We start from the raw sequence: 46245 nt of genomic DNA, 5'->3' as shown, positions 1-46245 counted from the left end.
CATCCGTGTCGAAGGCCGCTTCCCGGCGGGGGCGACGGTGGACCTGTGCGACGAATTGGGCAACATCGTGGCCCGGGGACTGGTCGGCTACGACGCGGACGAGTTGCGCCCACTGGTCGGCCACCGACTCGGAGGCCGCATCCGCCTCCGCACCGAGCGGCCCGCGCCGCGTCCCGTCGTCCGCCGTGACGATCTCGTCGTCCTCTGACAGAGCCCAACCAGGAGAGCAGCCAGCATGACCGCATCCAGCCTCACGCCCATCGCCCCCGAGACCGTCGACTACGTCCACGGGATCGCCCGGAGGGCGCGCGTCGCCGCCCGAGAGCTGGCCCTGCTCACCCGGGCCCGTAAAGATGCCGCCCTGCTCGCCCTGGCCGATGCCGTGGACGCTGCTAGTGACGTCGTCATCTCCGCCAACCGCGAGGACCTGCAGCGCGGTCGTGACAACGGCCTGACGACCAACCTGCTGGACCGGTTGGCACTCGATGAGGAGCGGGTCCATGCCGTCGCGGACGCGCTGCGCCAGGTCGCCACCCTGCCTGACCCTGTGGGGGAGGTGGTCCGCGGCTCGACCTTGGCCAACGGTCTGGCGATCCGGCAGATCCGGGTCCCGATGGGTGTGGTCGGCATGATCTACGAGGCGCGCCCCAATGTCACGGTCGACGCTGCCGGGCTCGGCCTCAAGAGTGGCAACGCGGTCCTGCTCCGGGGGGGCTCTGCAGCGGCCTCCACCAATGCCGCGCTCGTCGATGTCCTGCGGACCGCGTTGGAGCAACAGGGCCTCAACCCGGACGCGATCAACCTCCTGGTGGAGGGCGGCCACGACGCAGCGCGGGCGCTGATGACGGCACGCGGTCTGGTCGACCTGCTCATCCCGCGCGGCGGCGCCAGCCTCATCCAGACCGTCGTCCTGGAGTCCACCGTCCCTGTCATCGAGACCGGCGTCGGCAATTGTCACGTGTATGTCGATGCGAGCGCAGACACCGACATGGCGGTTCAGATCGTGACTAACTCCAAGACCCACCGCCCCTCGGTCTGCAACGCCGCCGAGTCTCTCCTGGTCCACCGGGACGCCGCCGAGCGGATCATGCCCGCCCTCATGGCTTCGCTCGGCGGGGCTGGGGTCACCGTGCACGGTGACGCTCTCTCGGAGGGTTATGCCGCCGCCGCGGGCGCCGCGCACCTGCCGATCACGCCGCAGGACGATGACACGGAGTTTCTTTCCCTCGACATCTCCGCCCGAGTCGTCGACAGCCTCGACGAGGCGATCGCGCACATCCAGGAGCACACCAGCGGCCACACCGAGGCGATCGTCACCGCCGACCGAGCGGCCGCACGCCGCTTCACCACCGAGATTGATGCAGCTGCCGTGCTCATCAACGCCTCGACCAGGTTCACCGACGGTGGCGAGTTCGGCTTCGGGGCGGAGATCGGCATCTCTACCCAGAAACTGCACGCACGCGGGCCGATGGCCCTGCCCGAGCTGACCACCACGAAGTGGATCGTGGACGGCGATGGTCAGGTGCGGTGAGGGTCTCGTTCGGGCGAGCGTTCACCCGACGGCGGTGACTGCGGCTGCTGGACGCAGTCACGATCTGAGTCGCGCGCGCTGTCGTGCGCCACGTAGTACGTCGGCCGCCGCTGCAGCGCAGCGTAGGTCCGTCCGACGTATTCGCCCATGATCCCCAGGCACAGCAGCTGCACGGCACCGAAGGCGGCCACGATGACGACCGTCGAGGTCCAGCCGGCGACGGTGTGTCCGTTGGCTTTAGCGACCAAGGCATAGCCGAGCAGCGCAAGCGCCACCAGGAAGCCACTGAGCCCGAACCACGTCGCCAGCTTCAGCGGCGCGCTCGAGAAGCCGGTGACGGAGTCGAGCGTCAGCCTCACCATCCGCGCCAATGGGTACTTGCTCGACCCTGCTGCGCGCCGCTCGCGCGCGTAGGACACGCTCGTCGAGGGAAAACCTAGCGCCGGCACGACGAGTCGCAGCACCCGGTGGTCTTCGGGCAGGGCATTGACGGCATCCACGGTGGCGCGCGACATCAGCCGGTAGTCACCGGCGTTGTCGGGGGCCCCGGTGGCTCCCATGGCGCGCATCAACGCGTAGTAGCCGTGGGCAGTCCAGCGCTTGAAGGAGGAGTCGGTCGAACGGTCGGCGCGCACCCCATACACGACGTCTGCCTGCTCCTGACGTGCGGCCGCGAGCATCTCCGGGATCACCTCAGGTGGGTCCTGGAGGTCCGCGTCGAGGGTGATGATCCATTGCCCGAGTGCCCGCGCGAGTCCGGCCGAGATCGCGGCCTGGTGGCCGGCGTTGGCGCGCAGGCGGATGATCCGAAGCTGCGGCCAGCTGCGTCGATGCGCCTGCAGCAGGACAGGAGTCTGGTCCGAGCTGCCGTCGTCGACGGCGACTAACTCGTAGGGCTCGCCGAGCCCGTCCAGGACCGGCCGCAGCCGCCCCACGAGCAGCGGGAGCACCTCCTGTTCGTTGAACATCGGCACGACGACCGACAGCACGGGGGAGGGTGCGGAAGGCATGGCGCCACTGTAGGCGGTGCCGCAGGTAGGATGAATCCATGACGTCTGCGCTGCACCACTTTGTCGTGACTGCCGCCGAAGGTGGACACCACCCGGTGGTCAACGAGTTGCCCTTCGCCCCCATCTGGTTCGGTGTGATCGCGCTGGGGAGCCTCTTGGCCCTGCTCGGCCTGCTCTGGTCCTTCCGCAACACCCTGGCCCTTGAGCCGCACGCCACCGCCGACCCGCACGGCGCTGGCGCCCACGGTCACGGGACGACCACGCACTGATGCGTCTGGGAGTGATGGGTGGCACCTTCGACCCCATCCACCACGGCCACCTCGTCGCAGCCAGCGAGGCCGCCAACCTGCTCAACCTGGACGAGGTCGTCTTTGTCCCGACCGGCCAGCCCTACCGCAAGGACGCCAGCGAGGTCTCGCCCGCCGAGCACCGTTATTTGATGACGGTCATCGCGACCGCGTCCAACCCCCGGTTCACCGTGAGCCGTGTCGACATCGACCGCGACGGCCCGACCTACACCCGCGACACCCTCGGGGACCTGCACGCCCAGCGCCCCGAGGACGAGCTCTTCTTCATCACCGGCGCGGATGCGCTGGCCCAGATCCTGTCGTGGCGGGGAGTCGACGAGCTCTGGGACCTCGCGCACTTCGTCGGGGTGACCCGTCCCGGTCACGTCCTTTCCGACGACGGCCTGCCCGAAGACAAAGTGACGCTCCTGGAGGTGCCCGCCATGGCCATCTCCTCCACCGAGTGTCGCCATCGCACCGCGAAGGGCGACCCCGTCTGGTATCTCGTGCCCGACGGCGTCGTCCAGTACATCGGCAAGTACCACCTCTACCGGGAGGACCCCGCGTGACCGCAACACCCCGTGCCACCGAACTCGCCCAGGCTGCTGCCGCGGCGGCCCACGACAAGCTCGCGGACGACGTCGTCGGCCTCGACGTGTCCTCGCAGCTGGTGCTCACCGACGTCTTCGTCATCGCCTCAGCTCCCAACGAGCGACAGGTCCACGCAATCGTCGACGCGGTGCAGGAGCGTCTCCAGACCCTCGGCGTCAAGCCGCTGCGACGCGAGGGTCAGCGTGAGGGCAGATGGGTGCTGCTCGACTTCGGCGAGATCGTGGTGCACGTGATGCATGCGGAGGACCGAGAGTTCTACGACCTCGAGCGCCTGTGGAAGGACTGTCCAGCGGTCGTCCTGCCCTCGTCTGAGGCACCTTCGGGCCACTGAGGCGGGGGACTGCGCGGTATGCGGAAGGTCATCGTCTGGAGGCACGGCGAGACGGAGCACAACGCCGGAGGCATCTATCAGGGGCAGCTCGACAGCCACCTGTCCGTTCGAGGACGTGCGCAGGCGTCCACAGCTGCCGCCGCGCTGGCTGACAGGGGCCCGGTGCGGCTGCTGGCCAGCGATCTGGCGCGCGCCGCTGACACGGCCGCAGCCCTCGCGCAGCGGACCGGCCTGGTGGTGGAGCACGATCCGCGTTTGAGGGAGATCCACGTCGGGCAGTGGCAGGGGTTGTCGCACCCTGAGGTCGTCGAACGGTTTCCGGACATCGTCGCAGCGCTGGACCAGGGCGAAGATGCCCGGCGGGGTGTCACGGGGGAGCGCGTCCAGGACGTGCGGGTCCGGATGCGGGCCGCCTTCGATGAGTTGATCGCCCGGATGGAGAAAGACGAGACCGCTGTCGTGACGACGCACGGGATGGCCAGCAGAGCACTTGTGGCCGACGTGATCGGGCTGAGCTATCAGCAGGCGTGGCTCTCCCTCGTGGGCCTGCGCAACTGCCACTGGGCCGAGCTGGTGCAGCACCGCACCGGGTGGCGTCTGGCGTCCTGGAACGTCGGCGTCACCACCAGCGTAGGCAGCGTGACCGATCGTTAAGTCGCGTGGGCGCAGCGTGCTGACCTGCGATTTGGAGAATCTCTCGCGCCCTGGATAGAGTATTCCAGTCCCCCACGGGGCTGTGGCGCAGTTGGTAGCGCACCTCCATGGCATGGAGGGGGTCAGGGGTTCGAATCCCCTCAGCTCCACCGATATCGGGCCGGCCACCGCAAGGTGGTCGGCCCGATATCATCTGGCGATGGGCCTGAGTAAAGTGCTGCCTTGCAGCGGCGCGGCCGCTCTTTAGCCCTGGGGAAAGTAGCGCCGCACCTGGGCGAGCACCTGCTCGAACAGCGCCTCGTCCAGGCGGTCCCCGGAGCGCCGCACCGACGAGCGGTCCAGCCGCAGCAGACGGTTGACTCGGGCCTCGCTCGGGCGGCGCTCACGGTCCCAGCCGCCGGTGCCGACATCCATCCAGTAGCGACCCGCAGCGGCCTCTTGGGCGCTGTCGCGGTCGTGGTCCTTGCTGGTCAGTTGCAGGGCCAGGAGCTGGTCGTCGTCGCGGCCGATGACGAGCACCGGGCGGTCCTTGCCCTTGCTGGCGTCCTCCTCGAAAGGCACCCACGCCCAGACGACCTCGCCTGGGTCCGCGTGCTCGTCGTCGACGGGCGCATAGCTGTAGGTCCCCGAGGAGGTGGCTGACCTGGCCGGTGCGGGTGCGGGTGCGCGTGACGTCCTGCGACCGTCCGGACGCAGGACGTCGGCCACCGCCGAGGCCACCCGGCGCAGGCTGCGGAGCCAGCGTGCGCGTGCTCGTCGACTGTCGCTGTCGTCATGGATCATGCTCTCCACCCTAACCAGGGCGGGCCGACGTGCCGGGGCACACGCCGGGCTCAGACCAAGTGCACGCCGCGGATCGAGGCGTCCAGGACGACGGCTGTGTGCACGAACGGGATCGGTCGTCCGGCCCGCTCGAGGGCCTGGCTGATCTGCATGAGGCAGCCCGGGTTGGCCGTGACCAGCAGCTCGGCACCGGTCAGCAAGATGTTGGCGGCCTTGAGGTCGCCGAGCTCTCGCGCCGGGACAGGATTGAGGATGTTGTAGACCCCGGCCGAGCCGCAGCAGACCTCGGCGTCGCCAATCTCCCGCAGGCGCAAACCCGGAATGCCGTTCAGGAGCGCGCGCGGCTGACTCACCACCTGCTGGGCGTGCCGCAGGTGGCACGCGTCGTGATAAGCGAGGCTCACCTCACGATCGTCCGCGGTGATCCGGTGGCGCGGCGCGACCGGGCCGAGCTCGACGAGGATCTCAGAAAGGTCACGCACCTTGTCGCTGAAGACGCGAGCGCGTTCGGCATACTCCGGGTCATCGGCCAGGAGCAGGGCATACTCCTTCATCGACGACCCGCAGCCGGCAGAGTTCACCACGACCCAGTCGACCCCGCTCTCCTCGAAGATGTCGATGAGCCGGCGCGCAAAGTTTGCGCCTTCCTCCTCTCGACCCACGTGGATCGACAGTGCCCCGCAGCAGCCCTGCTTCTTGGGGGCGATGATGTCGCATCCCTCGGCGGCGAGCACGCGGACGGTGGCGGCGTTGACGTCGCCGAAGAACTCGCGCTGCACGCAGCCGGTCAGCATCCCCACGACGGCTCGGCGCGTGCCGACGGCGGGGGTGCGCTCCGGGACGGTGTAGCGCGGGCCCAGCGGCGGAGCCAGGGTCGACATGACCTCCAGCTCCGGGCTGAGTTTGCCGACCACGCCGGTCTTGCCCACGAGCTTGAGGGCACCGGTGCGTTGGGCCAGCCGGAGCGGAGCGCGCAGCAGCCGTAGCCGTTCCGGATAGGGGAAGAGGCTGAAGATGACGCTGCGTAGGGCTTCGTCCTTGGCGGCGCGGTCCACCTGGCGGTCGACCTGGGCTCGGGTGGCCTCGATCAGCCGGTCATATTGCACGCCTGACGGGCAGGCGGTCACGCACGCCATACAACCCAGGCAGGCATCGAAGTGGCTGAGCATCGAGGCCGTGAGCGGAGCACCCGCGTTGGCCGAGTTCATCAGGGCGATCCGTCCGCGCGGGCTGTCCATCTCCTCGCCCCAGAGCACATAGGTCGGGCAGGTGGGCAGGCAGAAGCCGCAGTGGACGCAGTCGTCGATCAGCTCCTGGCTGGGCGGGTGGTGGTCGTCGAAGGCCGGGCTGGCCAGGACCGTGTCGCCGGGCACGCGCAGGGTGGGTATGCCGAGCTCGGTGACCGTCCGCGAGCCGGTGGCGGCGTGGTCCCCACTGTGGTCAGCGTTCGCGATGGGGTGTGCCATGTCAGAGTCCTCCTACGAAGCGTCCTGGAGCCAGCACGCGCTGGGGGTCGAATTCAGCCTTGACCCTGCGCATGAGGTCCAGCGCAGCGATGGGCCCCCAGGTGTCCAGGCCCGGCTTGAGCGCGGCCGGGGCGTCCAGCACGATCGTGGAGCCACCGAGGGCGCTGCTGGTCCGCCGGATTGAGGCGAGTGCTGACGCGAGTGAACTCGCGTCGGCACTGCCGGCATCAACGGGGAGGGCGGCATAGAGCACGCCGGTGCCGGCCGATCCGATGACGGTTGCGCCGTGGCTGGTGAGCTCGGCGACCAGCTCAGGTATGCCGCTCAGCCGCGCCGTGGTCTTCAGCAGCGCGCCACTGCTGCCCTGCGCGTGCTCGGCCGGCGAGGGCATCGTGGCCCACCAGGTCGGTGCCTCCTGGTGGACCCAGGCGTCCGCACCCAGCTGATCGGCCAGTTGCTCGGCCCGGGCCAGCGCGCCCGCCTCGGTGCCCTCTATCAGCGCGACGACCGTCGGGTCGAGGCCGGGGGCGGCGTGCACCTCCACAGCGTTGGGCACGAGCTGGCTGGCGATCATCGTGGCCAGGACCTCACCCAGGCGGTCGGCCGCCAGGGTCAGGCCGACCCAGTGGCTGGCAGCCGGAAGCGGGTGCAGCCGGAGGGTCACCTCGGTGATGACCGCGAGGGTGCCGAACGAGCCGGTGAAGAGCTTGGAAAGGTCATAACCCGCAACGTTCTTGACCACTTTGCCGCCTGCTTTGGCGGCGGTCCCGTCGGCGCGCACAAACTTCACGCCGATGACCAGGTCGCGGAGGGTGCCCACCCACATCCGCCGCGGCCCGGAGACGTTGGTCATCATCGCGCCACCGACAGTGCTGCCGGCTGCGATGTCAGGAGCACCGGTGCCGCTGACGGTGCCCACCCGTGGGCGTGGCGCGAGCACATCGTCCAGCGCGACCTGGTGGCCCGCGTCGGCGAGCAACCCTTGCAACCGGGCGAGCGGCATACCTGCGCCGACGGTGGCGATGAGGTCTCCGCGCGCGTGCTCGACGAGGCCGTTCATCGCGGTCGTGTCGAGAAGGAGGTCGACCCGCTCGGGCGGGCGGCCCCACGTCAGCTTGGTGCCGTGGCCGCGGACGACGACCGCGAGCTCTCGCTGGTGGCAAGCCCGCAGGAGATCTGCGGTCTGGGCCGCCGACTCGGGGCGAGCCACCATCTGGGCGGCGACACCGTCGACGTGGTCGTCATCGGTGGCAGCGCTCACGTGACCGGGCAGGTCGGAGACAAGGGCCATCAGAACAGCTCCGCCAGACCGGCCTGCTGCAGGGGGTGGGACCCTGACACGATGCGCGGACGTTCACCGCACAGACGCGGGGTCGGGTAGATCTTGCCAGGGTTGGCGATGCCACCGGGGTCGAAGGCGCACCGGATGAGCTGCATGGTGTCCAGGTCGTCGCCGGTAAACATCCGGGGCATGAACTTGGCCTTGTCGGCCCCCACACCGTGCTCGCCGGTGATCGACCCGCCATGCTCGATGCACAGATCCAGGATCTTCCCGGAGACCTCTTCGGCCCGCTCGGTCGCGCCTTCGACGTCGGCGTCGAAGAGGACGAGCGGGTGCAGGTTGCCGTCTCCGGCATGGAAGACGTTGGCCACCCGCAACCCGTACTCCGCCCCGATCTGCCCGATCCTGCGCAACACCTCCGGCAGGGCGGTGCGGGGGACGACGCCGTCCTGGACGAGGTAGTCAGGAGAGATGCGGCCGACAGCGGCGAAGGCTGACTTGCGGCCCTTCCAGATCTCGGCGCGCTCGCCCGCGTCCGTGGCCATCCGAAACTCGAACGCGCCCGCCGCCATGCAGTGGCGTTCGACCTCGGCATACTCGTGCGCGACCTCCAGCGCCGGCCCGTCGAGCTCGACGACCAGCACCGCACCCGCGCCCGCGGGGTAGCCGCAGGCGACCGCAGCCTCTGCTGCCTCGATCGCGAGCGCGTCCATGATCTCGATCGCCGCCGGCACGATGCCGGCGGCGATGATCGCACTGGTCGCCTCACCGGCCTGGCCTATCGTCTCGAAGCCAGCCAGGATGGTGCGGACCTCCTCTGGCAGGCGCACCAGCCGCACCGTCGCGCTCGTGGCGATGCCCAAAGTGCCCTCCGACCCGACGAAGGCTCCGACCAGGTCGTAGCCCGGTGCGTCGGGTGCGTCGGTGCCGAGGGTGACCTCCTCGCCCGTCGGCGTCACGATCTGCAGAGACAGGACGTGGTTGCTGGTGAAGCCGTATTTGAGACAGTGCGCGCCGCCGGAGTTCTCGGCGACATTGCCGCCGATCGAGCAGATCTGCTGACTGCTCGGATCCGGTGCGAAATAGTAGCCGTGCGGGGTGGCGGCCTTGCTCACCTGCAGGTTGATGACGCCGGAGTCCACGACCGCGCGTTGGTCCTGCGGCCGCAGCTCGTGCAGGGTGCGCAGGCGGCTGGTGACCAGCAGCACGCCCTCGGCGTGGGGGAGGGCGCCGCCGGACAGTCCGGTGCCGGAGCCACGGGCCACGAAAGGCACCCCGTGCTTCGCGCACGAGCGGACGGTGGCGCTGACCTGGTCGGGGGTGTCCGCGAGCACGACGAGGGCGGGGGTGACGCGGTAGGCGGCCAGCCCGTCGCAGTCGTAGGTGCTCAACTGGGTCGGGTCGGTGATCAGGTTGGGCCCGGGTATGACGTGCGTCAGATCGGTGAGGACGTCGTGCACCGAGCCTACGGGTGGGTCAGACGCCATACCTTGTCCTCCTCGACGAGAGCGGCAGGAGGGACCACGTCCAGCGTGGGCTCCTCCTGCCGCTCATCCTAATGGTCAGACCACGGTTGGTCCATCCTTGCTGACGGTCAGGGCATCGCCTCGTAGGCCGGGAGGGTGAGGAAGTCGGCAAAGTCTTCCGACAGTGCCATCTCCAGGAACAGTTCCTTGGCCTCGACGTAGTCCCCGCGGTCGCTCGGCAGGGTGTCCAGGACCTCCTCGGTCAGTTGCCTGACCAGGTCGCGGGTCACCGTCTGACCGGTGTCGTCCAGGCTGATGCCGTTGTTGATCCACTGCCAGATCTGGCTGCGGGAGATCTCGGCGGTGGCCGCGTCCTCCATGAGGTTGTGGATGCCAACCGCGCCGCTGCCGGTCAGCCATCCCGCGAGGTACTGGATGGCCACGTCGATGTTGGCGCGCAGACCTTCCTCGGTCACCTCACCCGGCGTGCTCTTCACGTCGAGCAGCTGGGCGGCGGTGACGGAGACGTCGTCGCGGGTCTTGTCGACCTGGTTGGGGCGGTCACCCAAGACGGCGTCGAAGACGTCGCGGGCGGTCTTGACCATGCCCGGGTGCGCGACCCAGGAGCCGTCAAAACCGTCGCCGGCCTCGCGCTGCTTGTCGGCGGTGACCTTCTCGAAGGCGGCCTTGTTGACGGCCTCGTCCCTGGACGGGATGAAGGCCGCCATGCCGCCGATGGCATGCGCCCCGCGCTTGTGGCAGGTGCGCACCAGCAGGTCGGTGTAGGCGCGCATCATCGGAGCGGTCATGGTCACCGCGTTACGGTCTGGCAGCACAAAGTCCGCGCCGCGGGTGCGGTAGGTCTTGATGACGCTGAACAGGTAGTCCCAACGGCCGGCGTTGAGCCCGGCGGAGTGTTCCTTGAGCTCATAGAGGATCTCCTCCATCTGGAACGCGGCCGGGAAGGTCTCGATCAGGCACGTCGCACGGATCGTGCCCCGGGGGATGCCGAGGGCGTCCTGGGCCATGATGAACGCGTCGTTCCAGATCCGGGCCTCGAGATAGTGCTCCATCTTCGGCAGGTAGAAGTAGGGGCCCTTGCCAGCATCCAGCTGCAGTTGCGCGCTGGCGACCATAAAGAGAGCGAAGTCGACCAGCCCGCCGGAGGTGCGCTCGCCGTCGACCATGATGTGCTTCTCATCCAAGTGCCAGCCACGGGGACGCATGACGATCGTCGGCAGCTCGGACTGGTCGGTGGTCGACAACGCATAGTCCTTGCCCTCGGGGGAGGTAAAGGAGATCGTGCCGGCGATGGCATCGCGCAGGTTCATCTGCCCCTCGACGACGTTGGCCCACAGGGGCGTGTTGGCGTCCTCCTGATCGGCCAGCCAGACCTTCGCGCCGGAGTTCATCGCGTTGATCGTCATCTTGCGGTCGGTGGGGCCGGTCATCTCCACGCGGCGATCGATCAGCCCGGGGGCATGCTCGCCAACCCGCCAGGAGTCGTCCTCGCGAACGCTGGCCGTCTCGGGAAGGAAGTTCAGGTCCTGACCCGCGGAAACTTCGTGGACCGTCGTGGCCCGGGCGGCCAGTCGTTCCTGGCGCTGCGGCTCCAGCGCGCGGTGGAGGCTGGCGATCAGCTCGAGGGCGGGACGGCTGAGAATCTCCTCATAACCGGGCTTGAGCTCGCCGGTGACCTCCACCCCCTCGGGCAGGTCCAGGCTAGCGGTTGACGGGGCGGACACGTCGGTCATGTGGGCTCCTTGTGGCAGTTTTCCACTAGGCGGAATTCGTTATCCGCCTTCTCCCAGGAGCCTAACGCAGGTGGCAGCGCTCCGTCGTGCGGGGAAGAGTTGCGCCGTGAGAGTCTCAAGGATGGCAGGACACGAGATTGTCTTCAGCGTCGATGACCGGCCGACCCGCGCGGAGCTGATCGAGCTCTACGACGCGGTCGGGTGGACCTCCTACACCACCAGACCGGAGGCGCTCGAGGACGCTGTCGCCGGCTCTACCCGGGTGGTGACAGCCAGATATGGCGATGAATTGCTCGGGCTGGCCAGGGTGCTGTCGGACGGCGCGAGCATCGCCTACCTCCAGGACGTCCTGGTGCGTCCCGAGTTGCAGCGGGAAGGCGTGGGACGCCAGTTGGTGCAGACCGCCCTGGAGCCCTACGGGCACGTGCGCCAAAAGGTGCTCCTGACCGACGACGAGCCCCGCCAGCAGGCGTTTTATGAGTCGTTGGGGTATGTCGAGGTGAGGGACTACGGGGAGGGCCACCTCCGGGCTTTCGTCAGGTTCGACGAGACGTCCGCACGCGAGCGTAGAGTCGGAGCACAGACCCCCTAGGAGTTGCTATGCCTGAGCACATCGTCGTCATCGGAGCTGGCCTGGCCGGCGGGAGCGCGGTCACCGCGCTGCGCGAGGGAGGGCACACGGGCCCGATCACCCTCCTTGGGACAGAAGAGCGAGTGCCCTATGAGCGACCTCCGTTGTCCAAGGGTTACCTCATGGGTGAAAGTTCCTTCGAGGAGGCACAGGTCCACGACGCTGACTGGTATCCGAAGAACGAGGTGGATCTGCGCACCGGCACCACCGCGACCGGCCTTGACCTGGCCAACCGGACGGTGCAAACCACCGGTGGCGACGTCACGTACGACAAGTTGCTGCTCGCGACCGGCGCCTCCCCTCGCCACCTAGCGCTCGCGGACGACTCTGGCGTGCCCACGGCATACCTGCGCAATGTCGAGGACAGCAACCAGATCCGCGAGCAGTTCGGCGAGGGCAAGAAGATCGTCATCATCGGCGCCGGCTGGATCGGCCTCGAAGTGGCTTCGGCCGCCCGCAAGGTAGGGACCGAGGTCACGATCTTCGAGCGCGCCGCTCAGCCGCTGCTGCCGGTGCTCGGCCCGGAGGTGGCAGCGCGGTTCGCCGCCGTCCATCGTGCCCATGGCGTCGATCTGCGGCTCGACACGGAGGTCACCGCCGAGGACCTGGCCGGCGCTGACCTCGTCGTGGTGGGGATCGGCGCGATCCCCAACACGCAACTGGCGGAGGACGCCGGCCTCGACGTCGACCACGGCGTGCTGGTCGATGCGACGCTGCGCACCTCGGACCCAGATGTCTACGCGGTCGGCGACATCGCCAATCAGGACCACCCCACGCTCGGACGGGTCCGCGTGGAGCACTGGGACACCGCGATCGAGCAGGCCAAAGTGGTGGCCCGCAACCTGCTCGGCGCACAGCAGGACTATGACCGACAGCCCTACTTCTTCACCGACCAGTACGACCTCGGGATGGAATACTTCGGTCGTGGCAGCGGTTCTGACCGGGTCATCACTCGCGGAGACCTCGGCGACGGCTCTGGCACCTTCCGCGCTTACTGGGTCCGGGACGGCTTGGTGGTCGCGGCGATGCACGCCAATGACTGGGACGCCTCCGACGAGCTGCGTGACTCCGTCGGAACGGACGCAGCGCAGGTCGAGGACCAAGACGGATGAGCACGCTGCAGGACATCCTGGAGGCAGAGCACCACACCATCGACGACGGCATCCTGCGGTATGTCGAGGGCCTCCGGAGCGATTCCACCGATTCTTCCGACCTGACCGCGGCGCTGGCGCTGCTGCGCCGGCATATCTACCTGGAGGAGGAGTTCCTCTTCGACGCGGTGAAGGAGGCCGGGCTCGCGATGCCGGTCTTCGTCATGCTCAAAGAGCATGGCGAGCTGTGGCGGGCCATGGACGCGCTCACTGAGCAGGTCCGCTCCGACGCTGAGCCCGACGACCTGGTCGCGGCCTGCCAGAACTTGCTCTCTGCGCTGGAGAAGCACAACCTCAAGGAAGAGCCACTGATCTACCCGCATGCCGACACCGTGCTCACCGACGAGGAGGCCACGACGCTGCGGGACTTCCTCGACTCAGGATCCCTGCCCGACCAGTGGATCTGCCAGTACGCCGACGACTGAGAGCGACACGAACGCGGCCGCGCCACCCCTTGGGTGACGCGGCCGCGTTCGTGAGCAAGCTCAGCCGCCGAACAACTTGCTTCCCTGATCGAAGAGCAGGAAGGCGGAGAACCCACCGTAGAAGAGGCAGGCCCAGATGATCGCCCCGAAGCGGAACCCCTTCAGGCCGATCTCCCGGGGGAGCACACTGCGGTTGAGCCGCAGGAGCAGCACCGAGTAGACGAACATGACCAGACCGTTGAGGGAGCTGGCGATGACGATGAGCAGCAGCGGCTGATCCACGCCGGACAAGAGGATGATCGAGCCGAAGAGGATCATGGTCCAGACGAAGATGAAGTAGAGCCGGCTCTCGCTGATGTTCGAGTCCCTCAGCGTCGTCGTCTTCAGCACGTCGGCGGCCAACCGTCCGACCATGTCCAGGATCGTGAGGTTGGTCGAGTAGAGCACGGCGCTGCCGGCGACCCAGAAGAAGGTGGACAGCCACGGCCCTTGCAGCTCGCGGAGGGCCTCGCCCTCCAACTTGATGAAGTCGAAGCTCGCGGCCTCCCCGCCAGTGCCCAGGGTGACAAAGGTCAACGCCATGAAGACCAGCAGCGTGATGCCACCGATGACGAGGAACGTGATGGTCTGCTCCTTGTCTGCGACCTTCCACCACGCTTTCCACTTGCGCATGTTCTCTTCGTCGCGCTTGAAGAAGTAGCCGGTGGTCGGTTGCACGACCTCCTCGCCGGTGAAGGGTGAGACCACCTTGGGCAGCAGGGCACCCATGCCCAGGCCCTTGTCCCGGACCCAGTTGGACTGGACCAGGTTCATCGCGCCGCCAGCGCCGGCGAAGGCGATGGCACCCAGGAGCAGCGCCGCCGGGACCTCGGCGATCGCCGCGGGGAGTTTCTGGATCTCCACGAAGCCCATGGCCAAACCCTTGTAGCCCTCGCCGCCGATCAGCACGATGGCCGCATAAAGGACGAAGAGGATGATGAAGGCGACCAGGAAGAACTGGATCTTCTCCACCGTCTTGTAGACGACCGGGGACAGGGTCAGCACCAGGCCGATGACGATCAGCACCCCGATCGTGATGAACGGGATCTTGTCGGCGTCGAAGCCCGTCGCGAAGGACAGCGTCGTGGTCCCGCCGGTCGCCCAACCGGGCCACATCCACGGGATCACGGTCATCGCGATGAACAGCCAGCCCCACGGCTTCCAGAGCCGGGTGAAGCCGACGACGGCGGTCTCACCGGTCGCCAGCGTGTAGCGCTCGATCTCCATGTTGAGGAAGTACTGCGTGGTGATGCCGATGACCACCAGCCAGACCAGCGCGAGGCCGACCTGGGAGGTGATGTAGGGCCAGAGCACGAACTCGCCCGAGCCGATGGCCCCGGCGAGCAGCAGCACGCTGGGGCCGATGACCTTCCTCAGGGGCAGGGGCTCCGGAAGATCTCGGTAGGTGACCGGGGGGACATGCTTCCAGGGGATCTCGTGCGCAATCTCGCCCTCGGGCACCGTTGGCGGGTCGCCACCGAGAGTGTTGTCGGCCAGTTGGTCAGACACGTGGGCCTCCTTGCCATGGGTGTCACTTACGCGGTGGCCCGGAATCTACACCCATTTTTCGCGCTTGTGTGGGATGTGTCACACCCTTTCTCGGATTGGTCTGACCAGGTGGGAACAAATGGTCGACCAATGGGCCAGGAAATGGCCGCCCAATCAACGTCGTCGCGCATCCGGGCAGTTGCGCGGAGGGCCGCCTATGACATGGGACACTGAAGAGACTGTCCGGCCCACGACATACCTCGAGGTTGAAACCAAGCGTGTCTCCACTTGCCCCTCCCGACTCGGTGCCTGCGCCGGCGTCCACCCCGCCGGCGAGCATCCGCAACTTCTGCATCATCGCCCACATTGATCACGGCAAGTCCACCTTGGCTGACCGGATGCTCCAGGAGACCGGAGTCGTTCAGGGACGGCAGATGCGGGCGCAGTTTCTGGACCGCATGGACATCGAGCGCGAGCGTGGCATCACGATCAAGAGTCAGGCCGTCCGCATGCCATGGGCGGTCGGCGGGCAGACCCAGATCCTGAACATGATCGATACGCCCGGGCACGTCGACTTCACCTATGAGGTCAGCCGCAGCCTCGCGGCGTGCGAGGGCGCGGTCCTGCTGGTCGACGCGGCGCAGGGCATCGAGGCGCAGACGCTGGCCAACCTCTATCTGGCGATGGAGAACGACCTGACCGTCATTCCGGTCCTCAACAAGATCGATCTCCCGTCGGCACAGCCCGAGAAGTATGCCGAGGAGCTCGCCGGCCTCATCGGCTGCGACCCGGCCGAAGTGATGCGCGTCTCGGGCAAGACCGGGGAGGGCGTGATTGAGCTCCTCGACCGGATCGTCGAGCTCATCCCGCCCCCTGTGGGCGACGCTTCGGCACCCGCCCGCGCGATGATCTTCGACTCCGTCTACGACACCTATCGCGGGGTGGTCACCTACGTCCGCGTGATCGACGGGTCGCTCTCGCCACGGGAGCGCATCGCGATGATGTCGACCAAGGCCACGCACGAGCTCCTCGAGATCGGGGTGATCAGCCCCGACCCGGTCCCGTCCAAGGGTCTGGGCGTGGGCGAGGTCGGCTACCTGATCACCGGTGTGAAGGACGTGCGGCAGTCCAAGGTCGGTGACACGGTGACCAGCGCCACCAGGATGGCGACGCAGGCGTTGAGCGGCTACAAGGAACCTCGGCCGATGGTCTTCTCGGGCCTTTATCCGCTGGACGGCTCGGACTACCCGATCCTGCGAGACGCCCTGGACAAGCTCAAACTCAATGACGCGGCCCTGGTCTATGAGCCGGAGACGTCAGCCGCGCTGGGCTTCGGCTTCCGCGTCGGCTTCCTCGGCATGTTGCATCTGGAGATCGTCAGGGAGCGGTTGGAGCGGGAGTTCAACCTCGAGCTGATCTCCACCCTGCCCAACGTGGAGTACCAGGTGCAGCTGGACGACACTACCGTCGTCGACGTCACCAACCCCAGCGAGTTCCCCTCGGGCCGGATCTCTTCGATCACCGAGCCGATCGTGCGCGCCACCATCCTGGCGCCGAGCGAGTTCATCGGGGCAATCATGGAGTTGTGCCAGAGCCGGCGTGGGACGCTGCGTGGGATGGACTACCTCTCCCCCGAGCGGGTGGAGATGCGCTACACGCTGCCCCTGGCAGAGATTGTCTTCGACTTCTTCGACGCACTCAAGTCGCGCACCCGCGGTTATGCCTCGCTCGACTATGAGCCCGACGGGTCGCAGGAGGCAGACCTGGTCAAGGTGGACATCCTCCTGCAGGGCGACCAGGTCGACGCCTTCAGCTCGATCGTGCACAGGGACAAGGCCTACGCCTATGGCGTGCTGATGGCCACCAAGCTCAAGGAGCTGATCCCGCGCCAGCAGTTCGAGGTGCCGGTGCAGGCCGCGATCGGTGCCCGCGTCATCGCCCGCGAGACCATCCGCGCGATCCGCAAGGACGTGCTCGCCAAGTGCTACGGCGGTGACATCAGCCGCAAGCGCAAACTGCTGGAGAAGCAGAAGGAGGGTAAGAAGCGGATGAAGATGGTCGGTGCCGTGGAGGTGCCTCAGGAAGCCTTCATCGCGGCACTCTCCCAGGACGGGAGCGCTGCGGAGAAGGGCAAGAAGTGAGCGTGCCATTGCCTCCGCCTCCACCCCCCGGTCATTTTGCGCTGGGCAACCCGGTGATCGGGCCGCGACCGCAGGCCCGCACCCGCTCCTTCACCCGTCGAGGCGGGCGGATGCCGCATACCCACCAGGTCGCTTGGGACCGGCTCTCCGGCGAGGTCGTGCTCGACCTTCCGCGCACCGCAGGGGAGGGCTCGACGATCATCGAGCCGGGCTACCGCTTCGAGGCCACCGCCGCCTTCGGCCGGTCGGCGCCGCTGGTGGTGGAGATCGGCTCTGGCTCCGGTGATGCGCTGGTCGCGGGCGCGACCGCCCGACCGGAGTGGGACTTCCTCGCCTTCGAGGTATGGCGACCCGGCATCGGGCATGCGCTGGCCAAGATGGGGGAGCGCGCCCTGCCCAATGTGCGCATCGTGGAGGCCGACGCCGCGCTCGCGCTGCAGACGATGGTCGAGCCTGGATCCGTCCGTGAGGTCTGGACGTTCTTTCCCGACCCGTGGCCCAAGCAGCGTCACCACAAGCGCCGGATCGTCTCCCCGGACCTCGTCGAGGCCGTGGTCGCTGCGCTCGAGGACGGCGGGGTGTGGCGATTGGCTACCGACTGGGTCGCTTATGCCGCCGCGATGCGCGCGGTGATCGGTGCCGACCAGCGGCTGTCGCCGGTGTCGACCGGTCGCGCTCCGCTGCGCCCACCCACCCGTTTCGAACGTCGTGGCACGGCCGAGGGTCGGGAGATCGTCGACCTCGCGTATGTGCGAGCGGAGCGTGACTGAGCGCGGCACGGCGGCTTCGTCGGTGGCATGTTTGAAGGCGCTACCCTCGCCCTGCTGGTCATGGGTGCGTACCTGCTTGGCGCGACCCGGTGGCATGGCCCCAAGAGTGAGCGGGACCTGCACGAGGGTAAGGCCTGGCTGCCGAGCCGGGACACCGCTGACGGCCAGGGAGCGAGTTGAGATGCCTGCCCACCTGAATGGTGTCGAGGAGAGTCTCGCTCTGACCGAGGCGATCGGCGCAGCGATTCTCGGTGAGGACAACCCTGAGCGCACCGAGACCCTTCACCCAGCTGAGCCCGGCGACCATCTCGCGATCGTGCGTCGCTGCGCTGCCGCCGAACACGCATCACGTGAGCTGCTGCAGCAGGCGGTCCGCGCGGCCCGCGCGAGCGGGCACAGTTGGGCCACGATCGGTGCCGAACTAGGGCTGAGCCGCCAAGGGGTGCAGCAACGCTTTGGCGCTCGCCCGGAGCCGGAGGACAGTCCGCAGTATCGCTGGCTCGGACCGGTCACCGCCGTTGACGAGCTGCCGGAACTGCAACTGGCCGGGCGCCTGGGCTGGCACACGGTCGGGGCTGGGATGTTGCGTCACAAAATGGTACGCACTCACACCCAGTGGGAGCACAGGCGGGTGGTGTGGACCGGGCCCTTACGCCGCTACGAGCAGGACGGTTGGCAGGTCGGGTGCCGTGCCTTCCCCTGGGCCTACCTGGTGCGCGACTTGGGAGTGCCTGCAGAGTCGACCTCGGGCAGCAGGGCAACCGTGCCACGCTCCGACGCGGTCTCGGGATAGGAAACCCCTGCTCAGTCGCCGACGGTGTCCCGGGCCCGTTTGACGAGCCGCGGATCCGGCCGCAGCACGATGTCGTGGTCCTTGCCTTCGTACTCGAACTTGGACAAGAAGTGGCGCATCGCGTTGATGCGCGCGCGCTTCTTGTCATTGGACTTGATTGTCGTCCACGGGGCCCAGTCGGTGTCGGTGCGACGAAACATCTCCTCCTTCGCCGCGCCATACGCCTCCCAGCGGTCCAACGACTCCAGGTCCATCGGGGAGAGCTTCCACTGGCGCACCGGGTCGAGCTGCCGGATCGCAAAGCGGGTCCGCTGCTCGGTCTGCGTCACCGAGAACCAGTACTTGGTGATGGAGATGCCCGTGTCGACGAGCATCTTTTCGAACTGCGGCGCATGCTCCATGAAGGTCTCGTACTCCGTGTTGGAGCAGAAGCCCATGACCCGCTCGACTCCCGCACGGTTGTACCAGCTGCGGTCGAACAGCACGATCTCGCCGCTCGTCGGCAGGTTCTGCACGTAGCGTTGGAAGTACCACTGGCCGGCCTCGACCTCGGTCGGCTTGTTGAGGGCCACCACCCGTGCGCCGCGTGGGTTCAGATGCTCGGTGAATCGCTTGATCGACCCACCCTTACCGGCCGCGTCCCGGCCCTCGAAGACGAGGATGTGCCGGGTGTCGTTGTCCTTGGCCCAGTACTGGAACTTGAGCAGTTCGACCTGCAACAACCACTTCTCGACCTCGTAGTAGTCCCTGGTCATCCGCTCCGCGTAGGGATAGTCCTCACGCCAGGTGTCGACGGCACTTCCCTCGGGCGTGATGAGGTCCGGATCTGACCCCTGATCGTCGCGCACCGTGAAGCCGGCATCACGCAGGTTGTCGATGTACTCACGGAGACGTTGCTGCACCTCTTGAGACTAGCGTGGGCAGCAGTTGAGCAGCCACGGCGCCAGCGCGGCCTGGCGATCGACATGGGCGGGTGGCATTCATGGCCCGGGCCATGGTGGGAGACTGGGGGATATGCCGTCCACCTTTCCCCCGGGTGATCCGGGGCCCGCTGACGGCTCCCTGCCCGGGGCCGTCCTGGATGGTATGTCGTCGCGCACCTTCTCGGTCTATGTGCACGTCCCGTTCTGCCGGGTCCGGTGCGGCTACTGCGACTTCAACACCTACACGCTGCCTGAGCTGGGGGAAACGGGGCACCGTCAGGACGTCGGGGAGCCCCTGCCTGGCTTGATGGGCGATTTCACCCGCGCAGCGCATGCCGAGCTCGCGTTGGCCCAGGGCGTCCTGGACGCCGGTGATCCACCACCGGTGTCCACCGTCTTCGTCGGCGGTGGCACTCCTACGATGCTGCCGGCGGAGGTGCTCGGAGGTCTCGTCGATGACGTGCGGGACCGGTGGGGACTGACGCCGGGGGCGGAAATCACCACCGAGGCCAACCCGGACACGGTGACCCCCGAGGTCGCCCAGGCACTGGCCGCTCGCGGTTTCACGCGGGTCAGCCTGGGGATGCAGTCCGCCGTGCCGCACGTGCTGGCCACACTGGACCGCACGCACCGACCGGAGAATGTGGCGAGCGCGTTCGCGGCCGTGCGGGCGGCAGGAATGCAGGCCAGTCTCGATCTCATCTACGGCACGCCGGGGGAGTCCTTGGACGACTGGCGCACCAGCCTGCAGACCGTGGTCGAGCTCGACCCGGACCATGTCTCCGCGTACGCCTTGGTCGTTGAGGAGGGCACCGCCCTGGCTCGGCAGGTCCGCAGGGGTGAGGTGGCCGCGCCGGATGACGACGACGAAGCCGATAAATACGAGCTGGCCGAGGCCATCCTCGGTGCGGCCGGCTTCTCTTGGTATGAGATCTCGAACTGGTCCAAAGGTGCGGAGTCGGCGTGCGAGCACAACCTGGCCTACTGGCGCGGCGGTGACTGGTGGGGCATCGGGCCAGGGGCGCACAGTCATGTCGGGGGCGTGCGGTGGTGGAACGTCAAACACCCCCGGGCCTACGCCGAGCGGCTTCAGAGCGGGCTGAGCCCCGCGCACGCTCGCGAGGTGCTGGATGAGGAGCAGCAGTACGACGAGACTGTCCTGCTGGGGAGCCGACTGGCGCAAGGACTACCTCTGCAGGCGCTGTCGGTGAGCGGACGCCGCGCGGTCGCAGGGCTTATTGCGGACGGGCTCGTGCAGGGTGCCCCGGCCATCGGTGGCCGGCTCGTGCTGACCCTGCGTGGACGGCTCCTCGCCGACACCGTCGTCCATCGGCTCCTCGCTGACCCTCACGGAGAGCGTTGCTGGCAGGTCGACGGAGCGTCGACTTTGCCGACACGCCCTGCAGGTGCCACGCAGGAGGGCCCCAGGCAGTAAAAATATGGCTAGATCCTGCCGGGTATGAGCCAGCAGGGCCTACCGCGAGAGCGCAGTCCCACCCGACGTGACGTGCCTGGTGAGGCCCACGCGGGAAAAGGTGAGGCCCGCTTCGCGAAGTATGAGTTCGCGAAACGGGCCTCGGACCAACGGTGATGACAGTTGGACGATCGCAAAGGTGTCCGGGGCTCGAACTCTGCATCACCAGAGCTTCACGGACCCGGTGCACGAGGCACCGGACCGATTCATCGAATCCTCGACGAGTCTTGCGACCCGCTCTCCCTTGCGGGATCGCGTAAGAGAGTTCTATCCCAGGCTGTCCTCAGATGCAAGAGGTCGGAGGGAAAAATCTGGCACAGACCGGCGTGTCTGGCTTGACACGCCGGTCCGTGGGGCTGGTGTGGCGACAAAGCCACCGTCGCTTTTGGAGCGTGCGGCTAGTGCAGGATCGGGACCTGGAACGGGTACTGGTAGACCTGCCCGTCCAGCGTCTTCATGACGGCCCGGACATGCACCCAGACGACGACGATGAAGACGACGATGAGGATCGGGATCGCCCAAATGAGACCGATGCCGAGGGTGAGGATCACGCTGAGCCAGGTCAGTGCCGTGACCACGAACGTGGAGACGTTGAAGTTAAAGGCCCCCGCAGAGGCCGCGCGGACGGCCGGTGACTTGTCCTTGAAGAGGAGCCAGATCAACAGTGGCCCCAGAAAAGGCAGCGAACCGGCACTGAGCAGGTAGGACGCCGGCGCCGAGAGGTGAGCCAGCAGCATCATGGTCTTGTCCTCGCCATCGAGGCGAGAAGGGGCGGGTTGATAACTCTGGCGGGGGTCGGGGTTGTATGTCATACGGGTCTCACTCCCTGTCGGATGAAGGAACGGTGACGAAGTCGATCAGTTCTTCGACGCTGGCCAGCAGCGTTGGTTCCACGTCGCTGTAGGAACGCACAGAGGCCAGGATCTTCTTCCAGCCCAGGGCGACATCGGTCTGCGTGGTGTGCGGCCAGCCGAGTTCTTCTAAGATTCCGTGCTTCCAGGACCGACCGCGCTCGATGACGGGCCACGCCGTCAGCCCTAGGCGCGCCGGCTTGACTGACTGCCACACGTCGACATACGGGTGGCCGAGGATCTTCACGTGGCGGCTGACCTTGCTGGCCTCCCCCACGATCCGGGTTTCCTTGGTGCCGGGCACGAGATGGTCCACGAGGATGCCGAGGCGACGGTCCGGCGTCGGCGCAAAGTCTTTGATCAGCGCGGTGACGTCGTCGACGCCGTCCAACATCTCGACCACCACCCCTTCGACCCGCAGGTCGTCGCCCCAGATTTTCTCAACCAGCTCGGCGTCGTGCTTGCCCTCGACCCAGATGCGAGATCTGCTGGCCACGCGCGCCTGCTGCGCCCGGACCGCGACCGACCCGCTCGCGGTCCGGGAGGCAGCCCGCTCGGCGGCCTGCACCTGGGCTCGGCGCGCGGCGGTCGGGGGAGTGAGGATGACTGGCTTGCCGTCCACCAGGAAGCCAGGCCCCAGGGGGAATCCCTTGCGTCGTCCGCGCCGGTCCTCCAGATGCACGACCTGCATCCCGCCGGCCTTCTCGACGAGGACGACGGCCCCGCACCACCCGGTGTCCACATCTTCGACGACCAGCCCCGCCGAGGCCTCGACCGGCTGGGCGCGTCCCCGCTTGGGGGCACGCCAGTCTGTGGAGAGCACGTCGGCACCGTAGCGATCAGTCACGGCCACTGAGGCTAGGCGTCAGGGTGCCAGTGTCGGGGCAGGCTCGCCCGGAGTGCCGGGAGTCAGTGGTGCGGCCTACCCTGGGAACCATGACGCAGACCCGCACCGAACGCGACAGCATGGGCCCCATCGAGGTGGCGGCGGACCGTTACTGGGGGGCGCAGACGCAGCGCAGCCTCGGCAACTTCGATATCGGCCGTGACACCTTCGTGTGGGGACGCTCGATGATCCGCGCCCTCGGCTTGCTCAAGAAGGCGGCCGCCCGCGCTAACGCCGACCTGGGCGAGCTCGACGCGCTGGACGAGGCGGCCCGTGCCGCGGTCGTCCAAGCCGCCGACGAGGTCGTCCGTGGCGACCTCGATGAGCACTTCCCGCTCGTCGTCTTTCAGACGGGCAGCGGCACGCAGAGCAACATGAACACCAACGAGGTCATCGCCCACCGCGCCGATGAGATCCTCACCGGCTCCGTCACCGCCGAGCTGACGGTGCACCCCAACGACCACGTCAACCGTGGCCAGAGCAGCAACGACACCTTCCCGACCGCGATGCACGTCGCCATCGCGCTGGAGCTGGCCGAGCGCCTGTATGGCGAGGTGGGCGGCCTGCGCGACACGCTGGCGGCCAAGGCGGAGGAGTTCGGGGACGTCGTCAAGACCGGTCGCACCCATCTGCAGGACGCCACCCCGGTCACGCTGGGTCAGGAGATCGGTGGTTGGGTCGCCCAGCTGGACTATGCGCTGGCGCAGGTCAGGCATGCGCACGAGGGCCTCTACGAGCTGGCGATCGGCGGCACCGCGGTGGGGACCGGGCTCAACGCCCACCCCGAGTTCGGGGCGCGGACCGCGGCTTACCTCGCCGAGGAGACGGGCCAGCCCTTCCGCACCGCGGACAACTACTTCGCCGCTCTCTCTGCCCACGATGCTCTCGTCAGCGTGAGCGCTGCCCTGCGCACCCTCTCCGGGGCGTTGATGAAGATCGCCAACGACGTGCGCTGGCTCGCCTCTGGGCCGCGCAACGGCATCGGCGAGATCACCATTCCCGAGAACGAGCCGGGATCGAGCATCATGCCGGGCAAGGTCAACCCCACCCAGGCAGAGGCGCTGACGATGGTCGTGACCCGCGTCTTCGGCAATGACGCGACCGTGGCGTTCGCCGGCAGCCAGGGCAACTTTCAGCTCAACGTCTACAAGCCCGTCATGGCGCACGCTGTGCTGGAGTCGATCCGGCTGCTGGCTGACGGCTGCCGGTCCTTCACCGAGCACTGCGCGGTGGGGATCGAGCCGGAGCGCCAGCACATCAGTGAGCACCTAAGCCGCAACCTCATGCTGGTCACGGCACTCAACGTGCACATCGGCTATGACAAGTCTGCCGCGATCGCCAAGCACGCCCACAAGGAGGGGTTGTCGCTGCGAGACGCCGCCGTCGCCAGCGGTGACGTCACACCCGAGCAGTTCGACCAGTGGGTAGTGCCGGCAGAGATGACGCACCCGCGCGACGTCTGATCCCACGCGGACTGTCGGTGGTCTGGCGCTCCGCTAGAATTGGCACTCTAGAGGCCAGAGTGCCAAGGTGGAGCGGGCCGCGTTGACGGGGGGCTGCCCACCGCGAGGGAGTTGGGCCAGCGAGAGGAGCTAGTCATGATCGAAGAGCGCCGTCTCGCCGTGCTGCGCGCCATCGTCCAGGACTATGTCAGCACCTCCGAGCCAGTCGGCTCCAAGGCACTTCTGGAGCGCCACCGGCTCGGCGTCTCCGCGGCGACGGTCCGCAACGACATGGCTGCCCTCGAGGAGGAGGGCCTGATCACTGCGCCGCACACCAGCGCCGGCCGCGTCCCCACCGATGCCGGCTACCGTCTTTTTGTCGACCGGCTCTCGGCCGTCAAGCCCCTGACCCGCGGCGAGCGCGTCGCCATCGAGCGTTTTTTGCATGGCGCGCACGACCTGGACGATGTCGTCGGCCGGACCACCCGGCTGCTCTCCAGTCTGACGCACCAGGTTGCCGTGATGGCCTACCCCAGCCTGTCCCGTTCCACCGTGCGGCACATCGAGCTGGTCCCCCTCGGCGGCCCGCGGCTCATGGTCGTGCTCATCGTCGACACGGGTCGCGTCGAGCAGCGGGTGGTTGACGTCGGTCGCGACCTCGCCGGCTCGGAGGAGCTGGTCGCCAACCTGCGCAACCGTGTCAACGCCGCGGCCGTCGGGCACCCGCTGCCTGCGGTCCAGGCCCGGCTCCTGCCCGTCATCGATGCCGTCCCCGAGGAGAGCCGGGCGGTCGCGCGCGCGGTCAACGTGGCTCTCGCCGACGCTGCCCATGAAGAGAGCGATGACCGGGTGGCCCTCGCCGGCACCGCCAACCTGGCCAGGGTCGGCAGCGACTTCCCCACCTCCCTGTCCGATGTCCTGGACGCGCTCGAGGAGCACGTCGTCCTGCTCCGGCTGATGGGCAGCATGTCGACGCTCACGGACGGAGACGCCGTGGCGGTCTCGATCGGAGGGGAAAATCTTTACGAGCCGCTCCGCACCACTTCGGTGATCACCACCAACTACGGCGCGACCGGCGGCCTGGGCGTCGTCGGCCCCACCCGGATGGACTACCCGCACGCCATGGCGGCCGTCCGTACGGTGGCCCACTACGTCGCCGAGATCCTCGACGGGTGACTCACCTCATACCCCGATCTGAGCACCATCGGGCATAACCCGACCCCCACCCACCGTTGCCAGGAATTAGACCCGGGACCACGACACAAGGACGCCGCACGCCGTGAACGACTATTACGCAGACCTCGGGGTTTCCCGCGACGCCACGATCGAAGAGATTAAGAAGGCCTACCGCAAGAAGGCCCGCAAGCTGCACCCGGACGTCAACCCCGGGGCGGACGCGGAGGCAGAGTTCAAACGCGTCTCCCAGGCTTATGACGTGCTCTCCGACACGACGAAGCGTGACTCCTACGACCGCGGCCAGGACCCCTACGGCGGTGCTTCGGGTGGTTACGGTCAGGGCTTCACCTTCACCGACATCATGGACGCCTTCTTCGGCGGCACTGCCGCGGGGCACCGCGGACCGCGCTCGCGCGTCCAGCGCGGCCACGACGCCCTCGTCCGGCTGGACATCGACCTGCCGACTGCGGTCTTCGGCGGCGAGCAGAGCCTCACCCTGGACACCGCCATCCTGTGCACCACCTGCTCCGGCGCGGGAAGTCAGCCCGGCACCGGGACGCACCGCTGCGAGATCTGCGCTGGACGCGGAGAGGTGCAGCAGATCCAGCGGTCCTTCCTGGGCCAGGTGATGACCTCCCGTCCGTGCCAGGCCTGCCGCGGTTATGGCGACGTCATCGACCACCCGTGCTTCGACTGCTCCGGCGAGGGCCGGGTGCGCACCAGGCGTGAGCTCACCCTCAAGGTCCCCGGCGGCGTCGACACGGGCACCCGCATCCAGCTCGGCGGGGAGGGGGAGGTCGGGCCGTTCGGCGGCCAGGGAGGGGACCTTTACGTCGAGATCGCGGTCGAGCCGCACGAGATCTTCCACCGTCGCGGCGACGACCTGCACTGCACCGTCGAGGTGCCGATGACCGCTGCCGCGCTGGGGACCACCATCCCGGTGGAGACGCTCGACGGTGCCAGCGACGTCCAGGTCGAGGCGGGCACCCAGCCTGGCCAGACGGTCACCCTCGCAGACCGTGGTGTGACCCACCTACGTGGTCAGGGTAGAGGCGACCTCGTCGTCCACCTCGACGTCGTGGTCCCGACGCGTCTGACCGACGCCCAGCGCGACCTGCTCACCGAGTTGGCCCGCGAGCGCGGAGAGTCCCGCCCGGAGGGCAAGATGACCAGCGCAACACACTCGCGCAAGGGCAAGCTGTGGGATGCACTGCTCGGCCGCTGACGGGCCGGTCGTGACCGCGCCGCACACTTCGACCGCCCGCCCCGCAGCCCGGGCCCGCCTCGACGGGCGGACAGGAAGATGAGCATCTCCCCGGCGGTCGCGGAGATCCCTGTGCCACGCTCGATCTTCGCACCCGGCCTGCGCAGCGCCTCGGTCGGCGCGACCGCCCTCATCGCGATCTTCGCGCTGGAGTACATCGCGGTCGGGGCAGCCATGCCCACCGTCGCCGAGGCCCTGGATGGCTACCACCTCTACAACATGGCCTTCGGCGCGATGGTTGCCGCCAGCGTGATCGGCATGATCGTCGGCGGGTGGTGGTCGGACCGCGCCGGTCCCAAGCCGGTCGTTGTCGCCGGCACCGCACTCTTCACGGGGGGCCTGGTGCTCAGTGGGCTCAGCCCGACGATGGAGATCTTTTCCGTCGGGCGTGCGCTGCAGGGCCTGGGCAGCGGGCTGTCCATCGTCGCGCTGTATGTGGTGATCGCCCAACGCATCCCCGACGTCCGCCGCCCAGCCGTCTTCTCGCTGCTCGCGGCCGCCTGGGTCGTCCCAGGACTGGCCGGACCGCTCCTGACCGGGGTCCTCGTGCAACACCTGTCGTGGCGCTGGGTCTTCCTCGGGGTCGCGCCCTTGGTTGGCCTCTCGCTGCTCGTCCTTTGGCGTGCTTTGGCGGCCACGCACGCCGGCGACGATTCGCCATACCTCAAACCGTCCGTCGTCGTCTGGGCCGTGGCCGCCGCGGTGAGCGTCGGCCTGCTCAACCTGGCGGGGGACTCGATCCGACCCGTGGAGTGGGTGGTGGGAGCCGTGGCCGTCGCGGTCCTGCTGGCCGCCAGTCTGCATCTGCTGCCCGCCCGCACACTACGGTTCGGTCGCGGGCTGCCCTCGGTGATCGGAGCCCGCAGCGCGATGGGTGGAGGGTTCATCGCGGCCGAGGCCTACCTGCCGCTCATGCTCCGTGACGAGCACGGATACTCGCCGGCGATGGCGGGCGGCGTGCTCGCGGCCGCTTCTGTCAGTTGGGCAGTCGGGTCGTGGATCCAGGGCCGGCTGCCGGAGGCTACCGACCGCTACCGAGTGATGATGGTCGGCGCGAGCATCTTTGCGGGCTTCATGGTGCTCATCGGCGTCGCGATGTGGGCGCAGTGGCCGGGCTGGCTGCTCATCGGGCTCTATGGCATGGCCACCTTGGGCGTCGGCCTCGCCTACCCGACGACCACGCTCCTGACCATGCGCCTCTCGCCGGCCTCCGAGATCGGCCGCAATACCTCCGCGCTCTCAGTGGGGGAGGCGCTCATGAGCGCACTCTCGCTCGCGTTGACCGGCGTCGTCTTCGGGATCTACTACCAGAGCGCACCACACACCGCCTTTGTGGGCACGCTGGCGGTCGCGATCTGCGTCAGCGCCCTCACTGTGGTCAGCGCAGCGCGCGCCAGGCCACCGCTTCCGACCGCCCCGCTGCATGGCTCGGCCTAGGATGGGCCACCTGATGACCGAAGCTCCACTGCGCCCCGTCGAGCGCTCCTCGCCCACCCACACCGTCGTCCTGCCCGACGACGTCCAGATGGTGACCCTGCTCGGCCCTCGGGACGAGCTGCTGCGGACCATGGAGAGGGCCTTCCCGCAGCTGGACATCCACGTGCGGGGCAACGAGTTCCATCTGGCCGGCGACGTCGGCGAGATGGCCGTCGCTGAGCGGCTGATCGACGAGTTGCTAGCGGTCAGCAGCACCGGCCAGCCCCTCAACCGGGACGCCGTCGAGCGTTCGATCGGCATGCTGCGCTCCTCGGCCACCGGTCGTCCTGCCGACGTGCTGACGATGAACATCCTCAGTGCCCGCGGCCGCACGATCCGGCCCAAGACGCTTAACCAAAAGCACTATGTCGACGCGATCGACACCAACACGATCGTCTTCGGGCTCGGCCCGGCCGGCACCGGCAAGACCTATCTGGCGATGGCCAAGGCGGTCGCGGCGCTGCAGGCCAAACTGGTCAACCGGATCATCCTGACCCGGCCCGCGGTGGAGGCGGGGGAGCGCCTCGGATTCCTCCCGGGCACGCTCAACGACAAGATCGATCCCTACCTACGCCCCCTCTACGACGCGCTCCACGACATGGTCGACCCGGACTCCATACCCCGATTGATGGCAGCAGGCACGATCGAGGTGGCGCCCCTGGCGTTCATGCGAGGTCGCTCTCTCAACTCCAGCTTCATCGTCCTGGACGAGGCGCAGAACACCTCTCCGGAGCAGATGAAGATGTTCCTGACCCGTCTGGGCTTCGGCTCCAAGATGGTCATCACCGGTGACACCTCCCAGGTCGACCTGCCCAGGGGCACCAGCTCCGGTTTGAAGGTGGTCGAGGGGATTCTCCAGGGAGTCGAGGATATCCACTTCGCCACTCTGACGTCCGACGACGTGGTGCGCCACCGGTTGGTCAGCCAGATCGTAGACGCGTATGGCCGACACGACGCGCGCGCCGGTGCCCGCCAACGCAAGGACAAGAAGTGAGCATCGAGGTCCTCAACGAGAGCAGCGAGGTCCCCTCGCCGGTCCCGGAGCAGGAGCTGGCCGACCTCGGTCGCCACGTGCTGGAGCAGATGCGGGTGCACCCCCTCGCCGAGCTGACGATTTCCTTAGTCGACGAAGCGACCATGGCCAGCCTGCACGAGCAGTGGATGCACCTGCCCGGCCCCACTGATGTGATGAGCTTCCCGATGGACGAGATCCGTCCCAGCCGTGATGGTCAGGAGCCGGTGCCCGGGCTGCTCGGTGACGTCGTGCTCTGCCCCGCGGTGGCGCGCGCCCAGGCGAGCGCAGCCGGTCACGCGGTCGGCGACGAACTCCTGCTGCTGACCACCCACGGGATCCTGCACCTGCTGGGCTTCGACCACGCCGAGCCGCATGAGGAGCGCGAGATGTTTGATCTGCAGCGCACCTTGCTGTTGACCTTCTTGGCCCAGCGTGGCCGCACCACGACGGCAGCCCCAGAGCCTGGACAGGTATGACGTCCCTGATCATCCTGGCGGTCGTCACGACGTCGATCACCTTCCTCCTCACTGCTGGAGAGACAGCCCTCCAGCGGATGAGCAGGCACCGGGCCGAGCAGCTCCTCGATGAGGGGCGGCAGGGTGCGCGGGCTCTGGTGCGGATCACGACGGCGCCCGCACCCTTCATGGCGGTCGCTACGTTCGTGCGGGTGACCGCCGAGGCCGCCACCGCAGTGGCCGTCACCGTCGCGGTCGACATCCGCACCGACTCGCACTGGCAGACCGCCATGATCGCGACCGCGATCATGGCGGTGGTGTCCTTTGTCTTCGTCGGCGTCTCCCCCCGCACCCTCGGCCGGCAGCACGTCGATGCGGTAGCCCTCACGGCGGCACCGATCGTGCGCCTGCTCCGGCTCTTCCTGGGACCCGTCGCTAAGCTGCTGGTCCTCTTCGGCAATGCCGTCACCCCTGGCCACGGCTACGCCGACGGGCCGTTCGCCTCCGAGTCCGAGCTGCGCGACCTCGTCGATCTGGCGGGAGAGTCCGCGGTGATCGAGCAGGACGAGCGGGAGATGATCCACTCGATCTTCGAGCTCGGCGACACCGTGGCGCGCGAGGTCATGGTGCCCCGACCGGACCTCATCACCATCAAGTCCGAAAAGGTGCTGCGCAAGGCGATGTCGCTGTTCCTTCGCTCCGGGTTCTCGCGCGTCCCGGTCATCGGTGAGGACACCGATGACGTGCTCGGGATCCTCTACTTCAAAGACGTCATCCGGCAGGTCAATGCCAACGGCGCCTCTGCGGATGCGATGCCGGTCACCGAGGTGATGCGGCCCATCACGCGCGTCCCGGAGATGAAGCGGGTCGACGACCTGCTCAAGGAGATGCAGCGGGAGAGCCAGCACGTCGCCCTCGTCATCGACGAGTACGGCGGCACCGCGGGGCTGATCACCATCGAGGACGTGCTCGAAGAGATCGTCGGCGAGATCACTGACGAATACGATCGGGCCGAGGCGGAGATCGAGGAACTCATAGCTGAGGACGGCGCGGAGCTGGTCCGGGTGCCCGCTAACCTGCCCGTCGACGACCTGGCCGAGCTCTTCGAGGTCGAGATCGAGTCTGAGGATGTCGACTCCGTGGGCGGGCTGCTGGCCTCCATCATCGGGATGGTGCCTATCCAGGGCTCTACCGGCGAGATCGCGGGGCTGGAGCTGAGCGCCGAGCGGATGGCCGGCCGCCGGCGCCGGGTCGCGACAGTGCTCGTCCGTAAGCTCGACCCGGCGCCGAACACGACTGCCGATGGCGAGGGCGTTGAGGGGGAGGGACACGACGACGGCAGCAGCCGGGGCCGTGATCGCCCCCGGCGTGACCGACGCGACCGCAACACTAGCGACCCGACCACAGAGCCGACCCCGGAGGACTCGCGTGCCCACTGATCCCCAACCCACGCCATACCGCAGCGGTTTTGCGGCTCTCGTCGGCAGGCCTAACGCGGGCAAGTCGACCTTGACCAACGCCCTGGTCGGCGCCAAGGTGGCGATCACCTCATCCAAGCCCCAGACCACACGGCACACCATCCGCGGCATCATGACCACGGACGAAGCGCAACTGATCCTGGTCGACACCCCGGGACTGCACCGGCCCCGATCGCTCCTGGGGCAGCGACTCAACAACCTGGTGCGTGACACGCTCCTCGGGGTCGACGTGATCGGCTTCTGCCTGCCCGCCGACCAGCGGGTCGGCCCGGGAGACACCTACATCGCCAACGACCTCCTGGAGTTGCAGCGCGTGCGCAGGGTGCCTGTGGTCGCGATCGCGACCAAGGCCGACGCCGTGGACCGCGACCGTCTCGCGGAGCACCTGGTCGCCATCGACCGTCTCGGGGACTGGGCGCAGATCGTGCCCTGCTCCGCGGTGAGCGGTGAGCAGGTCGAGCTTGTGGGCAAGCTGCTCACCTCCCATCTGCCGGAGTCGCCGCAGCTCTATCCCAGCGAGCAGCTGACCGACGAGCCGCAGGCCGTGCTCATCGCCGAGCTCGTCCGGGAGGCCGCGCTGGAGGGGGTGCGCGACGAGCTGCCGCACAGTCTCGCCGTCCAGGTCGAGGAGATCGTGCCCCGCCCGGATCGTCCCGAGAACGACCCGATGAGCGACGTGCGCGTCAACGTCTATGTCGAGCGACCCAGCCAGAAAGCGATCATCATCGGCCGTGGTGGGTCGCGGCTGCGAGACGTGGGGTCGACGGCGCGCATCGGGATCGAGAAGATCCTCGGGCACCGGATCTACCTCGACCTGCACGTCAAGGTAGCCAAAGACTGGCAGCGCGACCCCAAGCAGTTGGACCGGCTCGGCTTCTAAAGCACCGAAGCTCTCGTTCCAGGCCCAGCACCGACCCGTGTCGCCGCCACCAAGTGGCAGAGTGGGCGCATGAGGAAGTTGCTCAACGACCCCGCCGATGTCGTCGTCGAGGCGCTTGCTGGGATGGCCGCCGCCCACCCGGACCGCCTCCGGATCGACACCGAGCACCGTCTCGTCCTGCGTGCCGGAGGGGCCGTGGCCGGCAAGGTGGGGCTGGTCTCGGGTGGAGGCACCGGCCACGAGCCCCTGCACAGCGGTTATGTAGGGGTGGGCATGCTCGACGCCGCCTGCTGCGGCGAAATCTTCACCTCGCCCGTCCCCGACCAGATCCTGGCGGCCACGCAGGCCGTGGACGGTGGCGCAGGGGTGCTGCACATCGTGAAAAACTACACCGGCGACGTCATGAACTTCCAGATGGCGCTCGAGCTGGCGCAGCTGGACGACGACGGCGCCTGGCGCAGCGGGGATGCAGAGCAGGTGGCCACCGTCGTCGTCGACGATGACGTAGCTGTCCAGGACAGCGCCTTCACCATCGGACGCCGCGGCGTGGGCCTCACCGTGCTGATGGAGAAGATCGTCGGGGCGGCTGCCGAGGAAGGACAGACACTGGCGCAGTGCCTCGCGGTCGCGCAGCGGGTCAATGACCAGGGCCGGTCGATGGGGATGGCGCTTACCTCCTGCACCGTCCCCGCCGTGGGAAAGCCGACGTTCGAGCTCGGTGAGGACGAGATGGAGATGGGCGTCGGCATCCACGGAGAGGCCGGCCGCGCGCGCTTGCCGATCGCTCCGGCGGCACAAGTCGCCGCTGACCTCCTCGAGCCCGTAGTGGAGCACCTCGGCCTGCAGCACGGGGACAGCGTGATCGCGATGGTCAACGGCATGGGCGGGACCCCACTCATGGAGCTCTACCTGATGTATGGGGAGGTCAGGCGACTACTTGATGGCTACGGTGTGAGAGTGAAGCGCAACCTGGTCGGCAACTACATCACCTCCCTCGACATGGCAGGGTGCTCCGTGACCCTGCTCAAGGTCGATGAAGCGCTGCTGCGGCTCTGGGACGCACCGGTCAACACCCCCGGCCTGCGGTGGGGGGTCTGAGATGGCGGACCTGGCAGCTTTCCAAGCCTGGCTGCGCGACGCGGCCGCGACGCTGCGGGACGAGTCCGGACATCTGACCGACCTCGACCGTGCGATCGGCGACGGCGACCACGGCACCAACATGGCGCGCGGCTTCACGGCGTCAGCTGAACTGGCTGAGGGTGAGCAGTTCGCCAGTATCGACACCTACCTCAAGAAGGTCGGCATGACCCTGGTGAGCACAGTCGGCGGAGCCGCGGGGCCCCTCTACGGGACGTTCTTCCTGCGCCTTGCCGGTCCGCTGTCCGCGACGCAAGAGGTGACCGCCCGCCGGTTCGGACAGGCGTTCCACGCAGGGGTGGACGGGGTGGTGGCGCGCGGGAAGGCCGCGGTCGGGGACAAGACCATGTATGACGCGTTTGCGCCGGCGTTGGCGGCCTATGAGCAGGCGTCGCTGGCCGGTGCCGACCTGAGAGCGTGCCTGCAGAGCGCCGCAGACGCTGCTGAGGTGGGGCGCGACTCGACCGAGCCGTTGGTCGCACGCAAGGGTCGCGCCTCCTATCTGGGGGAGCGCAGCGTCGGTCACCTGGACCCGGGCGCGACAAGCACTGCCATGCTGCTGCGGTCGGCCGCACGCACCCTCGGGTGAGCAAGGCGGTGGGCACGTGATCTCCATCGTGGTCGTCTCGCACAGTCGAGCCCTGGCCCAGGCCGCTGTCGCACTGGCCGCGGAGATGCTGCCGGAGCGGGGTGGACCGGCGATCGAGGTCGCTGCGGGCCTGGACCCCACCACCAGCGCTGGTCCCGGCAGCGCGCTCAGCGACGCGAGGACTGCAACGCACGGCGTGACCGGCACCGACGCGGCAGCCGTCGCAGACGCGATGGTCCGCGCTGGTGACGCCGCCGGGCAGGACGGGGTCTTGGTGCTGCTCGACCTCGGCAGCGCGGTGCTCTCCGCCGAGATGGCCCTGGAGCTCGTGGAGCCGGACCTCGCCCGCCGGGTGATGCTCAGCCCCGCACCCCTGGTGGAGGGACTGGTCGCCGCGGTGGTGGCGGCGGGCGCCGGTCTGGACCTCGCGGCCGTCGCGCGAGAGGCGGAGGCCGGGCTGCGCTCGAAGGCCAGCCAGCTGGGTCACGGCGACACCGACGCGCCGTCCACCAATGACGCCGTCGCGGGCACTGGAGACAAAGCAGAAGGAGGCAGCGCTGCCGCTGCCGCTGGGTCGGCGGATCCCCGTCGTCATGAGGGTGACGTGGATGACGTCGTCGATGCCCCTTCGGTGGAGCTGTCCGTCCTCTCGGAGCACGGTCTGCACGCCCGACCAGCGGCACGAGTGGTCGCGCTGGCCGGGTCGGTCGCGCCGGACACGACGCTGGAGCTGCGCGACCTCACGTCCGGGCGAGGCCCCGTCGATGCCCTCAGCCTGACCGCGGTCGCGACCCTGGATGCCCAGCGGGGCAACGTGTTGCTTGCGCAGGCTCGTGGGCCCAGGGCGCAGGAGGTGCTATACCGGCTCGTCGAGCTGGCGGCACGAGGCTTCAGCGACCGTGAGCTGCCCAAAGCGCCGCTGGCGGTGGTGCCGGTGGCCGAGCAGGGATCGATCGCACCCTCGGTCTCCCCGGAGCCGGGAGTCGCGGGCTCCGGGCTGGACGCTGCTGTCGGCCCGGTCGTGCGGACCGATGTGCACCTGGAGCCGCCCGAAAACGGGGGCGCAGAAGCCACGGAGGACACCGACATCGTGGTCGAGCAGGCGGCCTGGCGTTCGGCTGTCGACACCGCGGTCGAGCGGCTCGGCGAGCTCCGCGCACGGGCGCTGCGGCACCTCGGCGAGGGGGAGGCCGAGGTCTTCGAGGCGCACAGTCTGCTGCTGCGCGACCCGCAGATCCACGCCGACGTCGAGGCCAGGGTGGCCGCCGGTCAGCCCGCGACGACCGCCTGGCCAGCCAGCATCCACCAGGCTGCCGCACGCTTCGCAGATCTGAGCGACCCCTACCAACGCGAACGCGCCCAGGACGTGCGCGGCATCGGGGAGCGGGTCCAGCGTCTCCTGCTCGGGCTGGAGGAGCCGGAGCAGCTGGCGCACGGTGTGCTCGTGGTCGACGAACTGGACCCGGCGCTGGCTATCTCCCTGGACACCCGCATGGTGCAGGGGGTCATCACGCGCTCCGGCGGGGTCACCGGGCACGGTGTGCTGATCGCCACGGCAAGGGGGGTGCCCGTCCTCACTGGCGCGGGGGAGGCGATCGACGTCCCCTCAGGGACGACCGTGGCCTTCGACGTGCGGTCCGGACGGCTCGAGGTGGACCCGTCGCCAGACGTCCTGGCCGAGTTCGAGCAGGTGCTGGCTGATCGGCTGGCCGAGCGGGCACGAGCTCTGGAGCGATCTGGCCAGCCGGTCGTCCTGCGGGACGGAGTGACCCTGGTCGTCAGGGCAAATGTCGCCTCCCTCTCCGAGGCCCGTTTCGCAACGACGATGGGAGCGCACGGCTCCGGCCTGGTGCGCAGCGAGGCAGTCTTCGCCCGCTGGCGCACCGCCCCCACCGTGCAAGAACAGGTCGAGGTGTATAGCCAGATCGCGCAGGCGTGTGCGCCTTACCCCGTGACCCTGCGCACCTGGGACGTCGGCGGCGACAAGCCGCTCCTGTTCATCCCGACCCCGGTCGAGACCAACCCGTTCCTGGGCGCACGGGGCCTGCGGGCCTTTGTGGAGGATCCGCAGATCCTGCTCGACCAGGTGGAGGCGATCTGCCGGGTCGCCCGTGATCAGGAGATCAGCGTCCTTTTCCCGATGGTGGCGACCCGCTCCGACGTCGCCTTCGCCGTGGACCTGGTGAAGTCCGCCATGCGTCGGGCGGGGTCGGGGGGCGGAGCGCCGAAGGTCGGCATCATGATCGAGACCCCGGCGGCCGCGATCGAGGCGGCGTCGCTGACCACAGGTCTGGACTTCGTCTCTATCGGCACCAACGACCTGACGCAGTACGTGCTGGCTGCCGAGCGCGGCAACCCTGTGCTGCAACGGTGGTCCGACCCTCTTGAGCCGGCCGTCCTCGCCCTCATCCGGCGCGTCTGTGACGAGGTCCCGGTGGGACTCCCGGTCGGTCTGTGCGGCTCGATGGCTGCCGATCCCGACCTCGCGGGGCTCTTAGTCGGACTGGGGATTACAGAGCTCAGCGCGTCCGTGAGCAGCGTGCCGCTGGTCAAGGAGAGGCTTCGCCACGCTTCGTCAGCGCAGCTCCGCGAGGTGGCCGACCAGGCCCTGGTATGTGCGGACGCCGGCGCGGTCCGAGCGCTGCTGGCTCGCCGGGCCGGCTGAGGGCGTGGCGGGATCAGCGCACGCCGCGGGTGCGAAACTGGATGCTGATCCGTGGTCCCACCGGCTGGCTGGTCTTGGGCACGCAGTGGTCCCAGGTGCGCTGGCAGGAGCCTCCCATGACGAGCAGATCGCCGAATCCCAGCACGTAGCGAGTGCTCTGACCGCCGCCGCGAGGGCGCAGCAGCAACGCTCGGGGAGCGCCAAGACTCACGATCGCCACCATCGTGTCCAGTTGTGCGCTGCGACCGAACCGGTCGCCGTGCCAGGCGACGCTGTCGCGCCCGTCGCGGTAGAGGCACATGCCCGCGGTGCGGAACGGCTCACCGAGCTGGGGCGCGTAGTAGGCGCTGAGCTCATCACGCGCTTGCTCCACGATGGGGTCGGGCAGCGCTTCACCCTCGCCGTAGAAGCGCAGCAAGCGGGGCGTGGCGACCTCCTTGTCCCACATCTGTCGCTGCTCCGCTCGCCACTGCACACCACCTGAGCCGCCCAGAGCGAGTCGTGCGAAGAGGTCGTCCGAGCCGGTCACCCAGCCAGGGCGCACGTCGATCCAGGCGCCCTGATCGAGGTTCGAGCGACGCACCGCTGACGCCAGCGGACGGAGGCCCAGCTCGTCGACCTGATCGAGCAACGATCCTTGCAGCATCATCCACGCAGCGTAGTACGCATGTTCGAATCAAGCGACCGGGACACGCGCCGACGGCGAGAGGACCATCAGCCACAGGTGGCGCAGCATCGAGATGAAAGTCAGCGCCCAGGCCAATACCGCTACCCATAACCAGTTTGCCCCGATGCTCGCCAGGATGGGCAGGTGGTCGGCGCGCCCGAGATAGGTGCTGGCCACGGCATACATCCCGAGCGGGAAGATCATGCTCCACAGGGTCGGTTCGTAGACGAGCGGAACCCGATGGACACGGTGACGCCACCAGCCCATCGCGATGAGCACCGGGATCAACCACGTGGCGAAGCACCAGAAGACGACGGAGAGCCCGGCGATGAGCGCGCGGGTCGCGTCGACCATCGGCGCACTGCCCAGCTCCACGATCATCGCGCCAGCCACCACGGTGATGGCGATGCTGCCCATCGCCACCCAGTAGGGCGGGTCGATGTCTTTCGGCTCGAGGGGGTAGAGCATCAGGCGCAGCGAGACGAACACGGCTGAGGCGGCATACAGGAAGACGCCCACGGACCAGGAGAACACGGCGATGATCGCCAGGCCCTGCCGCCACTGCAGGTAGACGGGCTGCAAGCTGGCGGCCGCGACGGCGACCGACTGACTCGCGACCACCCAGATGAACCAGGTGCCGTTGGCCGCCGCCACCACGGGCCGCTCCTGGCGGCCGACGACTGCGCTCCACGGGATGACGTAGCCAAATACCAGCCACACGAGCAGGGCGACCGCCAGCAGCACGGCGGTGAGGGAATGCCACCCCTCGCCGGCTGCTCGTGCCCCCAGGACGTTGGTCCCGGCGACGAAGGTGAAGAAGCCGAAGGCCCGACGCGTGTTGCGAAAGTCGGCCACCATCGCTGCACGGTAGGCGAGGAGACGCCAGCCGTTGAGCACCAGCAGGACGACATAGCTGATGGCCGCGATCGCGAACAAGACCAGAGAGCTGAAGCGGTGGCCGGCGAGGTCGAGGGCAAGCGACACGATTCCAGTGGCCATGACGAGAGCGAAGTAGCCGGGCGTCAGGGATTCGACGGCCGCGGCGATCGCAACAGCAGGGCGGGAGCGCACCTTCTGAGGCTACCGTCAGAGCGTCGACCCTGGTGGGGTGTCGGCCGGTGCTCGTGCCGCGCCGGTGAGGGCCCGACCGTCGGGCGCGTCCGGTCGGCTTTGGCAGCGCGGGGAGGGAGAATGAGGACATGGTCACCTATCGCGAAGCAGCCCTCGTGCTGCGCACGCACAAACTGGGTGAGGCCGACCGCATCGTCACCATGCTGACGCGGGGTCGCGGCAAGGTGCGCGCCGTGGCCAAGGGGGTGCGCCGGACTAAGAGCAAGTTCGGGGCCAGGCTCGAGCCGGGCATGGTCGTGGACGTCCAGTGCTATGAGGGCCGCAACCTCGACACCGTGACCCAGGCGGTCTCTCTGGCCTCCTACGGCGAGGCGATCGCCCATGACTATCCCGCCTTCACCGCCGCCAACGTGATGCTGGAGACCTGCGACCAGCTCACCGAGGAGGGAGAGCCTGCGGTCCAGCACTTCAAGCTGCTCGCCGGGGGGCTGGCGGCGCTCGCCACCGCCGAGCACGACTCGCGACTGGTCCTGGACTCCTACCTGCTCCGTGCCCTGGCTATCGGCGGGTGGCGAGCCAGCCTGCACGACTGCGCGCGGTGCGGCATGGCCGGTCCGCACCGCGCTTTCCACGTCCCGTCCGGCGGTATCGTCTGCCCGTCCTGTCGGCCCCCCGGCTCATCGGCCCCGGCGCCGGAGACGATGGACCTGTTGAGGGCACTCTTTGCTGGGGACTGGAGCGTTGCCGACGTGAGTCAGCATCGTCACCAGAGCGAGGCGAGCGGCCTCATCGCGGCCTATCTGCAATGGCACCTGGAGCGTGGGGTGCGGTCGCTGCGCCATGTCGAGAGGATCACCTGAGGTGAGCACGACCAAGCGAGCACCCGTCGCGCCCTACCCCCATCCCACGGGGGTGGGACCGCCCGCGATCCCGCGTGAGCGCATACCTACCCACGTCGCGATCGTCATGGATGGCAACGGGCGGTGGGCCAACCAGCGTGGGCTCAAACGCACGCAGGGGCACGAGGCAGGGGAGGCGGCGCTGCTCGACGTGATCGCCGGTGGCATCGAGATCGGCGTCAAGTGCCTCAGCGCCTACGCATTCTCCACCGAAAACTGGCGCCGCAGCCCCGAGGAGGTCCGCTTCCTCATGGGCTTCAACCGCGACGTCATCCATCGGCGCCGTGAGGAGCTCGACTCCTGGGGCGTCCGCGTAGTCTGGTCCGGTCGCACGCCACGCCTATGGAAGTCGGTGGTCTCCGAGCTCGAGGACGCGCAACGGCGGACCAGCGACAACGACGTGATCACGCTCAACTTCTGCGTCAACTATGGCGGACGTGCCGAGGTCGCTGACGCGGTGCGCCGGATCGGCGAGGACGTCAAGGCTGGCCGGCTCAATCCACGCGGCATCGACGAGCGCACCATCGGCCGCTACCTCTACCACCCCCAGCTCCCCGACGTCGACCTCTTCGTGCGCAGCTCGGGGGAGCAGCGGACCTCCAACTTCTTGATGTGGCAGAGCGCGTATGCCGAGATGGTGTTTTTGGACACCTTGTGGCCAGATTTCGACCGCCGGCACCTGTGGCAGGCGATCGAGCAGTATGTCGACCGCGACCGCCGTTACGGCGGAGCCGTCGACGAAGCCGGCAGCTAGCCCAAGGGCACGGGCGACGTCACTGCGCGGAGCACTCGGCGCAGGTGCCGAAGACCTCGAGGGTGTGGCTGACGTTGGTAAAACCGTGCTCGGCGCCGACCCCGTCAGCCCAACGTTCTACCGCCGGCCCCTCGATCTCCACGGTGCGACCGCAGTCCCGGCAGACGAGATGGTGATGGTGACCGGTGGAGCACTGGCGGTAGACCGCCTCACCCTCGTCCGTGCGGAGCATGTCGATCTCGCCGGCGGCGGCGAGCGCGGTCAGGGTGCGATAGACGGTGGCCAGGCCGACCTTGGCGCCGTTGGCGCGGAGCTGCGCATGCAGGTCCTGCGCGCTGAGGAATTCCTCGGAGCGCGTCAGCGCCTCCACCACCGCGCTCTGCTGCCGGGTCGGGCGGCGCGGCGGGGTGCTCATCGCTTCTCGCCTGGGGTCGCGGCGCCCGTGGTGTCGGGCACGCCCAGCTTTTCGTGCTCGTCGTGCTTGTCGTGGTGCTCGTCGTAGTGCCCCTCGTGCGCGGCGTGCAGGTGTCCGTCGTGCAGATAGTCCACGTGGTCGCCGTGCACCACCGCATCATGGCCGCATCCGGGACCGTGCTCGTGCACGTGTCGCTCGGCGCTGCGGTGCCGCAGTCGCGCAAGGTGGCGCATCGCCATACCTGCTGCTCCTGCCAGGAAGAAGAGCAGGATGGACAGGAGGACGACGGTGCCGCCCGAGGCGGTGTCGAGATAGTAGGAGGCCGTGACGCCACCCACCGAGGAGATCACGCCGAAGGCGACCGCCCAGCGCACGGCCGCGGCAAAGCTGCCGGACAGCTGTTGTGCGGCGGCGTTGGGGATGATCATCAGCGCGCTGATGAGCAGGAGCCCGATGACCCGCATCGCCACCACGACCGTGACCGCGGTCAGGACCGCCAGCAGGATGTTGAGCGCCAGCACCGGCAGGCCGCTGGCACGGGCGAACTCCTCGTCGCCGGCGACCGCGAACAGTCGCTTGCGCAGCACGAGGGTGACCAGGACGATCATCGCGGACAGCGCCGCGAAGACGACGAGGTCACTGCGGGAGGTGGTCGCGATCGCGCCGAAGAGGTAGCCCGTCAGGTTGCCCGTCTGCGCACCGTCGACGCGGTTGATGATGACGACGCCCGCCGCGATGCCGCCGTAGAACATCAGGGCCAGGGCGATGTCGCCCGAGGTGTGCCCCAGGGAGCGGATCAGCTCGATCGCCACGCCCGCGGCCACTGCCGCTGCCAGGGCCGTGAGGATGGGGGTCGTCTGGGTGAGCACTCCGACCGCTACGCCGGCGAGCGCGACATGGCCCAGGCCGTCACCGATGAGGGACAGCCGGCGCTGCACCAAGAAGATGCCGACGAGGGGGGCGGCGAGGCCGACGCAGAGCGCCGCCATCAATGCATTGCGCATGAAGTCCAGGCTGAGCATCTCGGTCATGACTGCACCCGTCCGGCGAGGAGAGCCTGTCGGCGCTGGTGCTCGGCGTAGCCCTGCGGTGAGCCGTCGAAAGTGAGGTGGCCGCTGTCCACCTCGACGATCCGGTCCACGATGCCGCGCAGCGCGGTGAGCTCGTGCGTGACGATGAGCATCGTCGTCCCAGCGGCCCCCAGCTGTTGCAGGACGCCGGCCAGGATCACTTGGCTGGCGCTGTCGACACCGGCGGTGGGTTCGTCCATCACGAGCACCTCAGGGTTCGCGACGAGAGCTCGGGCGATGAGCACCCGGCGCTGCTGGCCGCCGGAGAGGGTGTCCACGTCAAACCGGGCGCGGTCGGCCAGCCCGACGATCTCCAGGGCGCGATGCACGGCCTGGTGGTCGGCGGCGCGAGCGGGCCTCCACCACGGCCGGGTGGCGAGCAGTCCGGTGGCCACGATCTCGCTCGCCGTCGCGCGCACGCCGCCATTGAGGGTATGGCGTTGGGGCACATAGCCCAGGCGCGTCCGGTCCCGCAGCCGCGCGAGCGGCGCCCCGAGCACCTCGACCTCGCCGCTGAGGTGCTCGGCCAGGCCCAGCAGGCCCTTGACCAGGGTGGTCTTGCCCGAGCCGTTGGGGCCAAGGACGGCAATGACCTGGCCGCGGGTGACCACCAGGTCCACGTCCGTCACGACGGCCTGTCCCCGGTAGCCGAACGCGACCTGGTGCAGGTTGAGAGCGGGTGCTGAGGTGTTCACGGGCAGTCCAGTCCTTCCCGCAGTGATGACAGGTTGGCTCGCATGATCTGTAGGTAGTCGGTGCCGGCCGATGAGGAGGTCAGCCCCTCGACCGGGTCGAGGATCAGCACCCCGGTGCCGGTCTCGGCCGCGACCGTGCGGGCGACCACGTCCGAGAGGAGCGGCTCGGTGAAGACGGTGGTGACCCCTTGATCGCGGATCTGCGCGGTGACCTCGGCGAGGCGGCCCGGGGAGGGCTCGGTGTCGGGAGCCAGTCCGGTGATGCTGATCTCGTGCAGGTCGTAGCGGTGCGCCAGGTAGCCGAACGCCTGGTGGGTGGTGACCAGGGTCCGGCTGGCGCAACTGGCAAGCCCCTCCACATAGTCCTTGTCCAGGGCAGTCAGGTCGCGGCTGAGGTCCGCCAGATTGGCCTCGTAGTCGGCCGCGTGCGCGGGGTCCAGGGTGGCCAGCTCGCGTTCGATCGACGCACCTACCTTCTGGTAGAGGGTCGGGTCGAGCCAGAAGTGCGGGTCCACGTTGCCGTGGTCGTGACCATCATCACCCTCGTGGGCCTGGGTTTCTTCGGTCCCGTCCCCCTCGAGGCGTAGGAGGTTGATGGCCGTGTTCACATCGAGCTGGTGGTCGGCAGCCTGCCCGTCGACGGCTGAGTCGACCGCCGGCTGCAGCCCCCGGGCATAGACCACGAGGTCGGTGGAGGAGAGCGAGCCGACGACGCGGGGGCTCAGCTCGACCTCGTGCGGCTCGACGCCCGGTCCCGTGAGGGTCGTGACGACCGCGTGGTCACCGGCGATCCGGCTGGTGAGGTACTCCAACGGATAGAAGCTGGCAGCGATGCTGACCTGGTCTGGGCCGGCGGCCGGGACGCTGCCTCCCGTCCCGCACGCTGCCAGGAGCAGGCTGACGGGCAGCGTGAGCAACAGGAGGGGGCGCCAAAACATGTTCTCACTTGACTAGATATGAGAATCATTGTCAAGTCGAGATGAGCGTCACACCACCGTCCGCGCAGGGTTCAGAACTCAGCCGCGAGGGAGAAGTTGGGTGACGGCGACGACCAGAAAGAGCAGCAGGATCGCGACCCTCATCACGCGTTCGACCGGGGCCAGTCGGGGCCAGGACAGATACAGCAGCCAGAACACGAAGAGGAGAGCAACCGTGACCAAGGCCCAGCCCAGGAAACCACCGAGGAAGCCGCCACCGAGGATGAGCAGCAGAAGGACGAGGAAGGGCAGCCACACCGGCAGCTTGGCCAGGGTGGTGAGGGCCGGGACAGACGCCTGCTCGATGCGACGGCGCGTCGGGCTCGGCTCCCTGGCCGGGTCGGGGACGGGCGGAGGCTGAGGCGAAGTGGACACCGGCCCAGCCTAATAGGGGTCCGGGACTTCTTTTTGCGCCCTCTAGACTGTGGACCCATGGCCCCCACCTCCACCGTCGATACGGTTGTGTCCCTCTGCAAGCGCCGCGGCTTCGTCTTCCCGTGCGGGGAGATCTATGGCGGCACCAGGTCTGCGTGGGACTACGGGCCCCTGGGCGTGGCCCTGAAGGAAAACATCAAGGCACAGTGGTGGCGCTCCATGGTGCAGACCCGCGACGACATTGTCGGACTGGACTCCTCGATCATCCTGCCGTTGAAGACCTGGGTCGCCTCCGGACACGTGGGGGAGTTCTCCGACCCCCTCAGCGAGTGCCAGTCCTGCCACAAGCGTTTCCGGGTGGACCACCTGCAGGAAGCAGTGGCCGCCAAACTGTCGAAGAAGGCCAAGGATGGCGCGGAGGTCGACCCGGACACCGTCGACCTCGACACGATCACCTGTCCCAACTGCGGCAACAAGGCCTGGACACCTCCACGTGCCTTTAACATGATGCTCAAGACCTACCTCGGCGTCATCGAGGATGAGTCGGGACTGCACTACCTGCGTCCCGAGACCGCCCAGGGCATCTTCATCAACTTCGCCAACGTCATGACGGCCACCCGCAAGAAGCCGCCCTTTGGTATCGCGCAGACCGGCAAGAGTTTCCGTAACGAGATCACGCCGGGCAACTTCATCTTCCGGACCCGAGAGTTCGAACAGATGGAGATGGAGTTCTTCGTCAAGCCCGGCGAGGACGAGGAGTGGCACGAGTACTGGCTCAATGAGCGGATGAACTGGTACGTCAACCTCGGCATCGCCCGGGAGAATCTGCGGCTGTTCGAGCACCCGCAGGAGAAGTTGTCGCACTATGCCAAGCGCACCGTGGACATCGAGTATCGCTTCAACTTCGCCGGCAGCGAATGGGGCGAGCTGGAGGGGGTCGCCAACCGCACCGACTTCGACCTGACGACGCACAGCGAGCACTCGGGCCAGGACCTGTCCTACTTTGACCAGGCAACAGGGGAGCGCTACACCCCTTACGTCATCGAGCCGGCAGCCGGCCTGTCACGGTCCTTGATGACCTTCCTGGTCGACGCCTACACCGAGGATGAGGCGCCCAACGCCAAGGGCGGCGTCGACAAGCGCACCGTGCTGCGCCTCGACCCGCGCCTGGCACCGATGAAGGTGGCTGTGCTGCCGCTGTCGCGCAACGCCGACCTCTCACCCAAGGCCCGCGACCTGGCCGCCGCGCTGCGGCAGCACTGGATGGTCGACTTCGACGACGCGGGCGCGATCGGGCGCCGATACCGTCGCCAGGACGAGATCGGCACCCCCTATTGCGTCACGGTCGACTTCGACACACTGCAGGACCAGGCCGTCACCATCCGGGACCGTGACTCGATGAATCAGGAGCGCGTCTCCCTAGATCAGGTCGAGGGCTATCTGGCCCAGCGCCTGATCGGCTGCTGACTGGGTCGGTGATGTCTGCTCCCACGCTCACCGCGCCCGTCCTGCCGCCGCTGCAGATCGGTCCGCTCACCATCGCCTCGCCGGTGGTGCTGGCACCCATGGCCGGGATCACCAATAGAGCGTTCCGGCAGCTGTGCCGGGAGTATGGCGACGAGGGTCTGGCGGCGGCTGGACCAGGCCGGCCGGCTGCCCCCGGTGTCGGCAGTGTCGGCAGTGTCGAGAAACAGGACAGGCCTGGGGACGCGCGGGGGGCTGGGGGATCGGCCTGCCTCTACGTCAGCGAGATGATCACCAGCCGCGCGCTCGTGGAGCGCACCCCGATCTCGATGAAGCTGATCGAGCACGGCCCGGAAGAGACGCCCCGTTCGGTGCAGCTCTACGGCGTCGACCCAGCCACCGTCGGACGCGCCGTCCGGATGCTGGTCGAGGAAGACCGCGCCGACCACATCGACCTCAACTTCGGCTGTCCGGTCCCCAAGGTGACCCGCAAGGGTGGAGGCGCGGCGCTGCCGTGGAAGACCGAGCTCTTCCGAGGTATCGTCGCAGCGGCCGTGCGCGGGGGGGCGGCCGGCGGCATACCCGTCACGGTCAAGATGCGCGTGGGGATCGACGCCGACCACCTCACCTTCCTCGATGCGGGCCGGATCGCGGAGGACGAAGGTGCCGCCGCGGTGGCGCTGCACGCGCGGACCGCCTCTCAGGCCTACTCGGGGCGGGCCGACTGGCCCCGGATCGCCGAGCTCAAGGCAGCGGTCACCTCCATCCCGGTCCTGGGCAACGGTGACATCTGGTCCGCCGACGATGCGCTGGCGATGGTGCGCGAGACCGGGTGCGACGGGGTCGTCGTCGGTCGCGGCTGCCTTGGCCGCCCGTGGCTGTTCACCGACCTGGCCGCCGCTTTCGCGGGCTCGCACGTGCGCGTCACCCCGGATCTGGCGCAGGTATGTCGTGTCCTGCGCCGGCATGCGGAGCTGCTCGTCGACTTCCATGGCGAGGAGGCCAAGGGTTGCCGGGACATCCGCAAGCACGTGTCGTGGTATCTCAAAGGCTTCGCTGTCGGCGGCCAGGTGCGTCAGCAACTCGGGCTCATCAACACTCTCACCGACCTGGACCGCCTCGTCGCCGGGCTCGATCTGGACCAGGCCTGGCCAGGCGACGCCGAGGGGCAGCGCGGCCGGGCAGGCTCGTCCCGGATCGTGGCGCTGCCCGACCGCTGGCTCGCTTCCCGTGAGCTCGACGGGCAGCAGCGGACCACGATCGCGCAGGCAGAGCTGTCCGTGTCCGGAGGCTGACTCGGGCGTGGAGACGGCGTGCCCCTGACCTCTCCACCCGTGTGCTGCGGCCTCAGCGAGCGCCCGGCCCCGTGGCCACCGGCCGTTCCGCGTCGGTGATCCAGTCGCTCCACGACCCGATGTAGACCGCGGGAGCCTGCGGGCCAAGCTCCCGGGCCTCCAGCGCCAGCGCCAGGTGGGCGGCCTGCACGCCCGACCCGCAGTAGATAACGCTCGGGGTCTGAGTGTCGGCCCCGGC

General features: G+C 68.3%; 46 protein-coding genes and 1 tRNA gene. 29 read left to right on the top strand and 18 right to left on the bottom strand.

The window, feature by feature from the left end; genetic code table 11:
* Nucleotides 1–208 (top strand): PUA domain-containing protein (locus Q4P07_RS06385; RefSeq protein ID WP_368660255.1); only part of this gene is annotated, 208 nt, incomplete at its 5' end.
* A 27-nt stretch (nt 209–235) separates the two neighbouring features.
* Nucleotides 236–1531: a glutamate-5-semialdehyde dehydrogenase gene (locus Q4P07_RS06380; protein ID WP_303374069.1), complete on the top strand. Its 1296-nt coding sequence runs from the start codon at nt 236–238 to the stop codon at nt 1529–1531.
* Here the strand turns inward: Q4P07_RS06380 and Q4P07_RS06375 are convergent.
* Entirely contained in the window at nt 1519–2541 is a 1023-nt protein-coding gene (locus Q4P07_RS06375; protein WP_303374068.1) for a glycosyltransferase family 2 protein, read from the bottom strand. The two genes, Q4P07_RS06380 and Q4P07_RS06375, sit on opposite strands and share 13 nt — an antisense overlap.
* 38 nt (nt 2542–2579) lie before the next feature.
* Between Q4P07_RS06375 and Q4P07_RS06370 the strand changes: the two genes are divergently transcribed.
* From Q4P07_RS06370 to Q4P07_RS06350, 5 genes are all read left to right on the top strand, one after another.
* Entirely contained in the window at nt 2580–2810 is a 231-nt protein-coding gene (locus Q4P07_RS06370; protein ID WP_303374067.1) for a hypothetical protein, read from the top strand.
* The gene (gene nadD, locus Q4P07_RS06365) at nt 2810–3397 is read left to right on the top strand and encodes a nicotinate-nucleotide adenylyltransferase (RefSeq protein ID WP_303374066.1); all 588 of its coding nucleotides are present in this window, start codon (nt 2810–2812) and stop codon (nt 3395–3397) included. The genes Q4P07_RS06370 and nadD overlap by 1 nt, the downstream gene beginning before the upstream one ends.
* Nucleotides 3394–3771 (top strand): ribosome silencing factor, encoded by a 378-nt coding sequence (rsfS, locus tag Q4P07_RS06360; protein WP_303374065.1) that lies wholly within the window; start codon nt 3394–3396, stop codon nt 3769–3771. Before nadD ends, rsfS begins: the two co-directional genes overlap by 4 nt.
* A gap of 18 nt (nt 3772–3789) precedes the next feature.
* Nucleotides 3790–4425 (top strand): histidine phosphatase family protein, encoded by a 636-nt coding sequence (locus Q4P07_RS06355; protein WP_303374064.1) that lies wholly within the window; start codon nt 3790–3792, stop codon nt 4423–4425.
* Nucleotides 4426–4501: 76 nt separating this feature from the next.
* A tRNA-Ala gene (locus tag Q4P07_RS06350) sits at nt 4502–4574 on the top strand.
* A 94-nt stretch (nt 4575–4668) separates the two neighbouring features.
* On the opposite strand, the gene Q4P07_RS06345 is transcribed toward Q4P07_RS06350, so the two are convergent.
* The 5 genes from Q4P07_RS06345 to aceB form a co-directional block, all read right to left on the bottom strand.
* Nucleotides 4669–5208 (bottom strand): type II toxin-antitoxin system PemK/MazF family toxin, encoded by a 540-nt coding sequence (locus tag Q4P07_RS06345; RefSeq protein ID WP_303374063.1) that lies wholly within the window; start codon nt 5206–5208, stop codon nt 4669–4671.
* 50 nt (nt 5209–5258) lie between these two features.
* Nucleotides 5259–6674, bottom strand: a complete 1416-nt coding sequence (locus tag Q4P07_RS06340) for a (Fe-S)-binding protein (RefSeq protein WP_303374062.1) — start codon at nt 6672–6674, stop codon at nt 5259–5261.
* A 1-nt stretch (nt 6675) separates the two neighbouring features.
* The gene (locus tag Q4P07_RS06335; RefSeq protein WP_303374061.1) at nt 6676–7965 is read right to left on the bottom strand and encodes an FAD-binding oxidoreductase; all 1290 of its coding nucleotides are present in this window, start codon (nt 7963–7965) and stop codon (nt 6676–6678) included.
* Nucleotides 7965–9443 carry an FAD-linked oxidase C-terminal domain-containing protein gene (locus Q4P07_RS06330; RefSeq protein ID WP_303374060.1) on the bottom strand — a complete coding sequence of 493 codons (1479 nt, stop codon included), beginning with the start codon at nt 9441–9443 and terminating at the stop codon, nt 7965–7967. The genes Q4P07_RS06335 and Q4P07_RS06330 overlap by 1 nt, the downstream gene beginning before the upstream one ends.
* A gap of 107 nt (nt 9444–9550) precedes the next feature.
* The gene (gene aceB, locus Q4P07_RS06325; protein WP_303374059.1) at nt 9551–11176 is read right to left on the bottom strand and encodes a malate synthase A; all 1626 of its coding nucleotides are present in this window, start codon (nt 11174–11176) and stop codon (nt 9551–9553) included.
* 121 nt (nt 11177–11297) lie between these two features.
* Between aceB and Q4P07_RS06320 the strand changes: the two genes are divergently transcribed.
* The 3 genes from Q4P07_RS06320 to Q4P07_RS06310 are packed head-to-tail and all read left to right on the top strand — an operon-like array spanning nt 11298 to nt 13383.
* Nucleotides 11298–11768 carry a GNAT family N-acetyltransferase gene (locus Q4P07_RS06320; RefSeq protein WP_303374058.1) on the top strand — a complete coding sequence of 157 codons (471 nt, stop codon included), beginning with the start codon at nt 11298–11300 and terminating at the stop codon, nt 11766–11768.
* An 8-nt stretch (nt 11769–11776) separates the two neighbouring features.
* On the top strand, nt 11777–12919 hold the full coding sequence (locus Q4P07_RS06315) for an NAD(P)/FAD-dependent oxidoreductase (RefSeq protein ID WP_303374057.1): 1143 nt from the start codon (nt 11777–11779) through the stop codon (nt 12917–12919).
* The gene (locus Q4P07_RS06310) at nt 12916–13383 is read left to right on the top strand and encodes a hemerythrin domain-containing protein (RefSeq protein ID WP_303374056.1); all 468 of its coding nucleotides are present in this window, start codon (nt 12916–12918) and stop codon (nt 13381–13383) included. The genes Q4P07_RS06315 and Q4P07_RS06310 overlap by 4 nt, the downstream gene beginning before the upstream one ends.
* Nucleotides 13384–13443: 60 nt before the next feature.
* Here the strand turns inward: Q4P07_RS06310 and Q4P07_RS06305 are convergent, their stop codons facing one another.
* Nucleotides 13444–14931, bottom strand: a complete 1488-nt coding sequence (locus Q4P07_RS06305; RefSeq protein ID WP_303374055.1) for an Nramp family divalent metal transporter — start codon at nt 14929–14931, stop codon at nt 13444–13446.
* Between the two features lie 257 nt (nt 14932–15188).
* On the opposite strand from Q4P07_RS06305, the gene lepA reads away from it, so the two are divergent.
* The 3 genes from lepA (at nt 15189) to Q4P07_RS06290 (ending at nt 18614) form a co-directional block, all read left to right on the top strand.
* Complete coding sequence (gene lepA / locus Q4P07_RS06300) at nt 15189–17051, top strand: translation elongation factor 4 (RefSeq protein WP_303374054.1); 1863 nt, start codon at nt 15189–15191, stop codon at nt 17049–17051.
* 2 nt (nt 17052–17053) lie between these two features.
* Complete coding sequence (trmB, locus tag Q4P07_RS06295) at nt 17054–17821, top strand: tRNA (guanosine(46)-N7)-methyltransferase TrmB (protein ID WP_303374053.1); 768 nt, start codon at nt 17054–17056, stop codon at nt 17819–17821.
* 181 nt (nt 17822–18002) lie between these two features.
* Nucleotides 18003–18614, top strand: a complete 612-nt coding sequence (locus Q4P07_RS06290) for a hypothetical protein (protein WP_303374052.1) — start codon at nt 18003–18005, stop codon at nt 18612–18614.
* 11 nt (nt 18615–18625) lie between these two features.
* Here the strand turns inward: Q4P07_RS06290 and ppk2 are convergent, their stop codons facing one another.
* Nucleotides 18626–19516 carry a polyphosphate kinase 2 gene (gene ppk2 / locus Q4P07_RS06285; RefSeq protein ID WP_303374051.1) on the bottom strand — a complete coding sequence of 297 codons (891 nt, stop codon included), beginning with the start codon at nt 19514–19516 and terminating at the stop codon, nt 18626–18628.
* A 112-nt stretch (nt 19517–19628) separates the two neighbouring features.
* Between ppk2 and hemW the strand changes: the two genes are divergently transcribed.
* Nucleotides 19629–20972, top strand: coding sequence for a radical SAM family heme chaperone HemW (hemW, locus tag Q4P07_RS06280; RefSeq protein WP_303374050.1), 1344 nt, complete (start codon nt 19629–19631; stop codon nt 20970–20972).
* Nucleotides 20973–21409: 437 nt separating this feature from the next.
* Here hemW and Q4P07_RS06275 read toward each other — a convergent pair whose 3' ends face one another.
* A complete protein-coding gene (locus Q4P07_RS06275) occupies nt 21410–21823 on the bottom strand; it encodes a DUF4870 domain-containing protein (protein WP_303374049.1) in 414 nt (137 codons plus the stop codon).
* Between the two features lie 7 nt (nt 21824–21830).
* Nucleotides 21831–22709 carry a DUF3097 domain-containing protein gene (locus Q4P07_RS06270; protein ID WP_303374048.1) on the bottom strand — a complete coding sequence of 293 codons (879 nt, stop codon included), beginning with the start codon at nt 22707–22709 and terminating at the stop codon, nt 21831–21833.
* Between the two features lie 89 nt (nt 22710–22798).
* Between Q4P07_RS06270 and fumC the strand changes: the two genes are divergently transcribed.
* From fumC to ptsP, 11 genes are all read left to right on the top strand, one after another.
* A complete protein-coding gene (fumC, locus tag Q4P07_RS06265) occupies nt 22799–24211 on the top strand; it encodes a class II fumarate hydratase (protein WP_303374047.1) in 1413 nt (470 codons plus the stop codon).
* 135 nt (nt 24212–24346) lie between these two features.
* Complete coding sequence (hrcA, locus tag Q4P07_RS06260; RefSeq protein ID WP_303374046.1) at nt 24347–25366, top strand: heat-inducible transcriptional repressor HrcA; 1020 nt, start codon at nt 24347–24349, stop codon at nt 25364–25366.
* 103 nt (nt 25367–25469) lie between these two features.
* The gene (gene dnaJ / locus Q4P07_RS06255; RefSeq protein ID WP_303374045.1) at nt 25470–26591 is read left to right on the top strand and encodes a molecular chaperone DnaJ; all 1122 of its coding nucleotides are present in this window, start codon (nt 25470–25472) and stop codon (nt 26589–26591) included.
* A 78-nt stretch (nt 26592–26669) separates the two neighbouring features.
* A complete protein-coding gene (locus Q4P07_RS06250) occupies nt 26670–28067 on the top strand; it encodes an MFS transporter (protein WP_303374044.1) in 1398 nt (465 codons plus the stop codon).
* 13 nt (nt 28068–28080) lie between these two features.
* The gene (locus Q4P07_RS06245) at nt 28081–29100 is read left to right on the top strand and encodes a PhoH family protein (protein WP_303374043.1); all 1020 of its coding nucleotides are present in this window, start codon (nt 28081–28083) and stop codon (nt 29098–29100) included.
* A complete protein-coding gene (gene ybeY / locus Q4P07_RS06240) occupies nt 29097–29597 on the top strand; it encodes an rRNA maturation RNase YbeY (protein WP_303374042.1) in 501 nt (166 codons plus the stop codon). Before Q4P07_RS06245 ends, ybeY begins: the two co-directional genes overlap by 4 nt.
* Entirely contained in the window at nt 29594–31015 is a 1422-nt protein-coding gene (locus Q4P07_RS06235; protein ID WP_303374041.1) for a hemolysin family protein, read from the top strand. Before ybeY ends, Q4P07_RS06235 begins: the two co-directional genes overlap by 4 nt.
* Complete coding sequence (gene era, locus Q4P07_RS06230; protein ID WP_303374040.1) at nt 31005–31934, top strand: GTPase Era; 930 nt, start codon at nt 31005–31007, stop codon at nt 31932–31934. Before Q4P07_RS06235 ends, era begins: the two co-directional genes overlap by 11 nt.
* 69 nt (nt 31935–32003) lie before the next feature.
* On the top strand, nt 32004–33032 hold the full coding sequence (gene dhaK / locus Q4P07_RS06225) for a dihydroxyacetone kinase subunit DhaK (protein ID WP_303374039.1): 1029 nt from the start codon (nt 32004–32006) through the stop codon (nt 33030–33032).
* 1 nt (nt 33033) lies between these two features.
* On the top strand, nt 33034–33660 hold the full coding sequence (dhaL, locus tag Q4P07_RS06220) for a dihydroxyacetone kinase subunit DhaL (protein WP_303374038.1): 627 nt from the start codon (nt 33034–33036) through the stop codon (nt 33658–33660).
* Between the two features lie 16 nt (nt 33661–33676).
* The gene (gene ptsP, locus Q4P07_RS06215) at nt 33677–36325 is read left to right on the top strand and encodes a phosphoenolpyruvate--protein phosphotransferase (protein ID WP_303374037.1); all 2649 of its coding nucleotides are present in this window, start codon (nt 33677–33679) and stop codon (nt 36323–36325) included.
* Between the two features lie 13 nt (nt 36326–36338).
* Here the strand turns inward: ptsP and Q4P07_RS06210 are convergent, their stop codons facing one another.
* Together Q4P07_RS06210 and Q4P07_RS06205 are read right to left on the bottom strand one after the other, a co-directional pair.
* Nucleotides 36339–36974, bottom strand: coding sequence for an alpha-ketoglutarate-dependent dioxygenase AlkB (locus Q4P07_RS06210; protein WP_303374036.1), 636 nt, complete (start codon nt 36972–36974; stop codon nt 36339–36341).
* Between the two features lie 27 nt (nt 36975–37001).
* The gene (locus Q4P07_RS06205; protein ID WP_303374035.1) at nt 37002–38063 is read right to left on the bottom strand and encodes a tellurite resistance/C4-dicarboxylate transporter family protein; all 1062 of its coding nucleotides are present in this window, start codon (nt 38061–38063) and stop codon (nt 37002–37004) included.
* A gap of 128 nt (nt 38064–38191) precedes the next feature.
* Here Q4P07_RS06205 and recO point away from each other — a divergent pair, with 128 nt between their 5' ends.
* Nucleotides 38192–38923, top strand: a complete 732-nt coding sequence (recO, locus tag Q4P07_RS06200) for a DNA repair protein RecO (RefSeq protein ID WP_303374034.1) — start codon at nt 38192–38194, stop codon at nt 38921–38923.
* A gap of 1 nt (nt 38924) precedes the next feature.
* Nucleotides 38925–39716 carry an isoprenyl transferase gene (locus Q4P07_RS06195; RefSeq protein ID WP_303374033.1) on the top strand — a complete coding sequence of 264 codons (792 nt, stop codon included), beginning with the start codon at nt 38925–38927 and terminating at the stop codon, nt 39714–39716.
* 19 nt (nt 39717–39735) lie between these two features.
* Here the strand turns inward: Q4P07_RS06195 and Q4P07_RS06190 are convergent, their stop codons facing one another.
* The 5 genes from Q4P07_RS06190 to Q4P07_RS06170 all read right to left on the bottom strand — a co-directional run bounded on the left by Q4P07_RS06190 (nt 39736) and on the right by Q4P07_RS06170 (nt 43248).
* Entirely contained in the window at nt 39736–40131 is a 396-nt protein-coding gene (locus Q4P07_RS06190; RefSeq protein WP_303374032.1) for a Fur family transcriptional regulator, read from the bottom strand.
* Nucleotides 40128–41162, bottom strand: coding sequence for a metal ABC transporter permease (locus tag Q4P07_RS06185; protein ID WP_303374031.1), 1035 nt, complete (start codon nt 41160–41162; stop codon nt 40128–40130). Before Q4P07_RS06185 ends, Q4P07_RS06190 begins: the two co-directional genes overlap by 4 nt.
* Complete coding sequence (locus Q4P07_RS06180) at nt 41159–41896, bottom strand: metal ABC transporter ATP-binding protein (protein WP_303374030.1); 738 nt, start codon at nt 41894–41896, stop codon at nt 41159–41161. Before Q4P07_RS06180 ends, Q4P07_RS06185 begins: the two co-directional genes overlap by 4 nt.
* The gene (locus tag Q4P07_RS06175; protein WP_303374029.1) at nt 41893–42834 is read right to left on the bottom strand and encodes a metal ABC transporter substrate-binding protein; all 942 of its coding nucleotides are present in this window, start codon (nt 42832–42834) and stop codon (nt 41893–41895) included. The genes Q4P07_RS06180 and Q4P07_RS06175 overlap by 4 nt, the downstream gene beginning before the upstream one ends.
* A gap of 78 nt (nt 42835–42912) precedes the next feature.
* Nucleotides 42913–43248 (bottom strand): DUF6703 family protein, encoded by a 336-nt coding sequence (locus tag Q4P07_RS06170; protein ID WP_303374028.1) that lies wholly within the window; start codon nt 43246–43248, stop codon nt 42913–42915.
* A 57-nt stretch (nt 43249–43305) separates the two neighbouring features.
* Between Q4P07_RS06170 and Q4P07_RS06165 the strand changes: the two genes are divergently transcribed.
* Both Q4P07_RS06165 and dusB read left to right on the top strand, forming a co-directional pair.
* Nucleotides 43306–44715 (top strand): glycine--tRNA ligase, encoded by a 1410-nt coding sequence (locus tag Q4P07_RS06165; RefSeq protein ID WP_303374027.1) that lies wholly within the window; start codon nt 43306–43308, stop codon nt 44713–44715.
* A gap of 11 nt (nt 44716–44726) precedes the next feature.
* Complete coding sequence (gene dusB / locus Q4P07_RS06160; RefSeq protein WP_303374026.1) at nt 44727–46007, top strand: tRNA dihydrouridine synthase DusB; 1281 nt, start codon at nt 44727–44729, stop codon at nt 46005–46007.
* 52 nt (nt 46008–46059) lie between these two features.
* On the opposite strand, the gene Q4P07_RS06155 is transcribed toward dusB, so the two are convergent.
* Nucleotides 46060–46245 (bottom strand): rhodanese-like domain-containing protein (locus Q4P07_RS06155; RefSeq protein WP_368660254.1); only part of this gene is annotated, 186 nt, incomplete at its 5' end.

It is taken from the genome of Ornithinimicrobium sp. (genome assembly GCF_030537745.1).
Taxonomy (GTDB): domain Bacteria; phylum Actinomycetota; class Actinomycetes; order Actinomycetales; family Dermatophilaceae; genus Ornithinicoccus.
Note: the sequence above shows the minus strand (reverse complement) of the source record. Positions and strands in the feature narration are given on the sequence as shown.

Excerpts from the sequence above, each read along its gene's own strand:
- hrcA (WP_303374046.1), top strand. The coding sequence starts at position 24,347 with ATGATCGAAGAGCGCCGTCTCGCCGTGCTGCGCGCCATCGTCCAGGAC.
- Q4P07_RS06190 (WP_303374032.1), bottom strand. The coding sequence starts at position 40,131 with ATGAGCACCCCGCCGCGCCGCCCGACCCGGCAGCAGAGCGCGGTGGTG.
- Q4P07_RS06185 (WP_303374031.1), bottom strand. The coding sequence starts at position 41,162 with ATGACCGAGATGCTCAGCCTGGACTTCATGCGCAATGCATTGATGGCG.
- Q4P07_RS06330 (WP_303374060.1), bottom strand. The coding sequence starts at position 9,443 with ATGGCGTCTGACCCACCCGTAGGCTCGGTGCACGACGTCCTCACCGAT.
- Q4P07_RS06250 (WP_303374044.1), top strand. The coding sequence starts at position 26,670 with ATGAGCATCTCCCCGGCGGTCGCGGAGATCCCTGTGCCACGCTCGATC.
- nadD (WP_303374066.1), top strand. The coding sequence starts at position 2,810 with ATGCGTCTGGGAGTGATGGGTGGCACCTTCGACCCCATCCACCACGGC.
- Q4P07_RS06310 (WP_303374056.1), top strand. The coding sequence starts at position 12,916 with ATGAGCACGCTGCAGGACATCCTGGAGGCAGAGCACCACACCATCGAC.
- dusB (WP_303374026.1), top strand. The coding sequence starts at position 44,727 with ATGTCTGCTCCCACGCTCACCGCGCCCGTCCTGCCGCCGCTGCAGATC.
- Q4P07_RS06290 (WP_303374052.1), top strand. The coding sequence starts at position 18,003 with ATGCCTGCCCACCTGAATGGTGTCGAGGAGAGTCTCGCTCTGACCGAG.
- Q4P07_RS06335 (WP_303374061.1), bottom strand. The coding sequence starts at position 7,965 with ATGGCCCTTGTCTCCGACCTGCCCGGTCACGTGAGCGCTGCCACCGAT.
- Q4P07_RS06235 (WP_303374041.1), top strand. The coding sequence starts at position 29,594 with ATGACGTCCCTGATCATCCTGGCGGTCGTCACGACGTCGATCACCTTC.
- Q4P07_RS06380 (WP_303374069.1), top strand. The coding sequence starts at position 236 with ATGACCGCATCCAGCCTCACGCCCATCGCCCCCGAGACCGTCGACTAC.
- aceB (WP_303374059.1), bottom strand. The coding sequence starts at position 11,176 with ATGACCGACGTGTCCGCCCCGTCAACCGCTAGCCTGGACCTGCCCGAG.
- Q4P07_RS06210 (WP_303374036.1), bottom strand. The coding sequence starts at position 36,974 with ATGATGCTGCAAGGATCGTTGCTCGATCAGGTCGACGAGCTGGGCCTC.
- Q4P07_RS06315 (WP_303374057.1), top strand. The coding sequence starts at position 11,777 with ATGCCTGAGCACATCGTCGTCATCGGAGCTGGCCTGGCCGGCGGGAGC.
- recO (WP_303374034.1), top strand. The coding sequence starts at position 38,192 with ATGGTCACCTATCGCGAAGCAGCCCTCGTGCTGCGCACGCACAAACTG.
- Q4P07_RS06320 (WP_303374058.1), top strand. The coding sequence starts at position 11,298 with ATGGCAGGACACGAGATTGTCTTCAGCGTCGATGACCGGCCGACCCGC.
- Q4P07_RS06165 (WP_303374027.1), top strand. The coding sequence starts at position 43,306 with ATGGCCCCCACCTCCACCGTCGATACGGTTGTGTCCCTCTGCAAGCGC.
- hemW (WP_303374050.1), top strand. The coding sequence starts at position 19,629 with ATGCCGTCCACCTTTCCCCCGGGTGATCCGGGGCCCGCTGACGGCTCC.
- Q4P07_RS06375 (WP_303374068.1), bottom strand. The coding sequence starts at position 2,541 with ATGCCTTCCGCACCCTCCCCCGTGCTGTCGGTCGTCGTGCCGATGTTC.
- Q4P07_RS06355 (WP_303374064.1), top strand. The coding sequence starts at position 3,790 with ATGCGGAAGGTCATCGTCTGGAGGCACGGCGAGACGGAGCACAACGCC.
- Q4P07_RS06345 (WP_303374063.1), bottom strand. The coding sequence starts at position 5,208 with ATGATCCATGACGACAGCGACAGTCGACGAGCACGCGCACGCTGGCTC.
- Q4P07_RS06370 (WP_303374067.1), top strand. The coding sequence starts at position 2,580 with ATGACGTCTGCGCTGCACCACTTTGTCGTGACTGCCGCCGAAGGTGGA.
- fumC (WP_303374047.1), top strand. The coding sequence starts at position 22,799 with ATGACGCAGACCCGCACCGAACGCGACAGCATGGGCCCCATCGAGGTG.
- Q4P07_RS06175 (WP_303374029.1), bottom strand. The coding sequence starts at position 42,834 with ATGTTTTGGCGCCCCCTCCTGTTGCTCACGCTGCCCGTCAGCCTGCTC.
- Q4P07_RS06340 (WP_303374062.1), bottom strand. The coding sequence starts at position 6,674 with ATGGCACACCCCATCGCGAACGCTGACCACAGTGGGGACCACGCCGCC.
- Q4P07_RS06245 (WP_303374043.1), top strand. The coding sequence starts at position 28,081 with ATGACCGAAGCTCCACTGCGCCCCGTCGAGCGCTCCTCGCCCACCCAC.
- dhaL (WP_303374038.1), top strand. The coding sequence starts at position 33,034 with ATGGCGGACCTGGCAGCTTTCCAAGCCTGGCTGCGCGACGCGGCCGCG.
- dhaK (WP_303374039.1), top strand. The coding sequence starts at position 32,004 with ATGAGGAAGTTGCTCAACGACCCCGCCGATGTCGTCGTCGAGGCGCTT.
- Q4P07_RS06275 (WP_303374049.1), bottom strand. The coding sequence starts at position 21,823 with ATGACATACAACCCCGACCCCCGCCAGAGTTATCAACCCGCCCCTTCT.